Source organism: Shewanella subflava, from assembly GCF_025971955.1.
GTDB lineage: Bacteria > Pseudomonadota > Gammaproteobacteria > Enterobacterales > Shewanellaceae > Shewanella > Shewanella subflava.
Genome location: NZ_JAPDMX010000033.1, coordinates 346,029 through 403,699 on the forward strand (window position 1 = coordinate 346,029; position 57,671 = coordinate 403,699).

The 57,671-nt window shown below is 42.4% G+C and carries 44 protein-coding genes, 1 tRNA gene and 3 pseudogenes (2 of these 48 cut by a window edge); 26 read left to right on the forward strand and 22 right to left on the reverse strand.

What is annotated here, in order from left to right:
• From pta to OHT75_RS17255, 3 genes are all read left to right on the forward strand, one after another.
• Positions 1-666, forward strand: partial view of a phosphate acetyltransferase gene (gene pta / locus OHT75_RS17245; protein WP_264728857.1) — the 3' end only. 1,482 nt of this gene lie to the left of the window's left edge; the window shows 666 of its 2,148 coding nt (coding positions 1,483-2,148); the start codon falls outside the window, past its left edge; it ends in the stop codon at positions 664-666.
• Between the two features lie 422 nt (positions 667-1,088).
• Positions 1,089-1,526, forward strand: coding sequence for a nuclear transport factor 2 family protein (locus tag OHT75_RS17250; RefSeq protein ID WP_264728858.1), 438 nt, complete (start codon positions 1,089-1,091; stop codon positions 1,524-1,526).
• A gap of 699 nt (positions 1,527-2,225) precedes the next feature.
• Positions 2,226-2,450: a hypothetical protein gene (locus OHT75_RS17255; protein ID WP_264728860.1), complete on the forward strand. Its 225-nt coding sequence runs from the start codon at positions 2,226-2,228 to the stop codon at positions 2,448-2,450.
• A gap of 66 nt (positions 2,451-2,516) precedes the next feature.
• Here the strand turns inward: OHT75_RS17255 and hrpA are convergent, their stop codons facing one another.
• The 3 genes from hrpA to OHT75_RS17270 form a co-directional block, all read right to left on the reverse strand.
• Positions 2,517-6,428 (reverse strand): ATP-dependent RNA helicase HrpA, encoded by a 3,912-nt coding sequence (hrpA, locus tag OHT75_RS17260; protein ID WP_406682047.1) that lies wholly within the window; start codon positions 6,426-6,428, stop codon positions 2,517-2,519.
• Between the two features lie 99 nt (positions 6,429-6,527).
• Positions 6,528-6,944: a CBS domain-containing protein gene (locus OHT75_RS17265; protein WP_264728863.1), complete on the reverse strand. Its 417-nt coding sequence runs from the start codon at positions 6,942-6,944 to the stop codon at positions 6,528-6,530.
• Positions 6,945-7,225: 281 nt separating this feature from the next.
• Positions 7,226-8,278, reverse strand: a complete 1,053-nt coding sequence (locus OHT75_RS17270; protein ID WP_264728864.1) for an isoaspartyl peptidase/L-asparaginase family protein — start codon at positions 8,276-8,278, stop codon at positions 7,226-7,228.
• 124 nt (positions 8,279-8,402) lie between these two features.
• Between OHT75_RS17270 and OHT75_RS17275 the strand changes: the two genes are divergently transcribed.
• Both OHT75_RS17275 and OHT75_RS17280 read left to right on the forward strand, forming a co-directional pair.
• Positions 8,403-10,235: an autotransporter assembly complex protein TamA gene (locus OHT75_RS17275; RefSeq protein WP_264728865.1), complete on the forward strand. Its 1,833-nt coding sequence runs from the start codon at positions 8,403-8,405 to the stop codon at positions 10,233-10,235.
• Entirely contained in the window at positions 10,235-14,332 is a 4,098-nt protein-coding gene (locus OHT75_RS17280) for a translocation/assembly module TamB domain-containing protein (RefSeq protein ID WP_264728866.1), read from the forward strand. Before OHT75_RS17275 ends, OHT75_RS17280 begins: the two co-directional genes overlap by 1 nt.
• A gap of 119 nt (positions 14,333-14,451) precedes the next feature.
• Here OHT75_RS17280 and rplY read toward each other — a convergent pair whose 3' ends face one another.
• The 8 genes from rplY to rnm form a co-directional block, all read right to left on the reverse strand.
• Positions 14,452-14,736, reverse strand: a complete 285-nt coding sequence (rplY, locus tag OHT75_RS17285) for a 50S ribosomal protein L25 (protein WP_264728867.1) — start codon at positions 14,734-14,736, stop codon at positions 14,452-14,454.
• Between the two features lie 446 nt (positions 14,737-15,182).
• A tRNA-Leu gene (locus OHT75_RS17290) sits at positions 15,183-15,268 on the reverse strand.
• 458 nt (positions 15,269-15,726) lie between these two features.
• Entirely contained in the window at positions 15,727-16,056 is a 330-nt protein-coding gene (locus tag OHT75_RS17295; protein WP_264728869.1) for a hypothetical protein, read from the reverse strand.
• A gap of 123 nt (positions 16,057-16,179) precedes the next feature.
• A complete protein-coding gene (gene rluB / locus OHT75_RS17300; protein WP_188843002.1) occupies positions 16,180-17,052 on the reverse strand; it encodes a 23S rRNA pseudouridine(2605) synthase RluB in 873 nt (290 codons plus the stop codon).
• Positions 17,053-17,057: 5 nt separating this feature from the next.
• On the reverse strand, positions 17,058-17,669 hold the full coding sequence (scpB, locus tag OHT75_RS17305) for an SMC-Scp complex subunit ScpB (protein WP_264728872.1): 612 nt from the start codon (positions 17,667-17,669) through the stop codon (positions 17,058-17,060).
• A gap of 22 nt (positions 17,670-17,691) precedes the next feature.
• Positions 17,692-18,480, reverse strand: coding sequence for a segregation and condensation protein A (locus OHT75_RS17310; RefSeq protein WP_264728874.1), 789 nt, complete (start codon positions 18,478-18,480; stop codon positions 17,692-17,694).
• A 122-nt stretch (positions 18,481-18,602) separates the two neighbouring features.
• Positions 18,603-19,223 carry an L-threonylcarbamoyladenylate synthase gene (locus OHT75_RS17315; protein ID WP_264728876.1) on the reverse strand — a complete coding sequence of 207 codons (621 nt, stop codon included), beginning with the start codon at positions 19,221-19,223 and terminating at the stop codon, positions 18,603-18,605.
• Positions 19,220-20,080, reverse strand: a complete 861-nt coding sequence (rnm, locus tag OHT75_RS17320) for an RNase RNM (RefSeq protein WP_264728877.1) — start codon at positions 20,078-20,080, stop codon at positions 19,220-19,222. The genes OHT75_RS17315 and rnm overlap by 4 nt, the downstream gene beginning before the upstream one ends.
• Positions 20,081-20,519: 439 nt before the next feature.
• On the opposite strand from rnm, the gene OHT75_RS17325 reads away from it, so the two are divergent.
• The 10 genes from OHT75_RS17325 to xthA all read left to right on the forward strand — a co-directional run bounded on the left by OHT75_RS17325 (position 20,520) and on the right by xthA (position 30,423).
• On the forward strand, positions 20,520-22,082 hold the full coding sequence (locus OHT75_RS17325) for an anthranilate synthase component 1 (protein WP_264728879.1): 1,563 nt from the start codon (positions 20,520-20,522) through the stop codon (positions 22,080-22,082).
• Between the two features lie 29 nt (positions 22,083-22,111).
• Positions 22,112-22,714, forward strand: a complete 603-nt coding sequence (locus OHT75_RS17330; protein ID WP_264729079.1) for an aminodeoxychorismate/anthranilate synthase component II — start codon at positions 22,112-22,114, stop codon at positions 22,712-22,714.
• Complete coding sequence (gene trpD, locus OHT75_RS17335) at positions 22,714-23,772, forward strand: anthranilate phosphoribosyltransferase (RefSeq protein WP_264728881.1); 1,059 nt, start codon at positions 22,714-22,716, stop codon at positions 23,770-23,772. Before OHT75_RS17330 ends, trpD begins: the two co-directional genes overlap by 1 nt.
• Positions 23,717-25,192, forward strand: coding sequence for a bifunctional indole-3-glycerol-phosphate synthase TrpC/phosphoribosylanthranilate isomerase TrpF (gene trpCF / locus OHT75_RS17340; RefSeq protein ID WP_406682048.1), 1,476 nt, complete (start codon positions 23,717-23,719; stop codon positions 25,190-25,192). Before trpD ends, trpCF begins: the two co-directional genes overlap by 56 nt.
• Before the next feature lie 123 nt (positions 25,193-25,315).
• Positions 25,316-26,521: a tryptophan synthase subunit beta gene (trpB, locus tag OHT75_RS17345; RefSeq protein WP_188842986.1), complete on the forward strand. Its 1,206-nt coding sequence runs from the start codon at positions 25,316-25,318 to the stop codon at positions 26,519-26,521.
• Positions 26,514-27,323, forward strand: a complete 810-nt coding sequence (gene trpA, locus OHT75_RS17350) for a tryptophan synthase subunit alpha (protein ID WP_264728885.1) — start codon at positions 26,514-26,516, stop codon at positions 27,321-27,323. Before trpB ends, trpA begins: the two co-directional genes overlap by 8 nt.
• 110 nt (positions 27,324-27,433) lie before the next feature.
• A complete protein-coding gene (locus OHT75_RS17355; protein WP_264728887.1) occupies positions 27,434-28,354 on the forward strand; it encodes a type 2 periplasmic-binding domain-containing protein in 921 nt (306 codons plus the stop codon).
• 336 nt (positions 28,355-28,690) lie between these two features.
• Positions 28,691-29,236: a septation protein A gene (locus OHT75_RS17360; protein ID WP_264728889.1), complete on the forward strand. Its 546-nt coding sequence runs from the start codon at positions 28,691-28,693 to the stop codon at positions 29,234-29,236.
• Between the two features lie 78 nt (positions 29,237-29,314).
• Positions 29,315-29,614: a YciI family protein gene (locus OHT75_RS17365; protein WP_264728891.1), complete on the forward strand. Its 300-nt coding sequence runs from the start codon at positions 29,315-29,317 to the stop codon at positions 29,612-29,614.
• The gene (gene xthA, locus OHT75_RS17370) at positions 29,614-30,423 is read left to right on the forward strand and encodes an exodeoxyribonuclease III (RefSeq protein WP_264728893.1); all 810 of its coding nucleotides are present in this window, start codon (positions 29,614-29,616) and stop codon (positions 30,421-30,423) included. The genes OHT75_RS17365 and xthA overlap by 1 nt, the downstream gene beginning before the upstream one ends.
• A gap of 90 nt (positions 30,424-30,513) precedes the next feature.
• Here the strand turns inward: xthA and bioD are convergent, their stop codons facing one another.
• From bioD to bioB, 4 genes are all read right to left on the reverse strand, one after another.
• Positions 30,514-31,218, reverse strand: coding sequence for a dethiobiotin synthase (bioD, locus tag OHT75_RS17375; RefSeq protein WP_264729083.1), 705 nt, complete (start codon positions 31,216-31,218; stop codon positions 30,514-30,516).
• Between the two features lie 49 nt (positions 31,219-31,267).
• A complete protein-coding gene (locus OHT75_RS17380; protein ID WP_264728895.1) occupies positions 31,268-32,032 on the reverse strand; it encodes a methyltransferase domain-containing protein in 765 nt (254 codons plus the stop codon).
• Complete coding sequence (locus tag OHT75_RS17385; RefSeq protein WP_264728898.1) at positions 32,033-33,172, reverse strand: aminotransferase class I/II-fold pyridoxal phosphate-dependent enzyme; 1,140 nt, start codon at positions 33,170-33,172, stop codon at positions 32,033-32,035.
• A gap of 93 nt (positions 33,173-33,265) precedes the next feature.
• Positions 33,266-34,318, reverse strand: a complete 1,053-nt coding sequence (gene bioB, locus OHT75_RS17390) for a biotin synthase BioB (protein WP_264728900.1) — start codon at positions 34,316-34,318, stop codon at positions 33,266-33,268.
• Positions 34,319-34,473: 155 nt separating this feature from the next.
• On the opposite strand from bioB, the gene bioA reads away from it, so the two are divergent.
• The 3 genes from bioA (at position 34,474) to OHT75_RS17405 (ending at position 37,141) form a co-directional block, all read left to right on the forward strand.
• The gene (bioA, locus tag OHT75_RS17395) at positions 34,474-35,835 is read left to right on the forward strand and encodes an adenosylmethionine--8-amino-7-oxononanoate transaminase (protein ID WP_264729085.1); all 1,362 of its coding nucleotides are present in this window, start codon (positions 34,474-34,476) and stop codon (positions 35,833-35,835) included.
• 86 nt (positions 35,836-35,921) lie between these two features.
• The gene (locus tag OHT75_RS17400) at positions 35,922-36,170 is read left to right on the forward strand and encodes a hypothetical protein (RefSeq protein WP_264728901.1); all 249 of its coding nucleotides are present in this window, start codon (positions 35,922-35,924) and stop codon (positions 36,168-36,170) included.
• Positions 36,171-36,376: 206 nt separating this feature from the next.
• Positions 36,377-37,141 (forward strand): substrate-binding periplasmic protein, encoded by a 765-nt coding sequence (locus OHT75_RS17405; RefSeq protein ID WP_264728903.1) that lies wholly within the window; start codon positions 36,377-36,379, stop codon positions 37,139-37,141.
• A gap of 192 nt (positions 37,142-37,333) precedes the next feature.
• On the opposite strand, the gene OHT75_RS17410 is transcribed toward OHT75_RS17405, so the two are convergent.
• Complete coding sequence (locus OHT75_RS17410; protein ID WP_264728905.1) at positions 37,334-37,984, reverse strand: class I SAM-dependent methyltransferase; 651 nt, start codon at positions 37,982-37,984, stop codon at positions 37,334-37,336.
• A 258-nt stretch (positions 37,985-38,242) separates the two neighbouring features.
• Between OHT75_RS17410 and OHT75_RS17415 the strand changes: the two genes are divergently transcribed.
• Positions 38,243-39,211 carry a dihydrodipicolinate synthase family protein gene (locus OHT75_RS17415; RefSeq protein WP_264729087.1) on the forward strand — a complete coding sequence of 323 codons (969 nt, stop codon included), beginning with the start codon at positions 38,243-38,245 and terminating at the stop codon, positions 39,209-39,211.
• A gap of 282 nt (positions 39,212-39,493) precedes the next feature.
• On the opposite strand, the gene OHT75_RS17420 is transcribed toward OHT75_RS17415, so the two are convergent.
• Complete coding sequence (locus tag OHT75_RS17420; RefSeq protein ID WP_264728907.1) at positions 39,494-40,762, reverse strand: sensor domain-containing diguanylate cyclase; 1,269 nt, start codon at positions 40,760-40,762, stop codon at positions 39,494-39,496.
• A 460-nt stretch (positions 40,763-41,222) separates the two neighbouring features.
• Between OHT75_RS17420 and OHT75_RS17425 the strand changes: the two are divergent.
• Positions 41,223-41,330: pseudogene (locus OHT75_RS17425) on the forward strand (GNAT family N-acetyltransferase); the annotation flags it as partial.
• Here the strand turns inward: OHT75_RS17425 and OHT75_RS17430 are convergent.
• A complete protein-coding gene (locus tag OHT75_RS17430) occupies positions 41,314-41,628 on the reverse strand; it encodes a superinfection immunity protein (protein WP_264728909.1) in 315 nt (104 codons plus the stop codon). The pseudogene OHT75_RS17425 and the gene OHT75_RS17430 overlap by 17 nt on opposite strands.
• A gap of 380 nt (positions 41,629-42,008) precedes the next feature.
• Positions 42,009-42,587, reverse strand: a pseudogene (locus OHT75_RS17435) (transposase); the annotation flags it as partial.
• 238 nt (positions 42,588-42,825) lie between these two features.
• On the opposite strand from OHT75_RS17435, the gene OHT75_RS17440 reads away from it, so the two are divergent.
• Positions 42,826-44,037 (forward strand): GGDEF domain-containing protein, encoded by a 1,212-nt coding sequence (locus tag OHT75_RS17440; protein WP_264728911.1) that lies wholly within the window; start codon positions 42,826-42,828, stop codon positions 44,035-44,037.
• Positions 44,038-44,099: 62 nt separating this feature from the next.
• On the opposite strand, the gene OHT75_RS17445 is transcribed toward OHT75_RS17440, so the two are convergent.
• The 3 genes from OHT75_RS17445 to OHT75_RS17455 form a co-directional block, all read right to left on the reverse strand.
• Positions 44,100-44,471 carry a hypothetical protein gene (locus tag OHT75_RS17445; RefSeq protein ID WP_264728913.1) on the reverse strand — a complete coding sequence of 124 codons (372 nt, stop codon included), beginning with the start codon at positions 44,469-44,471 and terminating at the stop codon, positions 44,100-44,102.
• A gap of 143 nt (positions 44,472-44,614) precedes the next feature.
• Positions 44,615-45,202, reverse strand: coding sequence for a hypothetical protein (locus tag OHT75_RS17450; RefSeq protein ID WP_264728915.1), 588 nt, complete (start codon positions 45,200-45,202; stop codon positions 44,615-44,617).
• Between the two features lie 118 nt (positions 45,203-45,320).
• Positions 45,321-45,962 carry a hypothetical protein gene (locus tag OHT75_RS17455; RefSeq protein WP_264728917.1) on the reverse strand — a complete coding sequence of 214 codons (642 nt, stop codon included), beginning with the start codon at positions 45,960-45,962 and terminating at the stop codon, positions 45,321-45,323.
• A 232-nt stretch (positions 45,963-46,194) separates the two neighbouring features.
• On the opposite strand from OHT75_RS17455, the pseudogene OHT75_RS17460 reads away from it, so the two are divergent.
• The 5 genes and pseudogenes from OHT75_RS17460 to OHT75_RS17480 all read left to right on the forward strand — a co-directional run.
• Positions 46,195-46,470, forward strand: a pseudogene (locus tag OHT75_RS17460) (tyrosine-type recombinase/integrase); the annotation flags it as partial.
• A 192-nt stretch (positions 46,471-46,662) separates the two neighbouring features.
• A complete protein-coding gene (locus tag OHT75_RS17465; RefSeq protein ID WP_264728919.1) occupies positions 46,663-47,535 on the forward strand; it encodes a COG3415 family protein in 873 nt (290 codons plus the stop codon).
• Positions 47,532-55,460 (forward strand): type I polyketide synthase, encoded by a 7,929-nt coding sequence (locus OHT75_RS17470; RefSeq protein WP_264728921.1) that lies wholly within the window; start codon positions 47,532-47,534, stop codon positions 55,458-55,460. Before OHT75_RS17465 ends, OHT75_RS17470 begins: the two co-directional genes overlap by 4 nt.
• 2 nt (positions 55,461-55,462) lie before the next feature.
• On the forward strand, positions 55,463-57,601 hold the full coding sequence (locus tag OHT75_RS17475; protein WP_264728923.1) for a PfaB family protein: 2,139 nt from the start codon (positions 55,463-55,465) through the stop codon (positions 57,599-57,601).
• On the forward strand, positions 57,598-57,671 hold the beginning of the coding sequence (locus OHT75_RS17480; protein WP_264728925.1) for a hotdog fold thioesterase. Its footprint extends 5,716 nt past the window's final position; only the first 74 of its 5,790 coding nucleotides appear in the window; it begins with the start codon at positions 57,598-57,600; the stop codon falls past the right edge of the window. Before OHT75_RS17475 ends, OHT75_RS17480 begins: the two co-directional genes overlap by 4 nt.

Consider the following 57,671-nt stretch of genomic DNA (forward strand, 5'->3'; position numbering starts at 1 on the left):
TTAGGTACCATGATGTTAGCTGAGGATGAAGTGGATGGTATTGTATCAGGTGCAATTAACACCACTGCGAACACTATCCGCCCACCTTTACAGCTGATTAAAACGGCGCCAGGTTCAAGTTTAGTGTCTTCAATCTTCTTTATGTTGATGCCTGATCAAGTACTGGTTTACGGCGATTGTGCGATTAATCCAGATCCGAATCCTGAGCAATTAGCAGATATTGCCATTCAGTCTGCTGAGTCGGCTGCGGCATTTGGTATCGAGCCACGAGTTGCGATGATCAGCTACTCTACAGGTACCTCAGGTACAGGTTCTGATGTCGATAAAGTGCGTGAAGCAACCCGTATTGCTAAAGAAAAACGTCCCGACTTAATCATTGATGGTCCACTTCAATACGATGCGGCTGTAATGCCAAATGTAGCACAATCTAAAGCGCCAAATAGCCCTGTGGCTGGTAAAGCAACCGTCTTTGTATTCCCAGATTTAAACACAGGTAACACCACCTACAAAGCGGTTCAGCGAAGCGCCGATTTGATCAGTATTGGGCCTATGCTTCAGGGGATGCGTAAGCCTGTAAACGATTTATCCCGTGGTGCATTAGTTGATGATATTGTTTACACCATCGCATTAACAGCCATTCAAGCTGCACAAAATGAAGTAAAATAGGCCACTTCAACGGCAATTTATTGCTAGGTCGATAACACAAAAAAGCACTGCTGTAATGGCAGTGCTTTTTTATTACAAATTTTTACTGGATGAGGTAATTTTTAACCAAGAAATATAGAACATAAAAAACAATGAGTTATGCAGTTTCAGCGAATTCGTTAACATACTTGTCCACAGATTCTGTGGATAACCTTTAAGACGTGCACTTTTAACGACTATTGAAATCAAGGTCGTGGCTAGGTTTAACTTTCTGTACACTTTCACCATAGCAATTTTTACACTAACCTTGCTAGTACTAAATTAATTATAGATACTATTAGTCATTCATTTGGTTAAGTTTTATACCAACCCCATGACTTAAAACGGGTTTGCGTTTAATTTCTCCCTTACCTGCAGTTTTTTATAAGGTTATCAATATTCTTATGTACAGATTCATTCTAATTTTCAGTTTATTAGCATTATTTGGCTGCGAGAAGCTCATCGAAAAAACAGAAGCACCACAAACTCCAGAAAGCGTCACGCTCAGTTTTTTTGAAGCCATTTATACCGACAGAGATGTTAGTAAAGCCCTCCCCTATGTCACCCCAGAGATGAGAGAGGTACTGGAACATTACCATATTGCCTCATCAGTACAACGTCATGTATTAGGGTTGTCAATGACAAACGTAACTATGAGTATTGATGAAATTGATATCGACTTTTTCCGTAAGTTTACCGATGAAGTGACCATTATTGTAAAAATGGAAGGACTAAAAGGCGGTAAACCTTGGGTTGATGACCGCACTCTTCGTCTTGAAAAACAAGGTAAAAAATGGGTGATTATTGAAGTTGTACCAGAAAAAGGTCGTATTAACGGTTAAACACTCCCTTCATCTTGATAGCCTGCAGATTGATCGCACTTAAGCTTGCAGGCTTAAGCACAGCTATACATTACATTTTCAACCACACATCCACTTAATCTCAAATACTCTTAACAAGCCGCGAATTGTTGAACGTAAAAAGATAAAAAAATAGCAGCCTAGGCTGCTATTTTTAAATGTGCTTGTAATGTCTCTTGGAGAGTCAACCTAAATCCATAGATTGTTATTGCGAGTTCAGTAGTGATTACTCTTCGTCAGAAGGTAATGACTCTAACACGTCGTCTTTTACTTGGTAGTAAGCGTTTTCGTATTCATGAACTTCCATAATCACTCCAATCTTCTTTTAAGGTCGTTGAGGGGCTAGGTATGTTTATTATTGTGACAATTTTGTCAGTAACATTTGCCTATTCACAGAGAAGAGTACCAATCGCGTTCTTCTTGCTCACAAGTATATCAACCAAAGGATCCTCATTACTAGCCTTAGTGCCAACTTATTACAAAAAACTTACAGAATTGAATGTTTTTATTGCTGAATAATGCAATTTCAACCAAAAAAACATGAAAGACTTTCACAATGTTAGTCGTTTTTTATACCACCAATGCAAGTATTTTAAGGTTCATTGCTACCAATGGTTATAACAGAGCATTTTCTTTAAGACTATATTGTAAGTAACCCCAACTGGTTTTTAGGGAGTAATAATGAATACACTTATTGAATATGAAGCTAGCAAATTAGTGGATTTGTTTGGTAAAGCAGATGATTTAGCGATGCATTTGTTTATGGATAACATGAGCATGCCTGTGGATGTTCAAGACAGGCTCATCAGCGAGATCTCTGCGCTAAGCCAGATTAATCAACAATCTGTGGGTGAAATTATTGAGCATTATGGCCAAAGCCTGCTACCGGAACGTTTGCGTTGGTAATACATTGTCATTAAAAACCTCAATTTTCAGCACAAATTGAGGTTTAGCCTTAATCATCAATGCAATTTAAACTTGATTAATGTGATTCAAAATACGTTTTTCAGATATAGGGTAAGCTGTGCCTAGTACTTGGGCAAAACATGACACACGATACTCCTCGATCATCCATCTTGCCTCTATTAACGCGTCAGGCACGGGTTGCAAACGAGGCACTTTAGCTAGCTGCGCAGCCAGTATTGCTTCAACCTTGCTAATACTGTGCATGTGTAATCTATCTCGGCTTGGATCCACAGGTAATTTGTCTAAGCGATTTTCTATCGCGGATAAATAACGCGCTACGTCCGCTAATTTATCCCAACCACATTCCTGTACAAACCCTTTATAAACCAATTTATCCAGCTGGGTTTGAATGTCACTCATAGCAAATGCTATATCTAAACTGATTTTACCTTTCAAACGTTTTTTGATCTGTTGGTAAATCGTCAACACCCTTTCTACTTTTAAGGCAATTTGTTCCGCAGTAGAATTTAACTCTTGCCTAACCCAATCTTTTGCTTGTTCAAATTGCTGCTCATTACGAATATCCAGATTTTTTTGATCAAGCAATTGTTGCACAGAGGCTTGAATAATATCATCAATCAATAATTGCACCTGTCCAAAAGGATTGAAGTACATTGCCAGTTTCGCTTTATTAGGTAAGGATTTTTGTAAATGCTTAACCGGTGAGGGAATATTGATGAGTAATAGACGCCTGATCCCTAACCTATGCTGTTTAGCCGCTTCAAGTTCATCATCAAACAGTTTAATTGCCACATCAACTTGATTATCAATCAACGCAGGAAAGGCTTTTACCTCGTAATTGCCTTTTCGTTGTTGATATTGCTCTGGCAAGTTACCAAATGACCATGAGGTTAAACTTTCCTGTTCAATCCCTTTATCAGCCACCTGTCGAATGGCTTTGGCCACCACACCTTGTAACTGCTCTTTTAACGGTTCAATTTGTCGACCTTGAGCAACTAAGCGGCCTTTGTCATCTTCTATTTTAAAGTTAATTAATAGATGGGCAGTTAATTGGCTAAAATCAAAATCATCAGGGCTAATTCGAGTACCGCTCATGCGAAGCAATTGCTTACATAAACTGTCAATTAAGGGTAACTCAAACGGTGTCATCGCCTGCACACATGCTTTAGCATAATCCGGTGCGGGAACAAAATTACGTCGTAAAGCCTTAGGCAAAGATTTAATTAATGCAATGACTTTCTCTTCTCTCAGTCCAGGTACTAACCAGTCAAAATCTTGATCATCTATTTGATTTAATAGTGCAACCGGAATATGAATAGACACACCATCATCGGCACTTGCTGGTTCAAAATGGTAACTGACTTTCAGCGCTAAATTCCCTTTATGCCACACTTCTGGAAAATCTAAAGCGGAAACATGATCAGCACTGCGCTGCATCAATAGATCTTCATTAAAATCCAATAATTCAGGTTGTGCTACGCGGGCTTTTTTCCACCATTTAAAAAATAGCGGCGCGTTATAAATACCTTCTGGAATACGAGGTTCATAAAAATCCACCAACACGTCTTCATCCACCAGAATGTCACGACGTCTGGATTTATGCTCCAGACTTTCAATGTCTTCTAACAACTTTTGATTATTAACAAAGAACGCTTCTTTCGTTTGTAACTGACCTTCAGCAAGCGCGCTTCTTATAAAGATTTCACGGGCTTCAATTGGCTCAATGGGGCCATATTGCACTCGACGGCGATTAACAACCGTTAAGCCATACAGCACTTGGTTTTCAAAGGCGACCACGCTGCCCGCTTTCGCTTCAAAATGCGGTTCTACATGATTTTTCTTAATTAAATGCGTAGCTAATGGTTCTAGCCATTCAGGTTGAATTTTGGCACAGCAGCGGGCGAATAACCTTGAGGTTTCAGTTAACTCTGCCGCCATAATCCACTTAGGGCCTTTTTTAGCTAATGGCGATCCGGGAAAGACAAAAAACTTTCTATTTCGCGCACCTAAATACTCATTGTTAACGTCTTTAAAACCAATATGGCTCAGTAACCCCGCCAGCAATGCTTTATGTAAATTATCGTAACCTGCTGGCGTATCATTAAGGCGCCACTTTAATTCGTGAACAGCCTGTTTCAGTTGGGTATACAAGTCTTGCCATTCACGCACCCGTAAATATGCTAAATATTCATCGCGGCACTGTTTTCTAAATTGACTGGCAGAAAGTTCTCGTTTTTGATCTTTAATGTGATCCCATAATTTTATCCAACTGCTAAAATCTGAATCTTTATCAGCAAATCGGTTATGACACTCATCTGCAGCTTGTTTTTTCTCTATAGGACGCTCACGCGGATCTTGTATCGATAATCCTGCGGTGATCACCAGCGCTTCATGTAAGCAGCCTTGTTGATTGGCTTCAAACACCATACGAGCTAATCGAGGATCAAGGGGTATTTTGGCTAAATTACGCCCCAGTTGGGTAAGCACTAAATCGCCCTTTTGTTTCTTTACAGCTTGTAACTCTTCTAGCAGTAAAAAACCATCACGAATATGCTTTTGCTCTGGTGGTTGAATAAATGGGAACCCTGCAATATCTCCCAAACCAATCGCCAACATTTGCAAAATAACCGAGGCTAAATTTGTGCGTAAAATTTCAGGGTCAGTAAATTCAGGGCGCTGATTAAAATCGGCTTCATCGTACAAGCGAATGCAAATCCCGGGGCCAACACGACCACAACGTCCTTGACGCTGATTAGCACTGGCTTGCGAAATAGGTTCTATCGGTAAACGTTGCACTTTTGTGCGATAACTATAGCGACTTATTCTTGCGGTTCCTGGGTCAATGACATAACGGATCCCCGGAACCGTTAATGATGTTTCTGCCACGTTGGTGGCCAGTACGATGCGACGACCGATATGGCTACTAAAGACTTTAGATTGTTCACCATAAGATAACCGTGCATACAAAGGCAAAATTTCGGTATCGCGATAATTCTGTTTTCGCAGCATATCGGCAGTATCTCGAATTTCCCGCTCACCGTTCATAAAAATGAGGATATCACCGGGACCTTCGGCAATCAGCTCATCAACGGCGGAAAAAATCCCATCTGTAACATCACGATCTGCGTCATCATCTTGCACTAAAGGACGATAACGCGTGTCTACTGGGTAGGTACGGCCAGAAACTTCAATCACTGGTGCATTGTCAAAATGTGTTGAAAACCGCTCAACATCGATGGTTGCGGAAGTAATAATGACTTTAAGTTCGGGACGTTTTTTGAGTACTTGTTTTAAATAACCTAAGATAAAATCAATATTGAGACTACGCTCATGCGCTTCATCGATAATGATTGCATCGTATTGATTTAAATACTTATCCGATGTGAGTTCGGCCAATAAAATACCGTCGGTCATTAGCTTAACGTAGCTATTTTCACTGATAGCATCAGCAAAACGGACTTTAAAGCCCACAATTTCACCTAGCGGACTCTTCAATTCATCGGCGATACGACTGGCAACACTTCGAGCAGCGAGACGTCGTGGTTGGGTATGGCCAATAAGACCTCGGCAACCCAAACCTAAATCTAGACATATTTTAGGCAACTGGGTGGTTTTACCTGAGCCTGTTTCGCCCGCCACTATGACCACTTGATTGGTTGCTATGGCACTGGCAATTTCATCACGTTTTTGTGAAACAGGTAAGTCATCTGGATAATGAATTTTAGGACGGTTATTCAGGCGTTGTTGTACTTTTTCAACCGATGCAAGTGCCCTTGCTTCAAGTTCCGCCATTTCAGCTTGCCTCGCAGCTTCACTCTTGGGCGCTGAGTTGCTTTGCTTATTAAGACGGAACAAACGGCGACGAATATAGGCCGCGTCGGTTTGCACACAACGCTGTAAGAAGGCTTTAGAGAGTGGCTTAATATCCGCGTTCAAATTTGTTTCCTTGGCTAGCATCGATATTTAAATAATCGATCCTAGCAAGGAAGCGGACACATTGGTATGTTTTAGCGCATCAGAATGGTGGCTTTTTAGGCACCTATGCCGATAATCGCTTTATGCGGGTGATAAATAACATTGTTGCATGTAAGTGTTCATCGCTTTTAGGACATCTTGGCGGGTAATCGCCCCAATGACTTTGCCTTGATCAACCACAGGATAAATTTTAGGTTTTGCGCCTGTCATTTGTTCAGCTAAGTGCAACATACTGTCTTGCGGGCCAACACTTAACACCTCGGTACGCATACAATCTTTTACTGTACTGGTTAGGTCGCAGTGATAACTACTTTTTAGCATCACAGCCAAACAATCCTGTTGTGATAAAAAGCCAACTAACTCGCCTTGTTCGCCAATGACTGGCGCGCCGGGACGATTGCTGGTGAGTAACTTTTCAACCGCCACAGCAATTGACATATTAGCCTTTAACAGCACTGGGCGTTTATCCATATAATCAATTATTTTAATAGAATCCATTGCATTTCCCCATAATGTTTTTTGGCACAATCCTCCTGATATATTCAGGTTTAGCGCATAGGATTGGGCGACTTATATTTAGGTTGTTAAGGGCGTTGCCACCTCAGCTGACGCCCTCATAACAACCAGAGGTCTTAATAAGCATGCCATCACACCATGCCTAAACTAAGTTTAGTCAAAAACCATTAAACAGCAGCAAAATAAATTCAATCAAGATCATCGGGTATATCGATTATCCAACAACATTGTGCATCCAGTTAACGACGCGGCGAAGAAGCAAGTTATTTATCACGCCAAATCATAATATTAGCCGGCTGGTCACCCACTTTGGTTGCACGATACATGCCTGATGTATTAAAGGGGGTTGCAATATTGCCTTTGTCATCAATCGCAATCACTCCGCCAGTGCCTCCGGCTGTGGCAAGTCTTTGGTTAATAACCTCGTCAGCCGCTTGAATAATCGATTTTTGTTGGTATTTTACCCGCGCGCAGATATCTGCTGCCACATTGTAGCGAATAAAGTATTCACCATGTCCGGTAGCAGAGATCGCACAAGTCCCATTTTCGGCATAGTTACCTGCGCCAATAACTGGAGCATCACCGATTCGACCAAATCGCTTTGCCGTCATACCACCTGTTGAGGTTCCAGCGGCAAGATTGCCTTGTTTATCAAGTGCAACTGCGCCGACCGTGCCAAATTTGTAGTTAGCATCAAGTTGATTAACCGAAGCTTGATAATCATGATCTTTCGCTTCTGATTTAATGATTTTTCGTTTGGCATCGAGAAGTTGGTTATATCGATGCGTGGTATCAAAGTGTTGATTTGATACAAAAGTCATACCTTGGGTAATGGCAAACTCTTCAGCGCCCTGTCCATAAAGCATCACATGGGGAGACTTTTCCATCACAGCTCTCGCTAAATTAATCGGATTTTTAATATGAGTGACCCCCGCAACCGCCCCTGCAGCCATATTGCGTCCATCCATGATAGAAGCATCTAACTCATGTTTTCCGTCAAAAGTATAAACCGCGCCGACCCCTGCGTTAAATAAAGGGCTGTCTTCTAATACATTAATGGCAGCTTGTACGGCATCTAAACTGTCACCGCCTTTGGTTAAAATCTCATGTCCGGCATTAATCGCTTGTTGCAATTTATCTCGATAAGCTTGTTGCTGCACTTCGCTTAAATCCGCTTCGTTAATAGTGCCCGCTCCGCCATGAATGGCAATGGAAAATGGCTGGTCATCATTGGCATACAAGTTAAAACTGAACCCAATGGTGATTGATGCTATGGCCAATCCGGTCTTTAGACGACAAAATAGTTTATTTTTCATTGTTATTATTCCCTTTAGCGTAAATTCTGCCTATTGTTTGCCTTGCGACTTTAACGCTTTCTAGCGACAATATAAACAAGATGTGCATAAATCAGTAAGTACCTAAATATTGTTAATTAATTGTTTGAGAGTCAGCCTTTTTTTTATCCTTGCACTTACTGTAGTTCGCAGTAGTGGTGCACTTGCGGCTGACGATTTATTAACGGTTTCCATCTCTGGAGTTGAGTCTGCTCTTGAAAAAAATATTCGTGCCCATTTAGGCTCATTGCCCCAAAATGAAATTCAGCGGCGTGCATTTTTATTTACCGTTGAAGATAATACCAATGACGCATTGGAATCTATGGGGTTTTACCGGGCCAAACTTGCCGTCAATGTGACAGAAACAACAAAAGGCCCATGGCAACTCAATATCAAGGTTGACCCACATGAGCCTGTCCGGTTGCAATGGATTGATATCAATTTTGATGGCGAAATGCTTGAAGATATTTCCTTTAGACGCTGGTTAGATGGATTAACCATCAAGCCTGGCGATCCTTTGCATCACGGCCAGTATGAAACCATTAAATCACAACTCATGACTATTGCACTGGCGCGTGGATATTTTGATGGTCGTTTTTCACGTTCCGAAATTGTGATTAATCGCGATAAAAACACGGCTCAAATTAACCTGCATTTTGACTCTGGTCCCCGCTATCGATTCGGCGATGTAACATTTGAAGGCCATACCCTTAATGATAATATTGTTCAAGAATTGATCCCGTTTGAAGCCGATACGCCCTACGCTACAGCAGAACTAAATCGTTTAAATAGAAACCTGATTGATGTAGGTTATTTTAGTAATATTAAAGTGTTACCTGAAATGGAAAAAATCAGCGAAGGTAACGTCCCGATTAAAGTGGAATTAACACCACGTCCAAGCCACTCCATTGAAGTGGGTGCAGGTGTAGACATTGGAAATAGTAGTGAAAGTGCTGTAGAACCAAGAATACGTGTCACTTGGCGAACACCGCAGGTTAATCGTTACGGGCATAAACAAGAAACCTCTGCAGAATGGTCACCTTACACACCGAAATTACTCACCACTTACACGATTCCGTTAACCGATCCTTTAGACGATCAACTGAAAATTAAACTGGGTGTGTTACGTGATGAATATGGCGTCATTCAAGACTATGTTCCTGAAGATCGTCAATTTGTTAATACTGGACAACTTGAAGCAGAAAAATATCTTATCGGCGTGATTAGGCAGCGACGGACCGAAAATAACTGGCTATTTGGTTATTCTGTTGAGGCAATCAAAGAGTTTTATACTCAAGAAGATACAGATTATACACCCAACTTTTATTTGCTAGGAATAGGTGTAACTAAGACCATTCGTGGTGATAATACCCTCGATCCCAAATCGGGTTTTCGTCAAACCTATAGTTTTGAGTATGCCGATCCTAATTTAGGCTCAGCAATTCGACTCGCGCGATTACAAGCAAAACTTAAATGGATTGACACTTTCTTCGATAAACACCGAATTGTGGCGCGTCTTGATTTAGGTGCCAATATTGCAGACAAAGAAGATATTCCTTTTATTGCGCCATCCCTGAGGTATTTTGCCGGAGGCGATCAATCAGTTCGTGGTTATCGATATCAAGAACTTGGACCTTATATCGACTATGAAAACGCCCAAGGCGGTCTTTCTCGCCAAGTTATTGGTGGACGTTATTTGATTGTGGGCAGTGTAGAGTATCAATATTACCTAACTCCAACTTGGCGAGTCGCAACATTTGTTGATGCAGGTAATGCTTTTGATACCGATCAATTTGAATCTGTCATGTCTGTCGGTGGGGGTATTCACTGGATCTCACCTATTGGGCCAATCAAGTTAGACCTAGGCTTTGGATTAAAAGAAACTGAAACGGTTGATCGTTCATTCCGATTCCATTTAACAATGGGAACAGAATTATAATGGCCTCATCAAAAACGCCGATGAACGGTACACAAAACAATAACAAAACTGCCGATGTGCATGACAGTGCATCAAGTGATGTACTGCCAAATAGCACCCTGTTAAACAAAGACCCGCAGCAAGCTGAAAATGCTGGGTTAGCTAACGCAGAAATGCATCAGCCTGTTGTAAAAGACACTTTATTCATCGCCCTGTTAAAGCAATTATGGCGTAGCTTCAAATTTTACACTCGAATAATTATATATATACCGCTATTAATATTGGTTTTACTTGCCCTGATACTTGGCACGTCTATCGGTAGCAATATCGGTATTACGATCGCAAGCCAACTTATCCCTAATCTTGAATTGAATTACCAATCTGGCACTATCAACCATGATCTAAAACTTGACTATGCGTCTTGGGAGATGGATGGCATCAGTGTTGAGATTAACGATCTTGCCATAGAGTGGCTGCCTCGCTGTTTTATTAATAAGCAGCTTTGCGTTGATTCCCTAAGCGCCTCAAAAGTCACTGTTGATATTCAAACTGCATTGCTTAGCGATACCGCGACTTCAACACTTGTTGATTCTCAAATTATTTATCCTGAACTGATGACATCAGCGCAAAGTAATACCACTGAACAGAATCTATCAACGGCAGACAATGCTGCCAAACATGCTCCCGCTGAAGCTGAGTTATCCGACTCTGATTTATCTAAGCTACAATCATCTGAGCAAGAGTTACTTATTCTGCCTTTTGATATTTCATTAAATAATGCCGATCTAGCAGCCATCAATGTCACAGTCAACGACATGCATTTTAATGCCAGTCAATTAAAGGCTAAAGCATTTTGGACTGGGCCTGATTTAAAAGTCGAGCATATCAGTAGTTTTGAATTAGCGGTCATCATACCGAACGAGGATGAGACACAAACCTCAACGGCAGATTCGGCAGAAAAAGCCTGGCCATTAGCGGACTTACCAGCAGTGTATTTACCCTTTAGATTATTTATTAAAGAACTCAATTCACTTGATAGCACCTTACAGATTGGTCAACGTAAAGACTTTTTTGAACAAATTATTATTGCGGGTAATTACATCGGCTACAACATAGGTCTTAGTCAGCTTCATGCAAAACATAGCTATGGCGATCTTGATTTAATAGGTGACATTAACTTAGTTGACAGCTATCCAATGAATATCAAAGTATCCGCAAACATTGATCAGATAGCTGAGTTACCTGGCTTTACCAAACAGAAACTCACCCTCGAGTTGACTGATGATTTAAAAAAATTAGCCATAAATGCAAAATTAACTGGCGATACTACGCTTAATCTCCAAGCCGACGTAGGCTTGAACCTAGCAAGCTTGCCTTTTAGGGGCGAAATATCCGACAGTAAAATACAATGGCCCTTCAAAGATCCACAATACATTGCCAATATCCAATCTTTACAAGCACAAGGTAAAATTGATGCGATTCAGGCTCAGTTATTAGGGCAATTTATTAGCCCGTTTCATCCTGAATTAAAGGTTGATTCAAATCTGGCCTTCCAACAAAACACACTCAAACTTAGCCCCTTAACTATTCAGTCTAAAGCGGGTCAATTACAGATTGAAGGTGAAGTCGATTTAGCCGATAACATCACCTGGCAAACCAAAGTCAGTACCCAAGACTTGAGCCTGCAAAACATAGAATGGTTACAACAATTCACCCCACTACGCAGTAAAATAAGCGGACAATTTGTTACGAGTGGCAAGATGGCTAACGATAAATGGCAAATTGATATTAGCGATGCGTCATTAAAAGGACGCATGAATGGCTACCCCGTCACTTTAGAGGGGCAAGTGGCCGTGAATCAAGATTTTGCCGTCAATGCGCAAAATTTAAAAGCGACAGCCTTAGGGGCAGATCTGTTCATAAATGGACGAGCGGATTCGATATGGAACATCGATGCCGAACTAAATGTCCCTGATTTACGACAATGGCTTGATGGTAGTAGAGGAAATATACACGCTAAGGTTACCGTTACAGGCGCAAGTGATAACCCCATGGTTGACCTAACGGCTAAAATGCAAAATAGCAGCTTTGCGGGTGCAAAGTTAGATAACTTAACACTCAATGCACATTACCTTCCTTTTAACCAACACCAATATTCGTTTGCGTTAGACAATCAAAATATTGTTTATAAAGGATACAAGCTCACCAGCCTAAATATCGAAGGCAAAGGCGATCAAAGTCAGCAGACCACCACCCTGGTGACCACGGGTGATACAACCATTAATAGTGAATTATTAAGCCAAACAAATATTGATAATCAAACCATTGATGCCACACTAAAACAACTGAATATCAGTAATATATTTGGTAAATGGCAATTAGATGAACCCATAGTGTTAGCTTGGGATCAACTTAAAAACCGCGGCAAAATTGACGCATTTTGTATTAGTCATCCCCATAATAAACTTTGTCTTACCAATAAGGTTGAACTGGGGGCCAAAGGACAAGCAGATATCAATTTTAGTGGTAATCCTGGACAGCTTTTGGCACCAATATTATCTAAAAATATTAATTGGGATGGCCATGCAGCGCTCACAAGCCAAATTAATTGGCAACCTAAAACTAAGCCTACTGCCGTGGTTAACTTCACGCTGTTACCGGGTAATATCAAGCTGATTCGCAATGTCAAAAATGTGGTTAATATTGATTATCAAGAGTTAGTGTTCAAAGCCACATTAGACGAAAAACAATTAAGAACCACCATCACAGCCGATTCCGATGGTATTGCCAGCTTACAAACCGAAATGAATATTAATGTCACTCCCGATAGAGCCCTCGATGGTTTTATTAATATTCAGTCATTAAATTTGGAGCCTTTTGGGGAGTTTTTCCCAAGACTCCAAACCCTTAATGGAAATTTATCTACGCGAATGAATCTTTCAGGTAGTCTCATGACGCCTGACATCACGGGTAACATCAAATTATCCGACGGGGCATTTGCATTAACATCTAACCCAACATTGGTTGAAAAAATTTTCCTAGGGTTGCAACTTAATGGGCAACAAGCAGAATTAGATGGTCAATGGCACATGGGGGATGGCCAAGCTATTGTGAATGGTCAGTTGTATTGGCCTGATGGACAATTTTCCGGAGACATTAATGTTAAAGGCACTAAATTAGCGGTTATTCAACCACCTATTGCCATTCTAGATGTGTCACCGGATCTCAATATCAAATTTAACCATCAGCAAGTGGCAGTTAAAGGGGCGGTCAGCGTGCCTTCTGGTCAAATCAAAATCATGCAGTTGTCTGCTGGCGGTGTGGCATTATCGAACGATGTAGTGTTTAACGATTCAATATCTGAACTTGAAGTACAAACAAGCCCTTACGCCATTGTGGCGGACATTAATATTGATGTAGGTAAAGAACTCTCGATTGACGGCATGGGCTTAACAGGCAAGCTTTCAGGTAACCTAAGGTTACAACAACAAGCCTTTAAACCGCCGTTATTATTTGGCGACATTAAAGTCAATAAAGGCAATTATAAATTCATGGGTCAAACCTTGAAGATTAATGCGGGTGAAGTTCAGTTTGTCGGCCCTGTTGAAGTGCCGAATTTAAATATTGAAGCGATAAAAGAAATTAAAGACGAGGATATTACCGCCGGTATCCGAGTAACAGGGACTGCAATGCGCCCTAATGTGATTCTTTTCTCTAATCCTGCAAAAGAACAAGCTGAAGTGCTTTCTTACATTCTTACTGGTAAAGGCTTCGGTAATGCCAGTGATCAACAAAACAACTCACTGATGATGGGCGCAGCATTAAGTTTAGGCTCACAAGTTGATGGAGGCGCGATGACTAATATAGGTTCAACTGCCCGTGGCGTCATTGAGCAATTTGGTTTTTCCAATGTGCAATTAGATGCCAATGATGATGGCCGAGTTGCGATTAGTGGCTACATTGGTGACAGCTTGATGATCAAATACGGTATTGGGGTGTTCAACCCTGGATATGAAATGACAGTCAGATACTATTTATTGTCACAACTGTACCTTGAAACCGTATCGGGCAGCTTGAGCCAATCACTCGATATTTATTACGGTTTTGATATTGACTAAAAAGACTCAAAATTGATTATGAACGATAGTTTTGGTACCCGCTGAAAATAACACCCTAGTTGGTAAATAACAAAGACAAAAAAAGCGCCATCAGGCGCTTTTTTCTTCATCAATGCAGATTATGCAAACATGAAGTCAACATGCTCAATAAGAGGTCTGAAAGCATGACGTTGCATAGCTTTAGGGACTACTTTGATTTCTTTACCGTCAAGAACGATAGTTAAACCTTCATAGAAATCTTTATTTTCTTGAATGTTGATGATGTCTTTGTGTAAAAACTTGATCGCGATTGACTCTTTACCTGGACCGTAAATTACAGCAGGAACCATATCTGCATGACGTAGGCGGCGGCTCGAACCTTTCCCGATTTCAGTGCGGATTTCGGCTTTGATTGTGTAAGACATGTTAATACTCACTTAAATAATAAAAAAATGGGCGTCACTGTTTTCGACCAACAATGACTCAAATAAAGCGCGCGGATATTAACACGAACACTTAGCCACCAACAAGTTAAATTGCATATTATCTCATGATTATATGGGTGTTGATTTCTAAAATGATCTGCAAAACTTAATCTGCCGCAGTTTGCAAAAGCCACCGTTTTAAAAGCCGCAGTATTTAAACGCCTCAACTGCGCTTTAATATAATCTCATAGCTTGAATATAATTACATAAAACCTAACACGGCTTTTCAACAGAAAGTGGCACTCCGTGCTTATCAAGAACACGAGGAGCCTGGTTATGCCACTATCCCAGATACTGAGATTAAGATTGAGATAATTGTACATATAAAAAAGCCCCGACATAATGTCGAGGATTTTTTATCCATCACTTGCAAGCAAGTTTAATAATGGTACCCGAGGCCAGACTTGAACTGGCACGCTTATTCAGCGAGGGATTTTAAATCCCTTGTGTCTACCGATTCCACCACTCGGGCAAAACTGTGACGAATTGAATTTCAACTCGTAGAATCTTTTGTCAACTTAGCAACTTAAGCTGCGCCGCTGAACTTGGTGCACACTTTACTGTTTTTTTTAAACCGCGCAACTATTAATTTAACTTAAGCGACTCAAGTGGTTCAAAAAACACCAAAGCGAGTTATTTTTATTCATTTCAACTCTAAAGCCACAGTCATTCAATCATGTAATTTTCCCATTAATGGGAAAATTAACAACGAGATTAAAAGCCCCCCAGTATTTCACTGATATCAATATAATATAAAGTCCATTGGCTTAGTTGCGCTCAAATAATAAAAAAACTTTAAAAACCCACATTCTGAAGAAGGTGGTTTAGAGCTGAAAATAAAAAACAGCCGCTAGGGCTGTTTTAAGTATGACACCAGTTTCATGACGACTAAAGATCAGTTAACCTAGTCAACTCTAACCATGAAACATGTTACTTTGCTTTTACGGGTGTTAACCCTTTACTTCTCTCTTCAACGGCATCATCTAATTCAAAACCAGATTGAGTCCAATTCGCGGCTTCATCAGCAGTAAATTTCTCTTCTGACCAATCTTTTGCCGAATCGACATCAAATTTAACCTCCATCCAAGCTTTAGATTGCTCCGCAGTGAATCCCTCTTTATGCCAAACTTGAGCAGAACGAGCATCAAATCCGTTAGCTTTCCACTGTGCAATGTCGTCTTCAGACATGCCTTCCCAAGTAGGACTTGAAGCACAGGCAAACAGCATCACACTCATTAAAGCAGCAATAAAAATTTTCATATTTAAATCCCTAACTTAAGTATAAATTAACCTATTTAAAAATAGATGCTTGAACGGTAAAACACAAATCTAAAAAATGCCGCTGATGCGGCATTGTTTTATTTTATCAGTCATCGTTAATGGTTAACTACGCTGACGTGAAGGTTTGGTTTTTCCACCACTCACTTTAGTCTTGCGAACTGCACGGCGGATCTTAGCACTTTTCACTTTAGAACGCGCAACACTGTGCTTATCATTGCCCAGTAAAGAGCGAGTCTCAGGCTCTAAACCCGCCACTTGACGTAAATAGTTCACTTGATCTAACGGCAACTCTAACCAACCACCACGTGGTAATGATTTTGGTAACTCAACCATACCATAACGAATACGAATTAATCGGCTCACCTGCACTTCTTGTGATTCCCATAAGCGCCTAACTTCGCGATTACGGCCTTCACGTAAGGTAACATGCCACCATTGGTTAATCCCTTCGCCGCCAGCGGGTTTGATACTATCAAACATGGCTGGACCATCTTCAAGTGTCACCCCAGTACGCAGACGCTGTACAGCAACCTCAGGTACTTCACCAAAAGTACGAACAGCATATTCACGATCGACTTCATTTGATGGGTGCATCAAACGATTTGCTAATTCACCGTCTGAAGTAAACAACAATAAACCCGAGGTGTTAATGTCTAACCGACCAACAGCAACCCAACGTGAATCACGCATATTAGGTAAGCGTTGGAAAACAGTTGGACGACCTTCAGGATCTTTGCGAGAGCAAATCTCACCTTCAGGTTTATGGTATGCCAACACTCGACATATCACTTCATCCGCTGATTTTAATGAAATTGCACGACCGTCGATACGCACTTTAACGTCAGCTTCAACCCGATCACCTAGATTGGCAATTTCACCATCAATACTAACTCGACCTGCAGCAATCCATGCCTCCATCTCACGACGGGAGCCATGGCCTGCACGGGCCAAGACTTTCTGCAACTTTTCACTCATTAGTATTACTCTTTAGTTTGTTCTTGCGCGCTTGAATCCACATCTTGTGGTGCCTTTTGGGCAATTTCAAACATCGCTTGAAGTGACTCAATATCATTTAGCTCAGGTAAATCAGCTAATTTATTTAAGCCAAAATAAGATAAAAATTCAGTGGTGGTTGCATACAGTGCGGGTCTGCCCGGCACCTCTTTGTGTCCAACCACTTTTATCCAATGTCTATCAGCTAAGCTTTTTATGATGTGACTGCTGATCGCCACACCTCTTACTTGTTCAATATCGCCCCGAGTTACGGGTTGACGATAGGCAATCACGGCTAAGGTTTCCATGGTTGCGCGAGAATATTTAGGGGCTTTTTCATGCCATAATGGCTGTAAAAAAGGGCTAAGTATTTCTTGAGTTTGAAAGCGATATCCACCAGCCACTTTCACTAACTGGACACCACGTTCTTGGTATTCTTGCTGTAATTCTTCCACAGCCGCTTTAATTTTCATTCGTGACACACTAAAGTCCGCTAACACGGTTTCTTTTAGGGCTTTAATAGTCATAGGTTTTGCTAATACAAATAAACTGGCTTCGATTAATTGTTTCAATTGAGTCGGGTTTATTGGTGTCGGCATGGTTATTTACGCTTCTTCAAGATCACTTTGCTTTAATGTATATGGTCGCAAAAGGCTCATTTTGAACCACGTCCACTAATAACTCTTTCACTAATTCCATTAACGCTAAAAAACTCACAACCACGCCTGCTCGGCCTTCTTCAAAATCAAATAGCTGCTCAAACTGCAGATAGTCGCTACTGGATAGTTTAGCTAAAATTTGGCTCATGCGCTCACGAGTGGACAGCTGCTCTCGTTTTACATGATGATCTTCATTGGCATCAATGCGTTTAAGTACCTCACCAAATGCCCTTGCTAGCTCAAATAAGGTGACATCGGGTGGAACAATAATAGGTTTGATACTTGGTGCTCTCGCAGCACTGACTTGAAACACATCCCGCTCGAGTCGGGGTAACTCATCTAAATCGTATGCGGCTTGTTTTATCACTTCATAGGCTTTTAACTGCCTAATTAGCATGACCCTTGGATCTTCTTCTACGTTATCTTCTGTCACCATTTTAGGTAACAACAAACGTGATTTGATTTCCGCTAACGTAGCCGCCATCACTAAATAGTCAGCGGCTAGTTCAATCCGAGCCTCAGTTAATACTTCAATATAAAGTAAATATTGCTGAGAAATTTGCTGAATGGGTAAGTCAACCACATCCAATTTTTGTTTACGGATTAAATATAAAAGTAAATCTAACGGCCCTTCAAACGACTCTAAGAAAACTTCTAATGCTTCAGGCGGAATAAACAAATCAATGGGCATCGTATCTAACACTTGGCCGCGAACGATGACTAATGGAAGGCTTTGTTGATGACCCTGCATATCGCTCCGTTATCAATTGATTATGTTTATCAGCACCTAAAAAACGACAAGCTTAAAACTCAGCGCGCGATTATACGCATTATTGCGCAAGGTTTATACCATTATCTGCAAACAGGATACGGCTATTCAAATGCGGATGTATCACCTGCGCCATAGCGTAAAATATTAATCTCACCTTCAGACATATCAATCACTGTGGTTTGTTTTTCTGGTAAGTATCCACCCAAAACAATGCCTTCAACTTGATGCTCAAGAATGTCGCGAATATGTTCTGGATCAGATTCAGCATGCTCTTCATTTGGCATCACTAAACTGGTCGACATCAAAGGTTCGCCCAAAGCCTCTAATAGGGCTTGAAGAATTAAATTATCCGGTACACGAATACCAATAGTGCGTTTTTTCTCACACTGTAAACGGCGAGGCACTTCTTTACTGGCTTTAAATATGAACGTGTAAGGACCCGGCGTGCAGCTTTTTAGCAAACGATACGCTTGGTTGTCGACTTTAGCAAAATGAGCTAGCTCAGATAAATCACGGCACATCAGCGAAAAGTTTTGATCATTATCAATCTGACGAATGCGCACCATCCGCGTCATTGCATTCTTATCGCCAATCATACAACCCAGCGCATAACCTGAGTCGGTTGGGTAAACGATAACGCCACCTTGTTTTAAAATTTCCACAACTTGATTAATTAATCTAGCTTGCGGGTTTTCTTCATGTATATAAAAAAATTGGCTCATGACCGTTCCACCCAAGATTCTGATTGCCAAACCCAAGTCACTCCTTGGGGTTGATATAAATTTTTACCTAATTCTATCCAATTGCTTATAAAGTGAAAATCACTTCCCAACGATCCCAATAATTGGTGTTGGTGACATAACGCAAGCAAGTTATTTCTGTCATCAATGGTTTGCTGACCAAGCACCACTTCCATGGCATCCCCGCCCGCTTCGGCAAAATCTTTAACCAGTTTTTTAAGCCATTTTGCTGACAACTTATAACCACTGGGATGCGCTAAAACCGCTAGGCCTCCCGCTTGGTGGATAACATGTATCGCATTGGCCATATCACCCCAATTATTGGGAACGTAACCCGTTTTACCCCGCGCTAAATAGCGCTTAAACACACTGGGCATATCACTGGCGTAACCATTGTCGGCTAACCATCTGGCATAATGACCACGGCTTAAGGCAGCGTCACCCGCTATTGCTTTTGCCCCTTCATAGGCACCATCAATACCTGCTTTGGCTAAACGCACACCTATCTCTTGTGCTCGCACTTCACGCAATTCACGTTGCGATGATAAAAACGCCAGTAACTCAGGCTGAGTTCTATCAATATTTAAACCCACGATGTGGATATCAAAATTATTCCATCGAGTAGAGATTTCAGTACCATCAATAAGCATTAATGGCTCTGACTGTTGACGATTAAAAAGGTGAGCATCGGCTAAACCATCAACGGTATCGTGATCGGTTATGGATAACATTTGCACGCCTTTTTCCAGCGCGCGTGCCACAAGCTCTGATGGGGACAACAAGCCATCTGATGCGGTGGTGTGGCTATGTAAATCAGCCAAGATAGATTCAGTATTCATACGCTTATTGTACTTGATACTGCTACTAAAAGCTTTGTGATTGTGTAAATAAATCTCGACATAAGAGCAAGATAGGCCAACAAAGCTTCAACATAGCGAATTAATTACGCATTTATTAGCAAAATGAGTAATATTCAATTGACATTAAACACCAGCTAAGGTTTCCTATAGGCACGAAAACAAACTTAGATTGATACGCATGACTCACTTTATCGCTTCTCAAAACATTACTTGGTGGTGGCACTTCCCAAATTAACGGGTTGTGTGAAGCGTTGCGCTCATTTTAAGAGACAAGATTTTACCAGAAAGCCCGCAGAAATGTGGGCTTTCTTGTTATTTGGCCCACGCTCAAAGGCTAAATAACCATAAATATTTTTGATGTGATTATCGACTCAACTGTTATCAATGACTCGGCAAAGCAATAAACGAAGGCAGTAATATGACAGCAAAACAAATAGCCCAAGTTAGCACGGTGAAACAGCCGTTAACCTACCATGCAGATCCGCTAAGCCTGTATGAACATGTCACCCACAATGCCCCGCATACCATGTTATTGGAATCGGCCGAAATTGACAGCAAGGACCATCTTAAAAGCATCGTGCTAACCCATGGTGCATTGATGATTCGATGTGATGGTTACCAATTAACTTTCAGTGCCTTAAGCGCCAATGGCCAAAGCCTACTGGCACCAATAGATGTTTTCTTTAAAGAGCAGTTTTGCAGCAAAAATACGTTTAGCGAAAACGTGTTAACCATTGTTTTAGCAAAAGCGACCAGCTTACAAGATGAAGATGCCCGCTTAAAATCGACCTCGCCACTAGACGGCTTACGAGCATTAGTGGAATTCATTAAAACCGATGAGACGCCGCAATTTGAAGACTTATTTCTCGGTGGGGTGTTAGCTTATGACCTCATCGATACCGTCGAGCCACTTCCGCCAGTCCCCAATGCCAGTAATGAATGCCCAGATTACTTATTCTACTTAGCTGAAACCCTGATTTTAATTGACCATAAATTGCAAAAGGCCGATATCATTAGCCAGCAGTTTTGTGAAGACCCGAGCATTTCTGCATCGCTAACGGCGCAGCGCCAACAAGTGATAGCGCAGTGTCAAGCCATCACTGCGGCCAAAGCTTTAGTGCCCATTGTGGCTGACGAAACGGTTAACATCAGTGATGAGCAATACAAAAAAACCGTAATCGACTTGAAAGAGCACATTGTAGCTGGTGATATTTTTCAAGTGGTACCGTCACGCAGTTTCAGTTTGCCCTGCCCCAACACCCTTGGTGCCTATCGTGCACTGCGTAAAACCAATCCTAGTCCATATATGTTTTATTTTCGCGGCCCTGATTTTACCCTATTTGGGGCATCGCCTGAGTCAGCACTTAAATATGAAGCCGCCAATAACCAAGTGGAAGTGTATCCCATTGCTGGTACTCGCAAACGCGGTAAAACTCAGGATGGTCAAATTGATTTTGATTTAGACAGCCGCATTGAGTTAGAGCTGCGTTTAGACAAAAAAGAATTATCTGAGCACTTGATGCTAGTCGACTTAGCTCGCAACGACATTGCCCGTATCAGTCAAAGCGGTAGCCGTAAAGTCGCTGAATTATTAAAAGTAGATCGCTATTCACACGTGATGCACCTAGTGAGCCGCGTGACAGGCCAACTTCGCCACGATTTAGATGCTTTACACGCCTACCAAGCCTGCATGAACATGGGCACGCTCGTTGGCGCACCAAAGGTGAGAGCATCACAACTGGTGCGTGAAGCTGAGCAAGCGCGTCGAGGCAGTTATGGTGGCGCGGTAGGATACTTAAATGGGCTAGGCGATATGGACACCTGCATTGTTATTCGCTCTGCTTTTGTCAAAAATGATGTGGCCCATATTCAAGCAGGCGCAGGCGTGGTGTTTGATTCAGACCCACAAGCCGAAGCCGATGAAACCCGACAAAAAGCACAAGCTGTGATCACTGCAATCAAATTAGGAGGCGGACTATGAGCGCTTCAGTTACGCCATCAACAGCCAAAATGAAATTATATTTGCTGGATAACTTTGACTCTTTTACTTACAACTTGGTGGATCAATTTAGAAGCTTAGGCTTTGAAGTTCTGATTTATCGAAATGATGTTAGCGCTGACTATTTAGCAGAAAAATTACTCAATGAAACTCAACAGGCGGCATTGGTGTTATCACCTGGCCCAGGCGCGCCGCACGAAGCCGGTTGCATGATGGAATTAATCGCTAAAGTAGCAGGAAAAGTGCCCATGTTAGGCATTTGTTTGGGACACCAAGCCATGGTGGAATACTATGGCGGCAAAGTAGAACGCGCACCTTTTGTGGTGCACGGTAAAGCCAGCCCGACGGTTCACAGCGGTCAAGGCGTATTTGCCAATTTACCCTCGCCTTTACCTGTCGCGCGTTACCACAGTTTAGTGGCAACGAAGGTGCCAGATTGTCTTGAAGTCATCGCCACAACCGATGATATGCCAATGGCTATTTTACATGATGCACATAAAGCGGTGGGCTTTCAGTTTCATCCAGAATCGATACTCACCACTTTAGGGAGTCAGCTGCTTACCCAAACACTAAACTACCTAACCACGACCTCAATGTCTCAAGGGGGCCGATAATGACAACATCAGCAACATCAACCCAAGCCTTATTAGATAGCTTATATCAAGGTAATGCGTTAACGCGTGCACAAAGTGCCAGCTTATTTGCCAATATCGTGGCAGGTGAAATGGACCCTATCACCATGGCAGGCATGTTAGTGGCTTTAAAAATGCGCGGTGAAACCATTGATGAAATTACCGGCGCTGCGGATGCATTACGTCAAGCAGCCAAGCCTTTTACTCGCAGCCAACAGTCTATTAGCACTGGGGTTGTCGATATTGTCGGCACCGGTGGTGATGGTTTTAATACGATTAATATTTCAACGACTGCAGCATTTGTTGCCGCAGCGGCCGGCGCTAAAGTCGCCAAACACGGTAACCGTGGTGTTTCCAGTAAATCAGGTTCATCTGACTTACTGGCGCATTGCGGAATTGGGCTGACCATGACGCCAGAAGCATCCTGCGCGGCAATCGATACGCTCGGTTTATGCTTTTTATTTGCCCCGCATTACCATGCGGGTGTTCGCCACGCGGTTCCGGTTCGCCAAGCATTAAAAACGCGTACCATTTTCAATATTTTGGGCCCATTAATTAATCCTGCCAAGCCTGAATTTATGCTGCTGGGTGTTTACACACCAACCTTATTAGCACCTATCGTGAATGTGCTCAATGCGTTAGGTGTAAAACGCGCAATGGTGGTTCATGGCAGTGGCTTAGATGAAGTCGCTTTACATGGCGAGACGCAGGTGGCCGAGCTTAATAATGGTGAAATTAGATTTTATACCCTGACCCCTGAAGCGCTAGGCGTAACGCGTGCAGATATCAGTTTACTCACGGGCGGCGAGCCAAGTGAGAATGCCCAAATCACCAAAGCTATTTTACAGGGCCAAGGTGAAGCGGCTCATCGCGATGCTGTCGCCATTAATGCAGGTTGCGCATTATATATCAGCGGTGTTGCCGAATCAGTACAGGCAGGAACCCAACTGGCGCTAGCAACCTTAGCCAGTGGCAAAGCAATGCATGTACTCACTGAACTTGCCGCCATCAGCCAAACCTCAGCGCCAACACAAGGGTAACGATAGAATGAGCCAACAAACGCCACCAATAAGTAATGTACTAACCCGTATTGTCGATACTAAAATTGCCCATATCGCGGCATTAAAACTGCGCTTCCCTGAGGTAAGTTTACAACCTAAAATATCTGACCGCAGTTTATTCGATGCGTTAAAGCAGCCTAATGCGCAATATATTTTTGAATGTAAAAAAGCCAGTCCTTCTAAAGGGTTAATTCGCCCTGTGTTTGATGTTGAGGCTATTGCAGACATTTATAGCAAATATGCTGCGGGTATTTCGGTGTTAACTGATGAGCAGTTTTTTCAGGGCGACATGGATTACATTCCCAAGGTACGCGCTAGAGTGAGCCAACCGATATTGTGTAAAGACTTTTTTGTTGATGTATATCAGGTTAAATTAGCCGCCCACCAAGGTGCTGATGCGGTATTGCTGATGTTGTCAGTGCTCGATGATGCACAATATCGTGTATTGGCCGCAGAAGCTGCTAAATATCAATTAGATACCTTAACAGAAGTGAGTAACGAAGCTGAATTGCAACGCGCGATTGATCTCAATGCACCGATTATTGGTATAAACAACCGTAATTTACGTGATCTATCGACAGATTTAGCCACAACCGAAATATTAGCGCCGCATATACCGGCTGACCGAGTAGTTATTAGCGAATCAGGCATTTATCATCATCATCAAATTCAACGCCTTAACCCTTTGGTTGATGGTTATCTTGTGGGTAGCTCAATTATGGCGCAAGATGATATCGATTTAGCCTGCCGTCAGTTAATATTCGGTAATCATAAAGTCTGTGGCTTAACTCAAATCGAAGACATACAAGCTGTTGCTACATTAGGTGGTGTTTTTGGTGGGTTAATTTTTTATCCTAAATCACCACGTTCTGTCACTTTAGCGCAGGCACAAGCCCTAGTCGCTCAAATGCAAGCACAGCACATAAGCCTTAATTTGGTTGGCGTATTTGTTAATGCCGACACTCACGATATTGTCGCAGCAGCTCAAGCATTAACACTGCATGCAGTACAGTTACATGGCAATGAAACAGAACTTGAAATAGCCGCACTATCGCAGCAATTTGCCGCATTAAATCTAACTTGCCAAATCTGGAAAGCCGTTGCGGTTGATAGTGAAACACAACAAATATCCCCCGCCCCCAAAGGCGCAGATAGATATTTATATGACAGCAAAACCCAGGCTCAGTTTGGTGGCACAGGGCAACAATTTGATTGGCAACTTGCTATTGCAAATAAATCGCAAGCCATGTTGGCGGGCGGATTATCGGCCAGCAATGCCTATGAGGCCTCACAACAGGGATTTTACGGTTTAGATTTCAACTCAGGTGTTGAGGTAAGTCCAGCTAAAAAAGACCACGTATTACTGGCACAAGTGTTTAGCTCACTCAGACAAAACTGAACATCTCAGTTATTAACACAAATTGAGGACTCAGCCACAAATAGGCTGAGCCCATAATGCAAAATTCATTAGAATCGCTGACTTAGTCAAAGTGCTAAATCGATTGAACAATAGGACAATATTATGGATAAGTTAAAGCTGAACCCTTATTTCGGCGAATATGGCGGCATGTACGTCCCGCAAATTTTAGTCCCCGCATTAAAACAGCTCGAAACGGCATTTGTTGAAGCACAAGCAGATCCTGAATTTCAAGCCGAGTTCACCGACTTACTGAAAAACTACGCTGGCCGTCCAACCGCGTTAACGCTAACCCGTAACTTAAGCCCTAATCCGATGGTAAAAATCTACCTTAAACGGGAAGATTTACTCCATGGCGGCGCGCACAAAACCAACCAAGTGTTAGGACAAGCGTTACTCGCTAAACGTATGGGTAAAAAAGAAATTATCGCTGAAACAGGCGCTGGGCAACATGGTGTTGCTACCGCACTTGCCTGTGCATTATTGGGCCTTAAATGTAAAGTGTACATGGGTGCAAAAGACGTTGAACGTCAATCGCCAAACGTGTTTAGAATGAAACTCATGGGGGCGGAAGTGATCCCGGTCACCTCGGGTTCATCAACACTCAAAGATGCATGTAATGAAGCAATGCGTGATTGGTCAGGCAGTTATGACAAAGCCCACTATTTATTGGGTACAGCGGCTGGCCCGCATCCATTTCCGACAATAGTGCGCGAGTTTCAACGTATTATTGGTGAAGAAACGAAAAAGCAAATGTTAGAAAAAGAAGGACGTCTTCCAGATGCTGTTATTGCCTGTGTTGGCGGCGGTTCAAACGCCATCGGCATGTTTGCCGACTTTATTGATGAACCCTCGGTTGAGCTAATTGGCGTTGAGCCTGCTGGTAAAGGCATTGATACGCCAATGCACGGTGCGCCACTCAAGCACGGTAAAACGGGCATTTTCTTTGGTATGAAAGCGCCATTAATGCAAGATAGCCATGGTCAAATTGAAGAGTCTTACTCGGTCTCTGCCGGTTTAGATTTCCCATCAGTAGGCCCACAGCATGCGCATTTAAATGCCATTGGTCGCGCACGTTACGAGTCGGCGACCGACGATGAAGCCTTAGACATGTTCCAATTACTGGCCCGTACTGAAGGTATTATTCCCGCGTTAGAGTCGGCTCATGCGTTAGCATATGCAGTAAAAATGGCTAAAGAAGCCACTAAAGAGACCATTTTAGTGGTTAACTTATCCGGCCGAGGCGATAAAGATATTTTCACTGTTTCAGACATTTTAGCAGCCAAAGCACAGGAGAGCGGCAATGAGTAATCGATATCAGGCAGCATTTGCCGCATTAAAAGCCAAGCAACAAGGTGCATTTGTGCCATTTGTAACCATAGGTGATCCAGGTTTAGATTTGTCTTTTAACATCATTAAAACCTTAGTCGAAAATGGTGCCGATGCGCTAGAACTTGGCTTTCCATTTTCAGATCCATTAGCAGATGGCCCAGTGATTCAAGGGGCAAACTTACGTGCACTGGCCGCGGGAACCACGCCAGAAGATTGCTTTGAATTAATAGCCAAAGTCCGGGCGTTGTACCCTGAATTACCAATCGGCCTATTACTTTATGCTAACCTGGTTTTTGCTAACGGAATTGATCACTTTTATGCCAAGGCACAAGCCGCTGGAGTGGATTCGGTATTAATTGCCGATGTGCCAGTTGAAGAATCAACACCCTTTAGCCAAGCCGCGAAAGCACATGGTATAGACCCGATATTTATTGCACCGCCAAATGCCAGCACTGACACACTTAAACAGGTTAGTGAGTCCGGCGCGGGTTACACTTATCTTTTATCACGCGCGGGTGTCACCGGAACCGAATCTAAAGCAGGCACACCTGTTGAGCAAATTTTGGCACAATTGGCTGAGTTTAATGCGCCGCCACCGTTATTAGGCTTTGGTATTGCTGAGCCTTCACAGGTACGTGAGGCAATAAAATCAGGTGCTGCTGGCGCCATTTCAGGATCTGCAGTAGTCAAAATTATTGAGGCTTATCAGCATAATGAAGCCACTTTACTGGCTAAACTGGCTGAGTTCACTTCCAGCATGAAGGCCGCTACCGCCTTGTAATTGTGGTCATTTGATTCACCTAAAAATGGAGCCAATTTCGGCTCCATTTTGTTAAGCTGCTATACTGCTTACAATATTCATTGCTATGACTCGCTAATGGACAGGATGCCATGCCGAAAACCCGTATTTATTTCATATTATTAGTCAGTTGCCTTATACCATTAAGTTTTTGGGTTCATGCAAATACAGCCCAAGCCTCTGTGACGGAAGTAAGGTATAATTTATCAGTCCAGTTTGTAGACCCCAAACAAGCCTATTATATTTCGTTGCTTGAAATGGCCATGAGCAAAAGCGAGCCCAAGTATGGCCCTTATAAAATGACTCCAGTGGTTATTGAAATGCCACAAGGGCGTACCATCAAGTTAGTTGAGTCCGAACAACATCTTGATATTGTTTGGACCATGACATCAATAGAAAGGGAGAATCAACTTCAAGCTGTATACATTCCGCTGCTTAAAGGTCTAATGGGCTATCGTATTGGGATTATTCGTAAAGGCGATCAAGCGCGGTTTAATCAAATTGACTCAATCAAGGCACTCAAACACATTATCATTGGGCAAGGAAGCGATTGGCCAGATACAGAAATTTTGCAGCAAAATGGCTTTAAGGTGGTTTCAGGATCCGCCAGTCAATTATTGGCCATGCTGTCTAAAGCCCGCTTTGATTACTTTCCCCGTGCAATCCATGAACCCTGGGATGAATTAGCTCGCAGTGATGACATTGAATTAGAACAGCATTTGTTATTACGATATGCCTCACCCATCTACTTTTTTGTTAATAAAAAAAATACCCTGCTGGCTGAGCGGATAGAATATGGATTACGACTGGCTATTAATGATGGCAGTTTTGATAAGCTATTTTACAATCACCCTATCACTGAGGGTGTTATCGCAAAAGCCGAGCTAGATAAACGAATAGAATTTGCAATTAACAACCCTTTACTGTCGCCTAAAAGTGCTGAATTATTAAAAGAATCGCAGCTGTGGTTAACGGCATTAGAAAAAATATCACCCACAATACCCCTCAATTAACATCAAAAAGGAGTCAATAAACATTGGCTCCTTTATCTATCGCAACATGATGATTTTAAGGTAAATGACTAGAAGGTTAGCGCAAAACCCACAAAGTGCATCCGCCCTTCAAAGTAACCATTTAATAAGTGTTGGTTAGCAAAGGGTTGAGGTTAAAAAATTAACAAAGTTAAACATGCCCTGCTATCGGGAGGATTAGCAATGAATCATTGTTAATCTACTAAGCACGCTTTTCAGTCGCACAAGGGTTCTCGATATGCGCAGATACATGGTACACTCTGGCCTTATTTTGATGAGGCTAACCCGCCTTAATACTCACAGTGAATACGAATTAATATGAAACAACTGCTTGATTTTTTACCTTTAATTATTTTCTTTGCCGTGTATAAGTTTGCAGATATTTATACCGCCACAGGCGCATTGATTGCAGCCACGGCCATTCAACTTGTCGTCACCTATTTACTGTATAAACAGATTGAAAAAATGCATTTAATCACCTTCGCTATGGTGACAGTATTTGGTGCATTAACCCTGTTTTTTCATGATGATGCATTCATCAAATGGAAAGTCACCATCGTCTACGGCTTATTTGCAGTGGGTTTAGCAGTAACTCAATTAATGGGCAAACCTGCACTTAAAAGCATGCTTGGCAAAGAAATCCAAGTAAAAGACAATATTTGGGCACAGGTGACTTGGTATTGGGTAGCCTTTTTTATGATCTGCGGCATCGTAAACATCTACGTTGCTTTTAGCCTACCGCTAGAAACCTGGGTTAATTTTAAAGTGTTTGGTTTAACTGCACTGACCTTAATCAATACAGTGTTAACCGTGGTTTATTTATTTAAGCATATGGAAAAACCACCCGAAGAAACCCCGCAATAACGGGGTAAATTTGTAAACCCTATTTTAGACAACAAAGTTGCTTTACATCGACCTTATTAAACAAATGGAGCCTTGACTATGTGGTATATGATCTCTTCTCAAGATGTTGAAAACAGTTTAGAAAAACGTTTATCCGTGCGCGCAGATCACCTTGCTCGTTTACAAGCGTTGGCCGATGAAGGCCGCTTATTAACCGCTGGGCCACATCCTGCCATCGATAATGAAAATCCAGGTGAAGCAGGGTTTACTGGTTCACTGGTGGTGGCTGATTTTGCTTCATTAGAAGAAGCCCAAGCATGGGCCGATGTGGATCCATATATTGCTGCTGGCGTATATAAAAGCGTGGTAGTTAAACCCTTTAAGCGTGTACTGCCGTAATGAAAATCGTCTCATTTAACATCAACGGATTACGTGCTCGCCTGCATCAATTACAAGCCTTAATTGACAGCCATCAGCCTGATATCATTGGTTTACAAGAAACCAAAGTGCATGATGAAGCTTTTCCAGTTGCAGATATTGAAGCCATGGGTTATAAGGTGCACTACCATGGTGGCAAAGCCCATTACGGTGTGGCTATGTTGTCTAAAGCTGAGCCATTAAAAGTGCTAAAAGGCTTTGATAATGATGCTGAAGACGCACAGCGCCGATTAATCATTGGTCAATTTATGCAAGATAATGGCCGAGTATTAACCGTAATGAATGGTTACTTCCCCCAGGGCGAAAGTATTCATCATGAAACAAAATACCCTGCAAAGCGTAAGTTTTATCAAGATTTAATGACCCATTTACATACGCATCATACGCCTGATGAAGATATCGCTATCATAGGTGACATTAATATCTCGCCGCTAGATTTAGACATTGGTATTGGTGAGCCAAATGCCAAGCGTTGGTTAAAAACGGGAAAGTGTAGTTTTCAGCCTGAAGAGCGTGAGTGGTTAAAAACCTTGTTAGATTGGGGATTAATTGACAGTTTCCGTCAATTGCACCCTGCACGGACTGAACGTTATTCGTGGTTTGATTATCGCAGCAAGGGCTTTGATGATAACCGTGGACTGCGCATAGATGTGATTTTAGCAACGGCATCTTTAGTGGCAAACCTAGTCGAATCTGATATTGATTATGCGTTACGCGGCATCGAAAAACCCTCTGATCATGCGCCGATTTGGAGCACATTTAAGGCTTAAAGATGAAATATCCTGAGGCGAGACATACAACTATGTTTGTTCAGGCCCGTTTTAAAGGCTTAATCAAATCTGATTAAGCCTTTTGTATTTTTAATTCCCTTTTAGGCTAATAGCATCAAACCTTAAGTATGTTGCGGCTTGCTCAGCACTAGGCTGCGCTAAATAAGGCACATAACCTAAATAAGGGGCGGTGATCATTTGTTGTAAACTGACTAAATTGGCGGCAATCTCACTCATGTTGGCATCCACCTGATTTGCCACCCAGCCCACCACCTTTAAACCATCAGCTTCAATCGCTTGCAGAGTCAATAAGGCATGATTTAAACAGCCCAGTTTCATACCTACAACCAGAATAACACCGACTCGTTCGCCTTGATAAGTTTGGACATAAGTATCCAGTTGCTTAACGCTGTCCGACAAATACTGATTACCCCCCAAAGGTAATCGCCAGCCTCCAGCACCTTCAATTAAGGCAAAATCAGCCGTAAATATCGGCGTCGACAACAGTTGAGAAACGACCGCTTTGGCATCTAACACAGTTGCGGTTTGTTGAGCCGCGATATGCGGTGCTATGGCGGGTTCAAATGCAATAGGATTCACTTGTTGATAGCGTAAGCCCATGTTTGATTGTGCCATCAAAGCTTGTGCATCGGCATTTCGTAATCCATCAGGCGTTAACACACAACCCGATGCTATCGGTTTAAAGCCACACTTTTTACCTTGAGCTAAAAAAAGTAACGCGGAAGAAATTAAGGTTTTACCACTATCGGTATCGGTACCCGTTACAAAATAAATCATCATCTTCCTATTTTAAAAGAATGAAAAATACCCATTAATATCGAAACTAACGCTTCTGTGCATAGATATACGCAATGTGGTAAGTCAAAGGAATCCCCTTTGGGGTGGCAAGCCCTTGTGCTAATAACACCCGCTCTTGCCATGCGGATTTTGATAACATCGCTCGTGATTGGCTACCTGCCTGCCCCGCTGATGCGCCAACACCTTTAATTGAATATAATAAACTGCGTAAATCATCAAAATAAACAGTGACTTTTTCTACTTTGGCTTGCAACACCTGCCAACGGTTATTGCTTAATGGTGTTGCTGCATCTTTAACACCAAATGCACTTAGCAAATGCGGCATACTGGCAAATTGATTCGTTCTAAAACCCAACGTTTGTAGCTCAGGTAAACTGCCATCGGCCACAATGGCGAGATTACAAAAACCGTTCGCAACCAACACGCGCTCTATTTCATTAACGGCTTTAGGGAAATCTTCACACCATTGCAGCGCAAGGTTTGAGTACACACTGTCAACACTATTGGCGCTTAACGACAAAGCTTGAGCATCACAGTTAAGGGTTAAGTATTGCGGATAATTCAAGCTAACCTGCTCAAGCATACCTGCGGCAATATCAATTGCGGTAACGGTTGATACCTCTTCAAAATCGCTAAAACGGGTACCAGGGCCACAACCAATATCGGCTAGGTGGCCTGTTAATGTGGCATGATTCAACAATGTTTTGGCGGTGATCCGCTGTAACACATCATGTTGTTTATAAAGACTGGCCGCATGGGAAAAGGTATCGGCAACCGACTTATCTAACATCTATGGATTCTCGTTTGGCTGGTCGATTAATAGCAAAGCAAGCTGAGCGACAAGTTGGTGAATTTGCGCAGAGGTATGCTTAGCATTAAGCGTGATACGCAGTCTTGCACTGCCAACAGGCACTGTGGGAGAACGTATCGCCCCAACCTTAAAGCCTTTTTGAGCCAGTGAGTCAGCCACTGTCATGGTCAATGTATTATCACCAATAATGATTGGCTGAATCGCGGTCTGAGAGGCCGTCAATTTAACTCCCGCTTGCGATGCTAACGCTCTGAACAAGCTGATATTATCATTAAGCTGAGTTTGTAATTGAGGTGATTTCTCGATTAACTCGATGGCGGCATACGCCAAGTAGGCATTCGCCGGAGACAACGCGGTCGAATAGATATAATGACGCGTATTGGCCACTAAAAAATCAATCACATCCTGACTAGCCAAAATAGCCGCGCCTTGGCAACCTAAGGCTTTACCAAAGGTAACTATTTGAATATCGACTTGTTTGGCGGTAATAGCCGCTGAACCACGAGGGTCCACCACGCCAAAGCCATGGGCATCATCCACTATCAGCCAGCTGTTATGTTGCTGACAAAGCGCGCTCAATGCATTGATGGGGGCAATATCACCATCCATGCTGAACACACTTTCGGTGATCAGTACATTGTTTGGGTGTTTGGCTAAAAGGCGCGCGGCACTGTCTATATCATTATGAAGATAACGGACTAATTTGGCACCACTATCAACAAGGCCATCAATAATAGAGGCATGAACTAGCTTGTCGGCGATGACCACATCCGTTCTATCAAATAAGGTTTTCATCAGTGCGCTGTTGGCACTGAAACCTGAACAAAACAACATACAGGCTTGATGGTCTGTGATGTCACATAATTTTTGTTCAAGCATCTGATGTGCAGCACCATAACCACTGACCAAAGGCGAGGCTTTACTGCCAACCCCATAGGTTAATGCACCTTGATAGAGTGCTTGGGCTAACTCAGTTGATGAGGCTAAACCAAGATAATCATTGTGGCTAAAATCCACATTAGCAGGATCAGTACCTACCATTTTACGCTGACGCAGCAAACCGCTAGCCTGCTGCTGGGTTAATTGTTGAGTGATTTTCTCAGTAAGAGGATGCGCCATGACTCTGCCAATTTATGATGGGGTTAACTGAATGCGATGGCAACTTAATGTCATCGCAAATAACAGCTATACCTATTCAATCTGGAAAAATGTTTATAAAGCCGCAGCATCATAAAACTGTTTAGTCGCTTTATCTTTTTGGGCGCTGGCTTTAGCCACTATCTGGCTATCTTGATCAATATTGGCAACAGGGCCTTGCTCAGGATGTAAACCTAAACGCTTAAATAGACTCATATCGTCGTTTTCTTCAGGATTAGGCGTGGTTAACAATTTACAGCCGTAGAAAATCGAGTTTGCACCAGCAAAGAAACACATCGACTGCAGTTCATCACTCATGTTTTCACGCCCCGCCGATAAACGTACCCGAGATTTCGGCATAATGATGCGCGCAACCGCAATAGTACGAACAAACTCTAATGGGTCTAAATCGTCAATTTTTTCAAATGGCGTACCTGCTACTTTAACTAACATATTGATCGGTACTGAATCTGGGTGCTGAGCTAAATTGGCTAATTGTTGTAACAAACCGGCGCGATCAGATGCTTGCTCGCCCATGCCCACGATGCCACCTGAACAGACTTTCATCCCAGATGCTCGCACGTTAGTTAAGGTATCAATACGGTTTTGATAGGTTCGGGTGGTAATGACATCGCCATAATACTCAGGTGAGGTGTCTAAATTGTGATTGTAATAATCTAAACCTGCCTCGGCCAATTGATCAGATTGCGTTTTAGACAACATGCCTAAGGTCATGCAGGTTTCCATGCCTAATGCTTTTACGTCTTTAACCATTTGGGTTAAGTAAGGCATGTCACGCTCACGCGGATTACGCCATGCCGCGCCCATACAAAAACGCGACGCGCCTGCAGCTTTAGCGCTTTTAGCCTCGGTGATGACTTTTTCTATTTCCAATAAACGTTCTTTTTCAAGGCCGGTGTCATAACGCGCACTTTGAGGACAATATTTACAATCTTCAGGGCAAGCACCGGTCTTAATCGACAATAAACGGCTGATCTGCACTTCGTTAGGATCAAAGCTTTCACGATGTATACTATGGGCTTTAAACAGTAAGTCATTCATTGGCAAAGCAAATAATGCTTCAATTTCTGCTTTTTGCCAATCATGGCGAACTTCAGCTAACGACATGGATCATTCCTTTATTTTGATTTTATGTTGGCTAGGATACCTGTAGCCCGTAAACTGTCAACGCAGCATACACCACAAACTTTACTAATGGTCACTTTATGAGCAATTCGAGTTTTTCACAACCTGTAGTTTCTCCGCAGGACATGCCTTCAGTAATGGATCCTGCAATTGATTATGCTTTTGATCGTGAGCACATCTGGCATCCTTACACATCAATGACTCAGCCCATTGCTGCCCAGGGCGTGGTATCTGGACAAGGTTGCCAGTTAACCCTCGATGATGGCAGACACCTTATTGATGGCACCAGTTCATGGTGGGCATGTGTACACGGTTACAGTCACCCTGAAATTATTGGCGCCATGCAGCAGCAATTGCAGCAACTCAGCCACGTTATGTTTGGCGGTATCACCCATAAACCGGCAATCGATCTCAGTAAAGCGCTGATTAATATGACCTGCCCAGCACTGACCAAAGTGTTTTTAGCCGACTCAGGTTCAATTGCTGTTGAAGTGGCTTTAAAAATGGCTTTGCAATACTGGCAAGGCCAAAATAAACCCGCCAAACAAAAAATAATGACAGTAAAACGCGGTTATCATGGCGATACCTTTGCGGCCATGAGTGTGTGCGATCCTGATGGTGGCATGCACACAATGTTTGGGGATAATGTCACCAAGCAAGTGTTTATTCCTGCCCCGCAAACGCCATTTGGTTATAGTGCGTTACACAACATCGCACAAGAGACTAATTACACTTTAGATAAAGCTGACATCGAGTCGTTAACCCATGCTTTTGCCACTCATCATCAGCAGGTGGCGGCGATCATTATCGAACCCATCATGCAAGGTGCTGGCGGTATGCGCTTTTATTCGCCAGCCTATTTATCCAAACTACGCCAATTGTGTGATGACTATGACGTTTTACTTATTTTAGATGAAATCGCCACAGGCTTTGGCCGAACTGGAAAGTTATTTGCCTATGAACATGCCAATATTCAGCCCGATTTACTTTGCCTAGGTAAAGCCCTAACGGGTGGGTACATCAGCCTTGCTGCGACGATGTGCACTGATGAAGTTGCACAAGGGATTAGTAACTCGCCAGCGGGCGTATTTATGCACGGCCCCACGTTTATGGCCAATCCCCTCGCCTGTGCGGCTGCCACCGCCAGTTTACAATTAATTAATCAACAGCAATGGCCTGCACAAATCGCTAGGATTGAAGCTCAAATGATAGCTGAGCTAGCCGAGGCTATGGCATTTGAGCAGGTAAAAGATGTGCGCGTACTAGGTGGTGTTGGCGTGATTGAAATGCACCACACTATTAATACCGCTAAATTACAACAGGCTTTTATCGCCCAAGGCGTATGGATAAGACCCTTCAGTAATTTAATCTATATTATGCCGCCCTACATTATTAGCGCTGATCAACTTAGCCAACTCACCACAGCCATGAAAGTGGTTGCAGCTAGCATTACCGCACCTCAAAGTCATGAAGATGCAGAGTTCATTAGTCATGGGTAAGCATCGAATTGTCGATATTGCCCCATCGGCTTTATTAGCATCTACAGGCACGCGGCTAACAACATTAGTATCTAAGGTTGAGTGATATGTTTGTTCTACAAAGTGCTTTAATGCTTGTTCTACCTTTGGCTTCTTTGCTGGCTTTAATGGTTTTAATATGGAGTTTAGTCAAAAAACGCCACCCTCTTTTCTTCAAAGCCGGTGTGTTTTTTATTGTGAGTCTGATTGTACAAATTGTATTTCGCCAAACAGAATTTTGGCAAGTTGACCGCTGTCTTGATAAAGGTGGCAGTTATCAGTACTCATCAGCTAAATGTGAACACACACCTGCATGAACATCATATCGAGCATGGTAAAATTTAGCATGAGGTCACTCAACTTAAATGCGCTAAAATTTGATGTACTAAAATTAGATGTACTAAAATTAGATGTACTAAAATTAGTTGGTTATAAACCTAAGCCATGCTTGCTGACTTGTGTTTTTACATTCAGTTCAGCGATATATAAAATACCCTTATTAGATAACTATCCGAAAAAGCAAATGAAAACAATTACAATAGCCACTGTATTTTTACTTGCTTTTCCATCATTGCTTTGGGCAAAAATCCCCTCAAAAATCACTTTAGCCACAACAAATTGGCCGCCATATACTTCTGGAATTTCGCCTGATAAACCCGGTATTGTTTATGAATATATGACCGAAATTCTGGCCCAACATGGTATAAGCTTGCGCATAGAAGTTTACCCTTGGTCGCGGGCGATCAAAATGGCAAGTGATGATAATAATATTCACGGTTTACTGACCGCGGTGCATGAAGAAGCCCCAAATTTACTGTTTACCACGACTCCAATTATGAACTACAAGGTGAACTTCTATACCGCGATGGATAATAACTGGCTGTATCAAGATCCACGTTCACTTGATTCTATGCCTTCCCCTTTGTGTATTATTTTAGGCTACGGTTATGGCTCGCCAATTGATGAGTTTATTCATAATGAAGCCAATAAACCTAGGCTTCATACTCTAACGGGCGGAAATGCGCAGCAAAGACTGGTCAAAATGCTTGAATATAAACGTGTGGCAGTGATTATTGAAGATGAGCTAGTTATTCAAAGTGATACAAATAACACCGCGAATATTCGCTTTGCAGGTACCTTGAGCAACTCGCCTTTTTATGCTGCGTTCAACCCAAATCTAAGCTGGAGTCACGAAATTGTCGCATTGCTTAATCAAGAATTGGCCAAACCTGAAAATCTTCAGCGATTACAACATTTAGTCAGCGAATATACTGCAGAACAACCATAGCATTACCACCAAGATCCATACTTAACCTAACTCAATAAAGCGATCATTGGGCGCTATTAGCCAACACGCTTTGCTGAAAATTTTGATAGCCAGTGCTTGCAACAACTTCAGCCCCACACTTAACTAACCTCAGATCGAGATAATAAACACGCCTATTTGACGTTAATTTGCTTTAAACAAAGAAGTACAATGCTAACGCACAAATTTGAGGATATGCCCTTTAAAGGGATTGATAAGATATTCAGTGTGAATAGGTTTCAAATGCACTGAGCTAAAACCAAACTCAATCATTTTATTACTCAGTTTATTTTTATTGCCTCTACCCGGGTCAACCAAAATCATTTCACAGTGTGGTTTAGCATGAGCATTTATAAAGTTAGCGAGTAATTCAACATGTTCGTCTTCGTAAAGCAGATCACTGCCAATAATCAAATCAAATAAACCTAAACTGTCGTCATGGTTTGCCCAATCAGCTTGTTGGTATGCAATGGGTTTATCTTGATTCAACAGCGTATTTCGAAGTAAAAACTTACCCACTTCAGGATGATAATCTGTAGCTGTGATATCTGCGTGCTTTTTATTTAGCATTAAACTGGTTAATGCCATACCACAGCCAATTTCAAGAATCCTTTTTTTGCCCGTGTCATACTCAGAAATATAATGCGCTAACACTAAACTGGAAGGCCAGATGACGCCAAATAAAGGCCAAGTTGCAGATGAAATACCCAGCTTTTCTGCAATGCCTTGGGGATCATCAAATTCTTGATTATCACGAAGTGTACAAAGGTGAATATCGGTTTTACCAAACTCAACGGTTTGGTAGCGTAAACGTAAATTTGTCATTTGGCTGCCTAATGATTGGCGCTCAGCCAGGTATCTATGATAAATGACAAAACGAAGGGAGCTCAACGGTATACTAAATGGGCTTAAAGGCAATGTATTTAAGCTTAATTCTAGTTTTTTAAGCTAATCTCGGGTTATTAAGCGGATCGCTGATATTACATAGGTATGAATAAGCCCTCTGCTTTGCTAAAGATAATTTAACTTATGTTATTTATTTGGTATATTGTATACAATATTGCTTTAACAAGAGGAAATATGATGGAACTAACTAGTACAGATTGGCGATATACCGTTATGCCGGCCGTGTTTACATGGCTTAAAGAGTCAGAGTCTGGCGCCCTTGAAATTGATTATGAAGCTACACAAAAATACGCTGCAGGTATTTTAAAAGTTCAAGGAAAAGGTGGTACCAGAATGGGTGGGCTTGTTGGCTCAGGCACCCTAGGTGAAAATAGCTACCTAAGCTCTGAACAGCGTCTTTCTTTACTACAAGCCCTTTCTGTTGTTGCCAAAGAATACAATGTACCGCTGATCAGTGGTGCCGCGGCGGAAACAAAAGAAGAGCTAGCCAAAATCGTTAAGGAACTTGCAACAGTCGGAGTGGATACCGTAATGGTGATGCCACCAAAAACTAAGCAAGCGCCTTCGGAAGAAGAAATGTATGCCTACTATGAGCTTTCTGCAAAGGCAGCTAAAGAGGCAGGCGTAACTATTATGCCTTATAACAACCCTGATGCTGCTGGATATCATGCACTTTCAACAGATATTCTTAAAAGACTTGCTGTTTTACCTGAAGTCACTGCACTGAAAATATCAACAATTGATGTATCTATTATTGAAACGCTGATGTTGCAGAACAAAGATTTAAAAATCTTAGCCGGTGTAGACACTGTTACAATACATGCAGGACTTGCAGGAGCATGCGGTGGAATTACAGGTGTTGGTTGTATATTCCCCAAAGCGAGTGTGACGATGCAGGAGTATGTTAATAAGGGAGAATGGGCTGAGGCAAACAAAATTTCTCAGGCAATGAATTCCATTTCATATCTCGACGCTCAGCCGTTGTTATTGGAATACCTTAAGTTTGCTTTTGGAATTCACCATAATGATGCAGCAGGCGGGCTTCGTACCTTTGGTCACAAATTAACTCAACAGCAAATTGATGATGTTCGTGCAAGATACACTCTTGCAAAACAAAGACTTGAACTTCTAGATTTGATCGACTGATCATTGCATTTCAAACAAAAAAGCTCCTTTTTATGGAGCTTTTTTGTAACTGCATCTAAAGCAATGACTTTATTGCTTCATCACCATGTTACACGCTATTTAAGCGGCGTCGCCTACTCTTGATTTCACAAAGTATGACACCATAGGGTGTGCATTAATAAATGCCCTTAAATTTTTGTGCCACTGTATAAGCACATCTTTATCTGACTAACCTTTTGCTTTTTAAAAAGGGGAAATAAAGTCTAAATCACAGCTGCATATTAAGTCTGTTAAGGTGAGTGGCTAGACCTCATAAACCTGTATGCGATTACGTCCACCATGTTTAGCTTGATAGAGCGCAATATCTGCGTGTTTTATGTGGGATTCCAAACGAATATCGCTGATGGGTATTTGAGTTAAACCTAGACTAACGGTAATGGATAAGTTGAGTTGCTTATTGATGCTAAAGCTCGTTTCTTCAATAGCGGTTCGAAACTGTTCAAACTTACCTACGTTGTAATTTATATCTGTCTTTTGCATCAATACGATAAACTCTTCTCCACCATAACGACAGATAAGATCGCTATCTCTAAAGAATTTTTTTAGCCGATTTGCTAATTGAGTCAGTACTATATCTCCCACGTCATGACCGTGAGTGTCATTGATGTGTTTAAAATGATCGATGTCGATAAGTGCGAGTGTATGCAGGGCAAAATTGCCATCTGCAAAAGTATTCGTTACTGCTTGCTCAAAGCCACGTCGATTGAGTAATCCCGTGAGCGGATCTTGTGACGCAAGATGAGTAAGCTTTTCGACTTTTGTAACTTCATTGGTGACATCACGTTCAACCGCGGCAAAATAGATGATTTGTCCTAAGCTATTTTTCAGCGGGAATATATTCATATCAAGCCAATAGGGCACGCCAGTTTTACTGTAGTTAACTATGATTTCTCTAACATCGTGATCGTTCCTAAGGGCGTCTCTAATTCTTGAGCGAGTGTCTTTGTCTGTATCTGTGCCTTGTAAAAAATGCGGTGTCTTGCCAATGGCCTCATCAGGCTCGTAGCCGGTAAGTTTTGTAAAGGCATGATTGACGTATACAATTTGCGGGTCATCGGCATCGGCTTTCGTAATAACGATGATATCGTTGGCATTCGCGACGATTGATTCGAATGGCACTGCAACTTTTGTACTGGTGATATCAATAAAACTGACAATGATGAATTTGATTGTGCCATCTTGGTTAAATTTTGGGGATGCATTGCAAAGTACCCAAGTAATGTCGCTAGAAGAACTATCACAAACCCCAACTTCGACATTAGAAATCGATTGTTTAGTGCGGATAACGATACTGACGGGATAGTCTTCAAAAGCCAGTCGATTACCTTTAGTAGAGACAAAATGCCATTGGGGATCATAAGCATCTTTATTAAGCACTTGGTTTTCTGTCAGCCTCAAAATATTCAAAGCGCGGGGGTTGGCATAAATAATTTCAGTTGTAGCACTGTGAACCACCACACCTTCAAATAGTGACTCGACTAACTCAAAAGGGGATATTGAAGTAAGTTCCATTTATTTGCCTATTATTTATACCCTTAAGTGATTATAGGCAATAAATAAATTATTACTAGGCTTATATACCCAAGCAATTCTCGCTAACCCCTGAAAAATAAACTAAATACCTTAATAAAATCAGACTCTCATCATGTTGGCAGATAACGATGACTCACATATCATCAGCCTTTACACACTAACAGCCTTACTGAATCTGGATTTAGCAGCTTGTTAGTCGCTGGCAGATTAACTTTAGGCGCTAGCCATCTTTACTAAAAACAACATAAAACCGCTAAAAAATAGTAAGCCAAGGATGACCATTATGGTTAATGTTTTAGATTCGGTCATTTATTTCAAGAGAGCAAATTTACTCAAAAGCCCTGTCCCAATGAGTGCTGCTTCAACTAGGTTTTCTTTAGTTTGTATATTCATTTGAGCATCCTTTCTGCGATTAACCATAACCAGTTAAGATAGGTAGTATTTGAAAGTAATAGCGAGTCAGCAAGCAAAGAAAGACAACACCAGAACATTTGTTTTAGAAGATGATAACGACTCACATATCTGTGATTTTACAACTGCATCAATTCTTTCTTTTTAGAACTAAATTCAACTTCAGAGATCACACCTTTTTCTTTGAGTGAATGAAGTTTTGCAATTTCATCAGCTATGCCGTCGATGGAAGACGTCTTCTTTTCTGGAGTGATAAAACACCAGATTAAAGCGATTAACCAACCAGTCCCCCACAATAAGCCACCAAAGATATTAATAAGGATTATTGGAATTTTATATGGGTGATTTCTCTTCAGTGCAACAATTGCTGGAAGCAGGGCTATTGGAATTACAACTAGAACAATAATCAATTGCCAAATGCTAATGCCTAACATAGTAAAACCTCAAAATATTAATGAAAACAGCTAAATAATACCATGATGCAGTAAATATAATGTGCATATTAAGTTGATATAACCACCACAACGCCGCAATAAGCGGCTTAAAATAGTTCGCTAAAATTAGCGAGGCACGAGCAAAAGCCAACTGTTTTTTAAAAATCATGCCACCCATTTTTGAACAAGTAACATAACTCGTCTTCATAGCTTTAGCTAGAGGTATACTTGTTGTACTCAACTCACCTATTTATATCGATATGCCTAAAATATTAACGTTTAATGAGTCGTTTATTCATCATTTTCAAAATTCGGCACAGCAGAAAAACTTGATAAGCATCAAGTATCAGGTGAATTGGAATTTGGTTGGGGATTGTAACTTAAACGCTCAGCCAGCGCTGGCAATTTGCTGCACCTTGTCGTCGTTTGCGGTCTACATGTTCACAATACTCAGTGAGTGCGGGTAATGTGCCCACCGCCCCTTTGAATAATGCACCAAACTCTGTGGTGATTTTAAGCCAGTTTTCAGCTGGAATATTCAACCTGCTAAGAATGTGCTGACTACTGGCGCTAATAGCACCACGCTTATCTTGTCGAATAATCCGACCGGTATCTTCAACTAAGACGATGTAGTCTTTGACACTAAACATAAGCCCGTTAGGCATATTGAGCCGTTCATTACCCACAAACGGTAATAGCCCTGTTGGTTGCTCACCTTTCACCGCTGAATTTATTCGGCGTTGAATACTGGTGTAATCAGAAGTTTCAGGCGTGGCTGCCATTTGGGCGCGAATTGGATTTAAATCCACATACGCCATACAGGCTAACAATGCGGCTTCATCTAATAATGCCTGCGATTTAAAACGCCCTTCCCAGAACCGGCCTGTGCACTTGTCTTCTTTGTTGGCCATTCTGGCGATGGGCTCACTAAGTGAACGCATAAACCAACTAATGTTATTTTTGTTTTCATCAGCGTTTACGGTATTCAGTAAGGCATTCATTAGCTATGATGGGGCATGTTATTCCTTTTATTTTATTCCTTAAAGAATTCAATAATATCAATAAATTGATATTTAACTAGCGCTTACTTATACTTTTGGGAATATTGTTTAAAGTCATGCTTGACTTAAGTTTCAATAAATACCTAAAAATACCAAATAATAACGTGTGGTAGGTAATAGCGGAGTTTTAAAAAGAATGGATTCTTTAACCCTTACAATAAGTGTTACCTTAACTAGCTTTTTTATGTGCATGACCTCATCGATGCTTTATCTCAGAAGTCGATCTGAAACGTACCTCATCGATTGGTCATTTGCCAGCTTAGCATTTTTGCTATCAAGTTTAATTGCCTTAATTGGGCTTTATAGCGAGAGTACTAATTTTCTCTTTCCTACAATTGCGAATGTTTTAAATATTATCGCACATGCAACGTTACTCTCCGGAACCACAAAACTGACAAATAATAAATCCATTCCTTTTTTGGTCATTGGCTTAGGTATTCTAGTATTTGTGCTGCATTATTTAGATTTTACTCGTTCATCAACTACAGCGAGAATCTTATTGTTTTACCCCATAATCATTTCACTTTGTCTGGGTAACATTTATTTTGCCTTAAAACATATGCAATCATCTCGTCAATCCGATCTGACACTATTGGTAGTCATTCACTCAGCTTTTGCAATATTTCTGATCGTTAGAGGAATTTACATCGCATTTTTCAACGAAACGTTACAGTTATTTGGTAATGACATTATTCAAACTTCTGGCTCACTTTTATTACTAGCGTTCATGTTTTCAATGACACTTAATTTCATATTCATTCCAACATGGCGCAAAGAGCTTGAGCTAAATAAGCATTCACGAAACGACTATCTGACGGGATGGTTGAATAGAAGAGCCCTTGCTGAAATAGCCTACAATCTATTTATTAAATCCCAACGCGAATCAAAAATTTTTGGAGCAATTATTATCGATATAGATCATTTTAAAACGATAAATGACACATATGGTCATGCGGTTGGGGATGAAGCAATAAAACATATTTGCAACCAAATACGAAACTGTAATCGCAGTTATGACTTTCACTTTAGATTAGGAGGCGAAGAGTTTTTAGTGTTAGTCGATGACACTAAAGAAAAATATGTCCGTCAGTTTGCCCACAGAATAAGAGAGAAAATTGAACAAACACCATTAATGCTTGGAAATCAGAAAATAAATATCACAGTAAGCCTAGGTGCTACGACATTCCATTCCACCGATAATAGTTGGGAGCAACTATTAGACCGTGCAGACAAAGCCTTGTATCAAGCGAAAAATGAAGGACGCAATCAGGTTGTTGTTGCAAGCAAATCCTTCCCTACCTCCACAAAACATCAATTAAATATGAAAAAACATCTAGCTTCCAGCTAGTCTTTACAATTGGTTAGTAATTGTTAGCAAAAATGTGGAGCGAAGCGGAACCGATCCAACTGTTACGAATCCGACTTTAAGGCCTTGTTAGCACTCAATTGCTTGTACCAATTTATAGCTAAATTACCCAACACAATTAGAAAACCAATACTTAAATAACCTATAAACAGTCCAAAAGTGGCTGGAGTTATTTTTAAATCAAATCCAGATGCGATAAGTAACAATATGTTTGCAAGAATACTAGAAACAAAAATTGTTATACTTAATGAATTTGCATTTTTAAGACGCTCAGCTGAAGCTTGGAGTGACACCAAGGAAACAACAAACCAATGATAATTTGTATAAACTTCTTCCTTTGCAAGAAGAATATAAATCATTGTCACAATGAAACCGAGCATAGGTAACAAGGCTACTGAATTTAAAAATTTACTCATAACTCCCTCTTGAGTTCTAACGCCCGCATAAAGGGCGACAAAATGTAGCGGCAATTTGGTTTAAAATTTGACAAAACACAACACTAACTTGCCGCGTAGTTTTGGTGACCCAGCGAGCAACGCGAGCGCTTTTAATGCGTTTGTTATGTCCCGCTCATCCAATGCTCAAACTGCATATTTATATTTTTCATTTTTGACATAGCATTAAGCCTTCGCTTCATCTCTTTTAAACTTGGCAGGAAGCAACCTTCTCTTTCTGCATCAGATTTTTGGGTTTCGTCAAAATCAATCAAATATAGAATTTCATATGTACCAGCTTTGTTAAGCTTCGACTCTAACTGAGTACCCCATACCTGCTTTTTATTCACCTTTAGTAAATAGCGATCTTCGGCGGCACAAGAGAGCCAAGCGGCCCCCTCATCTTTAGGATCAATATCTTTTGCTTTTCTCGCATATTGAAACGCGGCCAAATAGTCTTCAGGAGTTTTTCCATGCTGCATTATTAACGCAGCGCTATAATAATCTTTAGAAGTAAAGGCTCTATTATCAGATAGTATTTCTTTCACTCTATTGCGCCGAATTTGATCATCTTTAGCGACCGCTAGCCAGTCAATTTTTTCATAATCTCCACTTCTAGCAAGTTGATCTTCTTCCGCCATTTTTTCCAGTTCAGAAGCAAAGGTTGCTGATGTAATAAATAGTGATAAAACAACTAATAACTTAAAATTCATGCATTACTCCCTGTGGCACCAACGCCTCATTAAGAGGCTAAAAACAGTTGGTTAAAATAAGCGACGAAGGAGCAAAAACCAACTGTTTTTTGTCCTTTTAAATGACTTGTTAAATGGATTATTCACCAATAGCCACTGTATATGCTATGTCACTTAAGTTGCCTATTTCAATTAGCATTTTTTCATCTTCTGTTTCATTTTTTACAGCTAATCTTAACTCTTTTTGGTGTTTGTATTTATTATTTTTTTGAAATGGAGTCAATCGTCCAGTGTGTTTTTCAATATCAAGATATTCAACCGACTGTCTTTTATAAGTATATGAATTTTCTTCTAAGAGCTTATCTAAACGAGCAAAAAACTTTTCTAAGTTGAATATAACAGTTGCAGACCCACCAAATTTTTTAAGCAACTCTTTATCAATAACATCTATTTCATTTGTGAATTCATCAGCAGGTATAATCAAGTAATAAATACAATAAACGGATAAAGACGCATATTCATGGCTGAACTCTCTGAGAATGCCATTAGCAATATTACCGACAGTTTCTATTTCACCGTTATCCAGAATTCTACTTAAAACACCATCGGAAAATACCTGAACTTTGTGTGCCCCTTCATTAAGATCACCAACCTCTTCATTTAGGTCAGCATTACGGTAAAAGCTTAAAGGCTGCAAACACATTTGCCCTTTATTTAAAAAGTTTTCCGTGTGTATTGGTTTAGAATATTTAATTAGAAAATGCCGGTACATAAAATCCATTTAACAGCTTATTGAACGGCGCATCATTCAATGTCGGCCGTTTAAGTTATTGATTAATAGCATCCTACATTTGCTATCTTATTGATGTAAAGCACTTTTCATTTCAACAATCGCAAAACAAAGCGTGCAAAATGTTTTTCAATATTATTTTACTGCTTGCTTTAAAAAAACTAACAAAATAAATATCTTATAAAAATAATGGATTCAATAACACCTACTACATTGCGTCTCGCATCCCGTAGATGGTTATCTTTGCAGGCATCACATTGATCCCACCACGTTTAGAAAAGCATTACAAAAAGCAGTTGGTTAAACATCAATTACCAAACGGGTGACAGACCATACTTTCAGGCATTCTTTTGCAACCAACTTACTTAGACGCGGCCATGATATCAGAACCGTACAAGAGCTACTGGGTCATAATGATGTAAAAACAACACAAATCTATACCCATGTCGCGGGCTTACATCAAACCGGTATTGTCAGCCCGATGGACTACATTAGGTAAATAACACCTAAATCGCACACTAACATTTACATTGTTTAATCTTCTAGGTCACAGTTTTTAGTTTCGGGTGATTGTATCGAAGTGAAACCTCAGGTAGTCTGCATGCTCTTATTATATTTAAGTGGATTTAACGCTTGGTCAGCGCTTGAGTGACCCGGCAGTCCCAGTAGATTATTCGGATATGCTGTCTCGATGACCCAAAAGACTAATAAGCTAACAGACATAGCAAAAACAGATGAGATAGCAGGTAAAAAAACGGTTAACCATCGTAATGCGACCACCACGCCTGAGATGCGTCAGTTTATTCAACAATCTGATTTAAGCGTGAGCCAGTTATCTAAAATTCTCAATATTAGTGAAGCCACCGTTCGTAAGTGGCGCAAACGCGACTCTATTGATAACACCCCCAATACCCCTCACAAACTCAATACCACCTTATCCCCGATGGAAGAATACGTGATGTTGGGTTTGCGTTATCAATTAAAAATGCCCTTAGATAGACTGTTAAAAGTCACTCAAGAATTTATTAATCCTAATGTGTCACGCTCAGGCTTAGCCCGATGTTTAAAGCGCTTTGGGGTATCTAAACTTGATGAATTTGATAGCCCATATGTGCCTGAAAAATTCTTCAATCAGCTCCCTGTCACTCAGGGGGCAAACATTCAAACCTACACCGTAAACCCACAAACCTTAGCCGACACATTAGCGTTACCCAGCCCAGATCCTGACAATGTAGTGCAAGTGGTTTCGCTCAGTATTCCGCCGAAACTGACCGAACACCAAGCTTATTCAGTGCTTTTGGGTGTCGACTTTAAATCTGACTGGGTTTACTTAGATATTTATAAAGATAGCCATGCCCAAGCGAGCAATCGCTACATGGCATATGTGTTAAAACACGGTCCATTTCATTTACGAAAGTTGCTTGTACGCAACTATCACAGTTTTCTTGCTCGATTTCCTGGAGCAAGTTTATCAGTTGCTAAGCCTAAAAACGTTCAACCTAACGCAGCTGGATCCCTACATCAGATGACTAATCCACCGTCATCAAACGGAGACTCACAATGAGCCAATCCAAGAAAAATACCGATAAACGTCTTAATAAGCGTTTAAAAGATATGCCTGTTGCCATTGTTGGCATGGCCAGCATTTTTGCTAACTCTCGTTATTTAAATAAATTTTGGGATTTAATCAGCGAAAAAATCGATGCCATTACCGAAGTGCCTGACACTCATTGGCGCATTGAAGATTATTACGACGCAGATAAATCTGCGCCGGACAAAAGCTACTGCAAACGCGGTGGTTTTTTACCTGAGGTCGACTTCAACCCAATGGAGTTTGGCCTACCGCCTAATATTCTTGAATTAACCGATTCATCGCAATTGCTGTCGCTGATTGTCGCCAAAGAAGTATTAGCCGATGCAGGCGTGGGTGCCGATTATGACACCGACCGAATTGGCATTACCTTGGGGGTTGGTGGTGGTCAAAAACTGAATCACAGTTTAAGTGGCCGTTTACAATACCCAGTACTTAAAAAAGTATTCAAAAGCAGCGGACTGAGTGATGCTGACACTGAAATGCTGATCAAAAAATTCCAAGACCAATATATTCACTGGGAAGAAAACTCGTTCCCTGGTTCATTAGGTAACGTAATTGCTGGTCGTATCGCCAACCGTTTTGATTTAGGTGGCATGAACTGTGTGGTCGACGCCGCATGTGCTGGGTCTTTAGCCGCATTACGTATGGCGCTGACCGAATTAACCGAGTGTCGTAGCGACATGATGATCACCGGTGGTGTGTGTACTGATAACTCGCCATCTATGTACATGAGCTTCTCTAAAACACCGGCATTTACCACCAACGAAACCATCCAACCTTTTGATATTGATTCAAAAGGCATGATGATTGGTGAAGGTATTGGCATGGTGGCGCTTAAACGTCTTGAAGATGCAGAGCGCGATGGTGACCGTATTTATGCGGTCATTAAAGGGGTTGGTGCCTCATCTGATGGTAAATTTAAAAGTATTTATGCGCCACGCCCTGAAGGCCAAGCAAAAGCATTAAAGCGCGCCTACGATGATGCTGGATTTGAACCCCACACCATTGGCTTAATCGAAGCCCACGGTACAGGTACGGCCGCGGGTGATGTCGCCGAGTTTAACGGCTTGAAGTCCGTGTTTGCTGAAGGCAATGATACCAAGCAGCACATTGCATTAGGCTCGGTTAAATCTCAGGTGGGTCACACCAAATCCACAGCGGGTACAGCAGGTGTCATTAAAGCCGCATTGGCACTGCACCATAAAGTGTTACCGCCAACCATTAACGTGAGTAAACCTAATCCTAAACTGGGGATAAATGACTCACCTTTTTACCTTAATACTGAAACCCGCCCTTGGTTACCCCGTGCTGATGATACACCTCGTCGCGCAGGTATTAGCTCATTCGGTTTTGGTGGAACTAACTTCCACGTGGTACTTGAAGAATACACTCAAGATCATCAACGTGATGCCAAATACCGTCAGCGCGCTGTGGCACAAAGTTTATTAATTAGCGCCAGTAACAAAGCCGCGCTTACCACTGAATTGACTCAGTTACTCAATGAAGTTCAAGCCTTAAACGTTAGCTCGCCAAACATGGTTGAAATTGAATTGGCTAAGTTAGCCAAACGTTTTGCCATTAGCGCGATTGATAGCAAAGCTGCACGTATTGGTATGGTGGTGAGTTCATTAACAGAATTGGTTACCCAACTGACTCAAGCCATTGCCCAACTAGCTAGCAATAGCAGCGATGCATGGCAATTACCGTCTGGTACCAGTTTCCGTAATCAAGCACTGGTATCAAGTGATGCCAAGGTGAAAGTAGCGGCATTATTTGCAGGCCAAGGCTCACAATACGTTAATATGGGTATCGATCTTGCGTGTCATTACCCTGAAATGCGTCAGCAGTTAATGCAAGCCGATAAAGTGTTTGCCAAGCACAAGCAAACACCATTGTCGCAAATTCTGTACCCTATCCCCGCCTTTGAAGCTGATGATATCGCAGCGCAGCAAGCAGATTTGACCAATACCGCCAATGCGCAAAGCGCGATTGGTGCGGTGAGTATGGGACAATATCAATTACTGAGTCAGGCAGGCTTTAAAGCCGATATGGTGGCTGGTCACAGTTTTGGTGAACTGTCAGCGTTATGCGCAGCGGGAGTGATTAACACTGAAGACTATTACCAGCTAGCCTTTGCCCGCGGCCAATCAATGGCGGCAACGCCTAAAGATCAAGATGCCGGCGCTATGTATGCGGTGATCCTGCCAGCCAGCACTGATACCACCCACATTGATAAACTTGAGCTGTGTATTAAAGACTTTGACGGCGTCAAGGTAGCAAACTACAACTCACCGACTCAATTAGTCATTGCCGGCCCAACCAATACCACAGCAGATACCGCCAAGGCGATTCAAGCCTTGGGCTTCAAAGCCATCGCATTACCTGTGTCGGGCGCTTTCCACACACCACTTGTGGCCCATGCCCAAGTGCCATTTGCAAAAGCCATTAGCAAAGTGAAATTTGCTAAGCCTAAAGTTAGCCTATATGCCAATGGCACTGGTCAGTTGCATCCAAAAGATCCTAAAGCCATTCAAACCGCCTTTAGTGACCATATGTTGCAGTCAGTGCGTTTTAGCGACCAGCTTAAAGCTATGTACGATGCAGGTGCACGTGTGTTTGTGGAGTTTGGGCCGAAAAATATTCTTCAAAAACTGGTTGAAGGCACCTTAGGCAATCAAGGCGATGCTGTCAGTGTGGTTAGCCTTAATCCAAACCCGAAAGGAAACAGCGATACGCAACTGCGTCAAGCGGCAACGCAACTTGCGGTGTTAGGTGTGGCATTAACCGAGGTTGACCCATATCAAGCGCCGATTGCTGAATTAGCCAAATCATCGCCCATGAATGTCAAGCTCACCGCCACCAACTTCATTAGCCCAGCGACCAAAGCGAAAATGCAGAAGTCGTTAGAAACCGGTCAAGTTGCGCCTAAGCAAATTGAAGTGAAGGTTGAAGTGCCTGTCGAAAAAATTGTTGAGAAGATAGTGGAAAAAGAAGTGATTAAAACTGAATATATTGAAGTGCCACAAGCAGGTGCTGTGCCATCATCAGCAAACACTGCGCCTGTTAACCGCCCTGCTACGATTACGCAATCAAGCCCCGCGGTGGTAAACACTGACAGCATTAGCGCATTTTTTGCCGCACAAGAGCAAACCGCGCAATTGCATCAACAATTTTTAGCCATTCCTCAGCAATATGGCGACACGTTTGCCACGCTTATGGCGGCGCAAACCCAAATGGCGGCATCGGGTTTAGCGATTCCTGAAAGCTTGCAACAATCTATGGCGCAATTCCACCAGCATCAGGCTCAGACGTTACAAAGTCATACCTTGTTCCTTGAGCAACAAGCACAATCTAACCAAAATGCTTTAGCGATATTAACAGGACAAGCGCCGGTTGCGGTTGCTCAAAATGCTTACACTGCGCCCGTTGTGACTCAAGCACCTTTGCAGCAGCCAGTTCAACCTATTGCTGCTCAAGCTGCTGTAACTCAACCTACGGTACAACATCGTGTTGCTCCAGCGCCTCAGCAAGCTGTCGCTATGTCAGCACCAGCACCTCAAGTTGCACCAATTAAAGTAGAGGCACCTGTTGCAACAGCGCCTGTAGCCTTAGCTCCGGTGACTATAACGCCAGTGGCAGTGAGTGCTGGCCTAAGCGCAGATAAAGTACTCAACACCATGTTAGACGTGGTCGCTGAAAAAACCGGTTACCCGACTGAAATGCTTGAATTAAGCATGGATATGGAAGCAGACCTTGGCATTGACTCTATCAAGCGCGTGGAGATTTTAGGCACGGTGCAAGATGAGTTACCCGACTTACCTGAATTAAGCCCAGAAGATTTAGCCGAGTGCCGTACTTTGGGTGAAATCGTTGATTACATGAACAGCAAGTTGCCAGCCGCAGACGTAAGCCCTGTTGCTACTTCGGTCGCTTCTGCGCCTGTTGCTACTGCGACTACATCGGCAAACAGCGGTTTGAGTGCGCAGTCAGCCTTGAGCGCACATCAGGTACAAAGCACCATGATGGCAGTTGTGGCGGATAAAACTGGTTACCCGACTGAAATGCTTGAACTAAGCATGGATATGGAAGCAGACTTGGGTATTGACTCAATCAAGCGCGTGGAAATTTTAGGCACGGTGCAAGATGAGTTACCTGGCTTACCTGAATTAAGCCCTGAAGATTTAGCCGAGTGTCGTACGCTGGGTGAAATCGTTGATTACATGAACAGCAAGTTGCCCGCAGCAGGCGCAAGCCCTGTTGCAACTTCGGTCGCTTCTGCGCCAGTATCTGTAAATAGCGGTTTGAGCGCGCATCAGGTACAAAGCACCATGATGGCCGTTGTGGCGGATAAAACCGGTTACCCCACTGAAATGCTTGAACTAAGCATGGATATGGAAGCAGACCTTGGCATTGACTCAATCAAGCGTGTGGAAATTTTAGGTACGGTGCAAGATGAGTTACCCGGCTTACCTGAATTAAACCCAGAAGATTTAGCCGAGTGTCGTACGCTGGGCGAAATCGTGGATTACATGAACAGCAAGTTGCCAGCCGCAGGCGCAAGCCCAGTTGCAACTTCGGTAGCTTCTGCGCCTGTTGCTTCTGCTACAACATCGGCAAACAACAGCTTTAGCGCTGAGTCAGCCTTGAGCGCGCATCATGTACAAAGCACCATGATGACAGTTGTGGCGGATAAAACCGGTTACCCAACTGAAATGCTTGAATTAAGCATGGATATGGAAGCAGACCTAGGCATTGACTCAATCAAGCGTGTGGAAATTTTAGGCACGGTGCAAGATGAGTTACCCGATTTACCTGAATTAAACCCTGAAGATTTAGCCGAGTGTCGTACGCTGGGTGAAATCGTTGATTACATGAACAGCAAGTTGCCCGTTGCAGGCGCAAGCCCAGTTGCAACTTCGGTAGCTTCTGCGCCTGTTGCTTCTGCGACTACATCGGCAAACAGCGGTTTGAGTGCACATCAGGTACAAAGCACCATGATGGCAGTTGTGGCGGATAAAACCGGTTACCCAACTGAAATGCTTGAATTAAGCATGGATATGGAAGCTGACCTGGGTATTGACTCTATCAAGCGCGTGGAAATTTTAGGCACGGTGCAAGATGAGTTACCCGGTTTACCTGAATTAAACCCTGAAGATTTAGCCGAGTGTCGTACTTTGGGTGAAATCGTTAGCTACATGAACAGCAAGTTGCCAGCTGGCAGCGCGTCAATAGCGAGCCAGCCTGCTGCGCAAACTGTTGCAGCCCAAGCCACAGTAGAGCTTACTACCGACTTACCTCCTCATCAGGAAGTCGCACTAAAAAAGCTACCCGCGGCGGATAAATTAGTTGGCTGTTTTTCTAAAGATGCTTGCATCGTCATCAATGATGATGGTCATAATGCTGGCGTATTAGCAGAAAAATTAGTGGCAACTGGCTTAACCGTCGCAGTCATTCAAAGCCCAAAAACCATCACCAGTGCACAGTCACCATTAAGCAGCGCCATTGCTAGCTTCGTGTTAACTGAGGTCAGTGATGATGCTATTGCAAAAGTAATTAACCAAATTGCCGCCAAACACAAAATAGCCGCTTTTGTTCACTTACAGCCGCAACTTAACGCTAAAGGGACATTGCCATTAAGTGAAGCTGGCTTTAGTGCAGTTGAGCAAGCCTTCTTGATGGCGAAGCATTTGCAAAAAGGCTTTGAGACGTTATCTCAATCTGAGCGCGTAAGCTTTATGACGGTTAGCCGTATTGACGGTGGATTTGGTTACTTAGATAACCAAGCGCTAATGACTGCTGAACTTAATCAGGCTGCACTTTCTGGCTTAAGCAAAACATTAAGCCACGAGTGGCCAAAGGTGTTTTGCCGTGCATTAGACATTGCTCCTCAGTTTGAGGCGGCGGAATTCGCCCAAGCTATTGTGGCTGAACTATTTGATGTTGATACTTCAACAAACGAAATTGGGATTAGTCAGCAAGGTCGTCACACGCTAACGGCAACCGAGACAGCCCAAACGCGTTATCAAGCCAGCCGTTTAAACCGTGAAGATACCGTACTGGTAACCGGTGGCGCAAAAGGGGTCACCTTTGAATGTGCGCTTACGTTAGCTAAGCAAACCCAGTCTCACTTTATTCTTGCTGGTCGTAGCGAGCATTTAGCCACCAACCTCCCCGCGTGGGCGCAAGGTAAAAAAGCCAATGAGTTAAAAGCCGCTGCCATTGCGTTCATTCAATCGCAAGGAAACAAGCCAACACCTAAGCAAATTGATGCACTGGTGTGGCCAATTACCAGTAGCCTAGAGATTGACCGCTCGCTGGCAGCCTTTAAAGACGTTGGCGCAAGCGCGCAATATATCAGCATGGACGTCAGTTCAGATGCCGCGATAAAGCAAACCTTAGCCGCGCTTGAACAGTCATCGGGCAAAGCGATTACTGGCATTATTCACGGTGCTGGCGTGTTAGCAGATAAGCATATTCAGGATAAAACCTTAACTGAATTAGGCCGAGTGTATGGCACTAAAGTGTCTGGCTTTGCTGGAATAATCAATGCCATTGATGCGAGTAAACTTAAATTAGTGGTGATGTTCTCATCTGCGGCAGGCTTTTATGGCAATACTGGTCAAAGTGACTATTCAATGTCAAACGAGATCCTCAACAAAACAGCACTGCAGTTAGCGGCAACCTACCCGCAAGCTAAAGTAATGAGTTTTAACTGGGGGCCGTGGGACGGTGGCATGGTCAGTTCAGCATTAAAGAAAATGTTTGTTGAACGCGGAGTGTACGTTATTCCGTTAGATAAAGGGGCAAATCTATTTGCTCACAGCCTGCTGTCGGAATCGGGCGTGCAACTGCTGATTGGCTCAGACATGCAAGGCTCAGACAATAGCACTGCTGCTAAATCAGGTGGTGCTGTAAAAAAGCTTAATGCGGACTCTTCGCCTATTGCCGAGGGTTCGCTGACACTATCTTTTACCGGTGTAAATAACACTTATAGCGTTGAACGTGTACTTAATCCGCTTGCAATGCCTTTTATTGAAGACCATTGCATAGCGGGTAATCCCGTACTGCCAACAGTGTGTGCCATTCAGTGGATGCGTGAAACCGCGCAATTACTGTGTGGCCAAGCTGTGTGTGTTCAAGAGTATAAGTTACTCAAAGGCATCATATTCGACACAGCTAAGCCGCAGGTTTTAACCTTAACCCTGACACAAACTGATTCAGGTTTACAGGCGTTAATCGCCAGCAGAATGCAAAGCGATGATATAGGCAGTGCTTTAAGACACCAATATCAAGCTAGGCTGATAAGCCATCGCCAGTTTGATAATGGCGCCAATACTTTGCCAAGTATTGTCAGTACCGCCAAGCAATATGCCAGTGAAGGCCGTGTTATCAGCACTGATACTGAGTTGTATACCAACGGCAGCTTATTTCATGGCCCTCGCCTGCAAGGTATTAAGCAAGTGTTGATTGCGAACGATCAGCAGCTAGTGTGTCAAGTTGAATTACCGCAAATTAACGCTAATGATTGTTTAGGCTTTGCGCCTCAGTTAACCCTGGGCGGCAGTCAGGCCTTTGCAGAAGATTTGTTGCTGCAAGCCATGTTGGTGTGGGCGCGCATTAAGCATGATGCCGCCAGTTTGCCATCAACCATTGGTGAAATGACCACCTATGCCCCTTTTGCATCAGGCGATCAAGGTTACATCGTATTAACTGTGCTAAAAAGCAGTAGTCGTTCACTGACTGCAGATGTGGCGCTTTACCACAATGATGGCAGGTTAAGTTGCACTATGTCGGCAGCTAAAACGACCATCAGTAAAAGCTTGAATGATGCGTTTATGGCGCCTCGTAACCCACGTCTTGCGCAAAGTAGCAACCTAGTTGAGGGCTCAATTTGATTATGAGCGCCTTAACCAGCAAGGAATTAGCTGAAGCCGTTAAGCAACGCCATTTGATGCCGATGCGCATCGCGGTGTTGCTTAAACCGCCAAGCCCCCTTCCCCAAGTTGACTGCCACACCATTGCGCTGGACTATTCCAATCCACTTGGGTTTGAACAAGCACTTGCCAGTGCGGCTCAGTTACTGAGCGACAAGCCAAATATGATGGTTAATTTGGCTGACGCTTTGTGGCTTATTCCGGCACTATTCGCGGCTAAAAACAGTATTCACCCCCACGCCTTTATCAACGGTGTGGGCATAGCAACTAACAGTGACGAGGCCGTTAAGCAGGCATTAAGCCATGCGAAACGCTTGCACATTACGCCCGTTGTAGTGACAGCAAAAACCAGCTCGGCCAAACATAAGTTACAACAATTACATGCCTTGGTCAGCGCGATTGCGCATCGTCAAACACCACAATCTGCGACTTATTGTAGCGAAGATGGTAGCAATAATAGCTACGAAGAGCAGCGCTACTGGTTTTGCGATTTTCATCAAAGTCGAGTGGCAGCATTTAGCTGTTCGATGAGTGCTGACTCACATCAAGCGGTTATTTTAACCCAGGGCACTGAAGTGCTTGCGGCGAATCCTTTGCTTAATCAGCATAGATTATGGTTGCCGATTGGCGCAGCGACGGTAGCTGAGTTACAGATACATTTAGCTGAATTAGCACAGCAATTAACTGACTTGAATGATGTGTTAACGGATGGCATTACTGACAAGCTTGATGGTTCCCCAGTGACGCTTCCCTTGCTGCATTTAATCAAACAGCAGCTGACAGCATACAGTGCTATTGTGAAACAACATAAATTCACCGCCGTGGTCATGGCCACAAGTTTTGCGGCTTTGTGTGCTGAAGTCAGTGCCATGCAACATGCCCTAGCGGGGATCAAGGCCAATGAACCTTTACACTATAAAACCCCAGCGGGCAGTTGCGTGACGACTGCCCCCTTGGGTGATAGTGGTTTAAGTTTTGTCTTCCCGGGAGTGGGTACGGTTTATCCCAATATGCTTAAACATCTCGGGCATAGTTTTCCTGCACTTTATGCTGAGCTTGAAAAACAGGGCGATTTACAAGCCATGTTACAAAGCCAACATGTTTATGCCCCTGATGGCGCAACCCAGGATATGAGCCTGTCAGAGCTGGCGATTTCGGGCGTGGGCGCAAGCTATATATTGACTAAGCTACTGACTAACACATTCAATATTAAGCCTAAATTAGCGTTAGGCTATTCAATGGGTGAAGCGTCAATGTGGGCCAGCTTGGATGTGTGGCAACAACCGCATAACTTAATTGATGCGACCCAAAGCAGCTCGATTTTCACCCAAGATATTTCAGGTGCCTTAAATTGTGTGCGCCAAGATTGGCAACTACTGCCAAGCGATGAAATTGTGTGGAATAGTTTTGTCACCCGCGCAACGCCTGAAGAGTTGGCTCCATACCTTGCTGAATACCCTCGGGTATACATTGCGATCATTCAGGGCGATACCTGTGTGATTGCTGGGTGCGAAGCAAGTTGTAAGGCGTTATTAAAACAAGCAGGTAAGCGCGGCATAGCTTCAAATAAAGTCACCGCCATGCACACTTTACCCGCGATGCAAATTATTGAACAAGTGAAACAATTTTATTATCAGCCGTTAATGGATACTGTGCCCGATGCGATAAAGTTTATTAGCGCGACTGAAGCTCAGCCAATCCAGTTAACCTCTGATGCCATCGCGCAATCTATTGCCGATACTTTTTGCCATCAACTGAACTTTACCCAACTCATCGCTAAGGCTTATCAACACGGTAGCCGCTTATTTGTTGAAATGGGTGCAGACAGACAAACCACCACATTAATCGACAAAATTTTGCCTAGTCAGGCTTATCACCAAGCTCACGCTATTGCCGTTAATGCCAAAGGCGCGGATGAATGTATCAGTTTATTGAAATGTTTAGGTCAACTACTCAGCCACCAGGTGCCGATGTCATTTGCCCCGTTTATCGATAGCATTGATTGTGCTATTGCGCGAGCATCTGAACCATTGCAGGCTTGTGGCCATGCGTTTTTATCGACAAAGACGCCTCACCTTATTTCAGAAGGAGAACCCCATTGAGTTCTCATAACACGCCAAAAATTGCCATAGTAGGTTTAGCGAATCAGTACCCCGATGCGGATACGCCGGC

Bases quoted from the DNA above. Each gene is read 5' to 3' on its own strand.
- OHT75_RS17250 (WP_264728858.1), top strand. From the start codon at position 1,089: ATGTACAGATTCATTCTAATTTTCAGTTTATTAGCATTATTTGGCTGC.
- OHT75_RS17430 (WP_264728909.1), bottom strand. From the start codon at position 41,628: ATGTTAGGCATTAGCATTTGGCAATTGATTATTGTTCTAGTTGTAATT.
- OHT75_RS17295 (WP_264728869.1), bottom strand. From the start codon at position 16,056: ATGAAAATTTTTATTGCTGCTTTAATGAGTGTGATGCTGTTTGCCTGT.
- OHT75_RS17445 (WP_264728913.1), bottom strand. From the start codon at position 44,471: ATGAGTAAATTTTTAAATTCAGTAGCCTTGTTACCTATGCTCGGTTTC.
- OHT75_RS17265 (WP_264728863.1), bottom strand. From the start codon at position 6,944: ATGGATTCTATTAAAATAATTGATTATATGGATAAACGCCCAGTGCTG.
- OHT75_RS17440 (WP_264728911.1), top strand. From the start codon at position 42,826: ATGGATTCTTTAACCCTTACAATAAGTGTTACCTTAACTAGCTTTTTT.
- OHT75_RS17450 (WP_264728915.1), bottom strand. From the start codon at position 45,202: ATGAATTTTAAGTTATTAGTTGTTTTATCACTATTTATTACATCAGCA.
- trpCF (WP_406682048.1), top strand. From the start codon at position 23,717: ATGTACTCACTGAACTTGCCGCCATCAGCCAAACCTCAGCGCCAACAC.
- rluB (WP_188843002.1), bottom strand. From the start codon at position 17,052: ATGAGTGAAAAGTTGCAGAAAGTCTTGGCCCGTGCAGGCCATGGCTCC.
- trpD (WP_264728881.1), top strand. From the start codon at position 22,714: ATGACAACATCAGCAACATCAACCCAAGCCTTATTAGATAGCTTATAT.
- OHT75_RS17365 (WP_264728891.1), top strand. From the start codon at position 29,315: ATGTGGTATATGATCTCTTCTCAAGATGTTGAAAACAGTTTAGAAAAA.
- OHT75_RS17465 (WP_264728919.1), top strand. From the start codon at position 46,663: ATGACCCAAAAGACTAATAAGCTAACAGACATAGCAAAAACAGATGAG.
- rnm (WP_264728877.1), bottom strand. From the start codon at position 20,080: ATGAATACTGAATCTATCTTGGCTGATTTACATAGCCACACCACCGCA.
- OHT75_RS17415 (WP_264729087.1), top strand. From the start codon at position 38,243: ATGGAACTAACTAGTACAGATTGGCGATATACCGTTATGCCGGCCGTG.
- OHT75_RS17270 (WP_264728864.1), bottom strand. From the start codon at position 8,278: ATGAAAAATAAACTATTTTGTCGTCTAAAGACCGGATTGGCCATAGCA.
- OHT75_RS17455 (WP_264728917.1), bottom strand. From the start codon at position 45,962: ATGGATTTTATGTACCGGCATTTTCTAATTAAATATTCTAAACCAATA.
- trpB (WP_188842986.1), top strand. From the start codon at position 25,316: ATGGATAAGTTAAAGCTGAACCCTTATTTCGGCGAATATGGCGGCATG.
- OHT75_RS17360 (WP_264728889.1), top strand. From the start codon at position 28,691: ATGAAACAACTGCTTGATTTTTTACCTTTAATTATTTTCTTTGCCGTG.
- OHT75_RS17255 (WP_264728860.1), top strand. From the start codon at position 2,226: ATGAATACACTTATTGAATATGAAGCTAGCAAATTAGTGGATTTGTTT.
- OHT75_RS17325 (WP_264728879.1), top strand. From the start codon at position 20,520: ATGACAGCAAAACAAATAGCCCAAGTTAGCACGGTGAAACAGCCGTTA.
- OHT75_RS17470 (WP_264728921.1), top strand. From the start codon at position 47,532: ATGAGCCAATCCAAGAAAAATACCGATAAACGTCTTAATAAGCGTTTA.
- OHT75_RS17475 (WP_264728923.1), top strand. From the start codon at position 55,463: ATGAGCGCCTTAACCAGCAAGGAATTAGCTGAAGCCGTTAAGCAACGC.
- OHT75_RS17355 (WP_264728887.1), top strand. From the start codon at position 27,434: ATGCCGAAAACCCGTATTTATTTCATATTATTAGTCAGTTGCCTTATA.
- OHT75_RS17385 (WP_264728898.1), bottom strand. From the start codon at position 33,172: ATGGCGCATCCTCTTACTGAGAAAATCACTCAACAATTAACCCAGCAG.
- OHT75_RS17330 (WP_264729079.1), top strand. From the start codon at position 22,112: ATGAAATTATATTTGCTGGATAACTTTGACTCTTTTACTTACAACTTG.
- bioA (WP_264729085.1), top strand. From the start codon at position 34,474: ATGGATCCTGCAATTGATTATGCTTTTGATCGTGAGCACATCTGGCAT.
- rplY (WP_264728867.1), bottom strand. From the start codon at position 14,736: ATGTCTTACACAATCAAAGCCGAAATCCGCACTGAAATCGGGAAAGGT.
- trpA (WP_264728885.1), top strand. From the start codon at position 26,514: ATGAGTAATCGATATCAGGCAGCATTTGCCGCATTAAAAGCCAAGCAA.
- scpB (WP_264728872.1), bottom strand. From the start codon at position 17,669: ATGCCGACACCAATAAACCCGACTCAATTGAAACAATTAATCGAAGCC.
- OHT75_RS17380 (WP_264728895.1), bottom strand. From the start codon at position 32,032: ATGTTAGATAAGTCGGTTGCCGATACCTTTTCCCATGCGGCCAGTCTT.
- hrpA (WP_406682047.1), bottom strand. From the start codon at position 6,428: ATGCTAGCCAAGGAAACAAATTTGAACGCGGATATTAAGCCACTCTCT.
- OHT75_RS17400 (WP_264728901.1), top strand. From the start codon at position 35,922: ATGTTTGTTCTACAAAGTGCTTTAATGCTTGTTCTACCTTTGGCTTCT.
- OHT75_RS17280 (WP_264728866.1), top strand. From the start codon at position 10,235: ATGGCCTCATCAAAAACGCCGATGAACGGTACACAAAACAATAACAAA.
- bioB (WP_264728900.1), bottom strand. From the start codon at position 34,318: ATGTCGTTAGCTGAAGTTCGCCATGATTGGCAAAAAGCAGAAATTGAA.
- OHT75_RS17405 (WP_264728903.1), top strand. From the start codon at position 36,377: ATGAAAACAATTACAATAGCCACTGTATTTTTACTTGCTTTTCCATCA.
- OHT75_RS17420 (WP_264728907.1), bottom strand. From the start codon at position 40,762: ATGGAACTTACTTCAATATCCCCTTTTGAGTTAGTCGAGTCACTATTT.
- OHT75_RS17315 (WP_264728876.1), bottom strand. From the start codon at position 19,223: ATGAGCCAATTTTTTTATATACATGAAGAAAACCCGCAAGCTAGATTA.
- OHT75_RS17410 (WP_264728905.1), bottom strand. From the start codon at position 37,984: ATGACAAATTTACGTTTACGCTACCAAACCGTTGAGTTTGGTAAAACC.
- xthA (WP_264728893.1), top strand. From the start codon at position 29,614: ATGAAAATCGTCTCATTTAACATCAACGGATTACGTGCTCGCCTGCAT.
- OHT75_RS17310 (WP_264728874.1), bottom strand. From the start codon at position 18,480: ATGCAGGGTCATCAACAAAGCCTTCCATTAGTCATCGTTCGCGGCCAA.